This is a genomic window from Massilia sp. Masssp94 (genome assembly GCF_059491305.1).
Genome location: NZ_CP168501.1, coordinates 2842453 through 2900123 on the forward strand (window position 1 = coordinate 2842453; position 57671 = coordinate 2900123).

Sequence of the window (57671 nt, forward strand, 5' to 3'; positions counted from 1 at the left end):
CGCGGAACAGGGCTTCGGCGTAAGGGCGGGCGACGGTTGCGAGTTCAGCCATGATCAGAGCTCGGTCGACAGGCGGTTCAGCAGGTCGGCGTGGGCCGCTGCGTTGACTTCGCGCTTCAGGATCTGCTCGGCACCGGCGACGGCAAGGGTAGCCACCTGGCCACGCAGTTCTTCGCGCGCGCGGGTGATTTGCTGTTCCGCGTCGGCCTTGGCACCTTCGATGATGCGTGCGGCTTCGACGGATGCCTGCTGCTTGGCTTCTTCGATGATCGCTGCGGCGCGCTTTTCGGCGTCGGCGATACGCTTGGTGCTTTCGTCACGCGTTGCAGCCAGTTCGGCGGCGATGCGCTTTTCTGCGGCGGCCATTTCAGCCTTGCCACGGTCGGCGGCTGCCAGACCATTCGCGATCCTCTCGGCGCGCTCGTCGAGCGCTTTCATCAGCGGCGGCCACACGAATTTCATCGTGAAAACAACCAGGATGAAGAAGACCACGAACTGGGCAAACAAAGTTGCATTCAAGTTCACGGTGTATTCCTTCTCACAAAAACGGATGCCGAACCTGGGGGGTTCGGCTGTTCAGAACCGAATAATGATTCGATTAGGCGTGGAACGGATTTGCGAAAGCGAACAGCATGGCGATACCGACGCCGATCAGGAATGCCGCGTCGATCAGACCAGCCAGCAGGAACATCTTGGTCTGCAGGGTGTTCATCAGTTCAGGCTGACGTGCCGAAGCTTCCAGGTATTTGCCGCCCATCAGAGCGATACCGATACAGGCACCGATTGCACCCAGGCCGATGATCAGACCGCAAGCCAGCGCAACGTAAGAATAGTCAGTCATTAGATTTACTCCAAAAGTATGTTAAAAAATTAAAAATTTACAACTTCTTTACTACCACTATCTTGTTCGTTCTTGCGATCGCGTCTGTCAGTGGCTCTCGTGGGCCTGACCGATGTAGACCAGCGTCAGCATCATGAAGATGAATGCCTGCAGGACAACGATCAGGATGTGGAAGATCGCCCAGACCGAACCCGCAATCACGTGACCGACGAAGCCGAACGCGGTTGCCATGGAGCCCAACAGGGCGATCAACAGGAACAACAGCTCGCCGGCATACATGTTGCCGAACAGTCGCATAGCGAGCGACACGGTACGGGCTGCATATTCGATGATGTTCAACAGCAGGTTGAACGGAGCCATGTAGATGCCGAACGGTGCAGCGAACAGCTCATGCACCCAGCCACCGACGCCTTTGACTTTCAGGTTGTAGTACAGGACCACGGCCAGCACGCCCAGCGCGATGCCCATGGTGCCGTTCAGGTCGGCGGTCGGGACGACGCGGTGGGTCGGGAACAGGTGCTCGACGCCGAGGACGCGGAACAGGGACGAGAACAGGTCGACCGGGAGGAAGTCCAGCGAGTTCATCAGGGCAACCCAGACGAACACGGTCAGGGCCAGCGGTGCGATGAAGCTGCGGTCACCGTGGATGATGGATTTCGACTGGTCTTCGACCATCTCGACGATCATTTCGACGAAGGCCTGGAAACGGCCCGGCACACCCGCGGTAGCGTTGCGCGCGGCCAGCCACATGATCAGGCAGCCGACCACGCCGGCAAAGATCGACCAGAAAATGGTATCGATATTCCAGACGTGGAAATCGACCACGAAGCTCTGGTGACCTGCAGTCAGGTGGTGGAGGTGGTGCTGGATATATTCACTTGCGGTTGGCGCATGCTCCGCCGCGGTTTCTACCGTGTTCGTCATTGTTTATGCCCAAATAATAAAATGATGTAACTTTTCAGCGCCACGATGAACCCGCCCAGCAGGGCCAGCCAGTTCAGGCCGTGGTACAGCCGCGCCGTTGCGTACAGCAGCGCGAGCGTTAAAGCAATCTTTACAAATTCCCAGATGAAAAATGTGGCAGGGTTTGGACCGCCCATTTTTTGTGAACTGGCGAACAGGCGAAACGCCATGATGCCATTGGGCACGACACAACACATCCCGCCAAGTACCGCCGAAAACATCGCAGCCCACCCCCCAAGCAGTCCGGCGATCACGCCGGCCACAAGTGTTGCCAGGATTTGCAGGGAGACCAAGCGCAGCATTTTTCTGTTCTTTTCGCGCCAGCCGTGGTGGAACCGTGTAACGGTATGGTAATTACATGAATCAGCGGGATTATAAGGTGTTATCGGAGCCATAGTCAAACTCTTCGCTCCGCGCGCCTGCTTATATCGGGTGTAAAAACGACAAAATAAATTACCTGGAAACTGTTAAATTTTCTACGAAATGTTGTGTATTTGCGACTGTTGAGCGAGGTAAACCGATAGTTTCGGCCATGCATATACCAGCCGGTACGGTCTGGTAACGCGACCAGGGGCACGCTCACCGACGTGCTCGATTTGCACCGCGGCAGTGAGGACGCTGTGCGCTGGGAGTGCGTGGCGCGTCGCCGTGGTGCATCCGTTGTGGATAAAAGAATGCCGGGCGCGCAGCCCGGCATCGGTGCGGGGGTGTCCGCGTCAGGCGCGCAGGCGCGCGAGCACGGTGTCGAGGACGTCGAGGTCGGCGAAGTCGATGATCATCTGTCCCCTGCCCTTCGGCCCCATCTTGAACACGACGGGCGTCGCCAGGCGGTCGGACAGTTCTTCCTCGAGGCGCACGATGTCGCCCGACTTTTCCTTCTGGCGCGCGGCAGCCGGCGGCGCGTTCTGCTCTTCCAGCGCGCGCGCGACCAGCTTTTCCGTTTCGCGCACGGACATGCGCTTGGCGATCACCTGGTTCGCCAGTGCGATCTGGCTGGCCGCGTCGACGGCCAGCAGCGCGCGTGCATGCCCCATGTCGATGTCGCCCGCCATCAGCATCGTCTGCACGGGTTGCGCCAGGTTCACGAGGCGCAGCAGGTTCGACACGGCACTGCGCGAGCGGCCGACGGCCTGCGCCGCCTGCTCGTGGGTAAAACTGAATTCCGAGATCAGGCGCGCGATGCCCTGCGCTTCTTCCAGCGGGTTCAGGTCTTCGCGCTGGATGTTTTCGATCAGCGCCATCGCGGCGGCGTTCTGGTCATCCACTTCGCGCACGAGGACGGGGATCTCGTCCAGGCCCGCCAGCTGGGCCGCGCGGAAGCGGCGTTCGCCGGCGATGATCTCGTAGCGCGCGCCGGACGGCGACTGGTCGATCGGCCGCACGAGCACCGGCTGCATGATGCCCTGGGATTTGATGGACGATGCAAGCTCGGCCAGCGAACCGTCGTCCATGCGCGTGCGCGGCTGGTATTTGCCTGCCTGGATCTGACCGACCGGCAGCAGGGACGGCGCACCGCTTGGCGCGGCCGGCGTCTCGGGAGCGTCTCCACCCAGCAGCGCGTCGAGACCGCGGCCGAGTCCTTTGAGTTTTTTGGTTGCCATGACTTATGCTGGTTCTGGTTACATTGTCTTGATGCGTTCGACCATCTCGGCGCCGAAGGCAATATAAGCCTGCGCGCCTTTCGAGGACGGATCGAACGTGACGCCCGGGATGCCGTACGACGGCGCTTCCGCCAGGCGCACGTTGCGCGGGATGATTGTCTTGAACACCTTGTCGCCGAAGTGCTGCTCGAGCTGGGCCGACACCTGCTGCGACAGGGTCATGCGCGGGTCGAACATCACGCGCAGCAGGCCGATGATGCGCAGATCATGGTTCAGGTTCGCATGCACCTTCTTGATCGTGTTCACGAGATCCGACAGGCCCTCAAGAGCGTAGTACTCGCACTGCATCGGGATGATGACGCCGTGCGCGGACACGAGGCCGTTCAGGGTCAGCATCGACAGCGCGGGCGGGCAGTCGATCAGGATGAAGTCGTAGTCGGCGTCGACCTTCGCCAGTGCTTCCTTCAGGCGGCGCTCGCGGTTTTCCAGTTCGACCATCTCCACTTCGGCACCGGCCAGTTCGCGGTTGGCGGGCAGCACGTCGAAGCGCCCTGCTTCGCTGCGCAGGCGCGCCGTGGCCACGTCGGCCTCGCCCAGCAGCACCTCATAGATGGACGAGGTCAGCCCCGCCTTGTTGATGCCCGCGCCCATGGTGGCGTTGCCCTGCGGGTCGAGGTCGACCAGCAGCACGCGCTGGTCAAGCTTGGCGAGACCGGCGGACAGGTTCACGCTGGTGGTGGTCTTTCCGACCCCGCCCTTCTGGTTTGCTACGCAAAAAATTTTCGCCATGTATGCCTTTATCAGTCATACGGTTAATATCATTAAAACGGTTTATACGATTTATATGATATTAACGGTATAAACTGTTTATACAGTTTATATGCTTATGCTTCGACGGGATTGTTTCACGTGGAACGTTCGATGAATACCAGGTGGCGCTCGGCGCCTAGCCTCGGTACGTCCAGCGGTTCCACCTTGTCGACCTTCCACTCTGCCGGCAGCCGTTCCTGTTCGTCTTTCGGGGCCACCCCTTTCAAGGCGATGTAGCGTCCGCCGTCTGCCAGCAGGTGCGAGGACCAGTTGACGAAATCCGACAGGTCGGCAAAAGCACGCGAGGTGATGACGTCGAATTTGTCGCTCACCTGCAGTTGCTCCACTCGTGCCGTGTACACCGTGACGTTGGCCAGGCCCAGTTCCGCCTTCACCTGCGTAAGAAACGCCGTTTTTTTGTGGACCGTGTCGATCATCGACACTTTCATGTCTGGCCGCACGATTGCCAGCACGATGCCGGGCAGACCACCGCCCGAACCCACGTCCAGCACATTCTGCGCGGCCGCAAAGGCCGGTACGGCGGCCAGCGAGTCCAGCAGATGGTGCGTGACCATCTGCATCGGGTCGCGCAGCGACGTCAGGTTGTAGACCGCATTCCACTTGAACATCAGGGCCAGGTAATTCATCAGCTTGTCCTGCTGGGCCGGATTCACGTCGAGACCCATCGCGGCGATCCCCTCGCCCAGCACGGCGGACAAGGCCGCTCGATCGAAATTCTTCATGCGGCCGATTCCTCGTTCGGGACACTCCCAAAACCTTTGGCGCCGCGCTTTTTCAGGTGAACGAGCAGCAACGAAATGGCCGCCGGCGTCACACCAGAAATGCGCGAGGCCTGGCCCAGCGTTTCCGGCCGCTGCTTATCGAGCTTCTGGCGCACTTCGATCGACAACGCCGCGATCTCGAGATAGTTCAGGTTCTCGGGCAATTTCAGGTTTTCATAGTGATCGTGGCGTTCGACCTCGCGCGCCTGACGGTCGATGTAACCCGAATACTTCAGCTGGATCTCGACCTGCTCCTTCACGGCCGGATCTTCCACACCCGGGCCGCCCAGCGCCTGGCCGTCGACACCCTGCAGCGTAACCAGCTTGTCGTACTCGACACCCGGACGGCGCAGCAGGTCCGCCAGGTTGTATTCGCGCTCGATCGCTTGACCGATCACGCGTTCGGACTCGGCCGCGGCAAGGATGCGCGGGTTCACCCACGTCGCGCGCAGGCGCTCCAGTTCGCGTGCGACGGCTTCGCGCTTGCGCTCGAACGCTTCCCACTGCGCATCGCCGACGACGCCCAGCTTGCGGCCGATCTCCGTCAAGCGCATGTCCGCATTGTCTTCACGCAGCGACAGACGGTATTCCGCGCGGCTCGTGAACATGCGGTATGGCTCCGCGACGCCCTGCGTCGTGAGGTCGTCGACCAGCACGCCGAGGTAGGCTTCCGAGCGCGACGGCGTCCACGCGTCGCGGCCCTGCGTCTGCAGCGCCGCATTGATACCGGCGAGCATGCCCTGGGCCGCGGCTTCTTCGTAGCCGGTGGTGCCGTTGATCTGGCCGGCGAAGAACAGGCCCTGGACGGCCTTCGTCTCCAGCGACGCCTTCAGGCCGCGCGGGTCGAAATAATCGTATTCGATCGCGTAGCCGGGACGCAGGATGAACGCGTTTTCCAGGCCGCGCATCGAGCGCACCAGGGCCAGCTGCACGTCGAACGGGAGGCTCGTCGAGATACCGTTCGGATAGAACTCGTTGGTGGTCAGACCTTCCGGCTCGAGGAAGATCTGGTGCGACTCCTTCGATGCGAAGCGGTGGATCTTGTCTTCGATCGACGGGCAATAGCGCGGGCCGACGCCCTCGATCACGCCCGTGTACATCGGGCTGCGGTCGAGGCCGTTACGGATGATGTCGTGCGTCTGCGCATTCGTGTGGGTGACCCAGCACGGCAGCTGCTTGGGGTGCATCGCGGCATTGCCCATGTACGAGAACACGGGGACCGGATCGAGGTCGCCCGGCTGTTCCGTCATCACGGAGAAGTCGATGCTGCGGCCGTCGATGCGCGGCGGCGTGCCCGTTTTCAGGCGGCCCTGCGGCAGCTTCAATTCCTTCAGGCGCGACGATAGCGACACGGCAGGCGGATCGCCCGCACGGCCGGCCGAGTAATTCTGCAGACCGACGTGGATCTTACCGTCAAGGAAAGTACCTGCGGTCAGCACGACGGCGCGGGCACGGAAGCGCAGGCCAATCTGCGTGACGGCGCCAACGACGCGGTCGCCTTCGACCATCAGGTCGTCGACGGCCTGCTGGAACAGCCACAAATTCGGCTGGTTTTCCAGGCGCGAGCGGATCGCCTGCTTGTACAGCATGCGGTCGGCCTGGGCACGCGTGGCGCGCACGGCCGGGCCTTTCGAGGAGTTCAGGATACGGAACTGGATACCGGCTTCGTCGGTGGCGATGGCCATCGCGCCGCCCATGGCGTCCACTTCCTTGACGAGGTGGCCCTTGCCGATGCCGCCGATGGACGGGTTGCAGGACATGGCGCCCAGGGTTTCGATGTTATGAGTGAGCAACAGGGTCTTTTGGCCCATGCGCGCAGACGCGAGCGCCGCTTCGGTGCCGGCATGGCCGCCGCCAACGACGATCACGTCGAATTCAGTCGGAAATAGCATGATGGAGTGTGTTGCGAGGAGGATTAAGAAGGGATTATAGATTCTTTTTTCCATGCGGCTTCGGCTCGGCCGCGAAAACGACGATTTGTTTCACGTGAAACAATGCCGTGTTAGGATTTTCGCCACACTCACTCGAGCTTGCAGCGATGCCGAAACGTCGTCCTCTCACCTGTCTTTTGCTTGCCGCCAGCGCGACCGTCAGCGCGTATCCACGCTCGGATCTGCCGTCGACCACGTTCAGCCACAAGGACTGGGAACTTGTCTGTGACAACACGAGAACCTGTCGCGCAGCCGGCTACAATGAAGAAGACGACGGTCCGAACGCGACCATCCTGTTGACGCGCGCTGCCGGACCGCACCAGCCGATCAAGGTCGAGCTGCAGCTGGCGGAAGATGAACGCCATCCGGCCCCCGACCAGCTTGCGATGAGCATCGACGGCCGCGCCGTCGGCATCGTCCGCATCGAACCGAAATCGTCCACGCTCACGCTGACCGATGCGCAAATGCGTGCACTACTGCCGGCCCTGCTGAAGGACGGGCGCATCGCCTGGACCGGCCAGGGCACGACATGGACTATCTCGACGGCGGGCGCTAATGCCGTGCTGCTCAAGATGGACGAATTCCAGGGCCGGCTCGATACGCTTGGCGCATTGGTGCGGAAGGGCAGCAAACCAGAATCAAATGTTCTGCCACCATTGCCCGCGCCAGAGATCGAGGCGGCGCCGGTCAGCCAGGACAAGAACCCCATCAAGCTTACCCCGGCGCAGACCCGCGAGATCAAAACCGCATTGCGCAAGACCGTGAAGGAAGGCGATTGCGAACTGCTGGACTCGGCGTCCGAATCGGCGGGCAAGCTCGAGGTGCGTCCGCTCACGAAGGACAAACTGCTTGCATCGCACACCTGCCGGATCGCCGCGTACAACACGGGCGACGGCTACTGGGTCGTCAATAAGAAGCCGCCCTACTCGGCCGTCCCCGTCACCACGTCCGCCACGGATTACGATGACGGCGTCATTACCTCGTTCCAGAAAGGACGTGGCATTGCCGACTGCGTAGCAACCGCGACCTGGACATGGGACGGCCACACGTTTGCCCAGACCTCCGACAAAACATCCGGCATGTGCCGTCAGTTCACGCCCGGTGGCGCATGGGATTTACCGACGCTCGTGACGAACGTCCGAAAGTCGCGTTGACTGTTCCACGTGAAACAATCACCAGCCCAGCCGCTTGAACGTGTCGAACGCTGTCTTTACGATCAGCAGCCCGACAACGGCGAGGAACAGCTTGCGCACGAAGCCGCTGCCATGCTTCAGCGCCAGCTTGGTCCCGACCAGTGAGCCGGCGATCTGGCACACGGCCATCAGCAGGCCAAGCTGCCACAGCAGATGGCCGCTGTAGCCGAACCAGAGCAACGCCGAGATATTGCAGGCGACGTTGACGATCTTCGCCGCCGCCGACGCGCTGAGGAAGTCGAACCCGAAGAAGCGGACGAACAGGAAGATCAGGAAGCTGCCGGTGCCAGGACCAAAGAAGCCGTCATAGAAACCGATGGCGGCGCCGACACCCATCGCCAGCAGCCGCTCCTTCATGCCGCTGTGGGACGGCGCATGGACGGCGCCGAGGTCCTTCTTCTTGTACGTGTACACGGCCACCGCGACGAGGACCAGCGGCAGCAGACTCCTGACGAAATCGCCCGGCACGCGGGTCACCGTCCACGCACCGATGAACGACAGCGCGAATGCGGCGAGGGCCGCCGGCGCCGCCGTGCTCCAGGCGACCGTCACGCGCCGCGAGTATTTGACGGCCGCGACTGCCGTGCCAAACATCGCGGCCAGCTTGTTCGTGCCCAGTAGCGTCGCCGGTACCTCACGGGGGAACATGGCGAACATCGCCGGGATCTGGATCAATCCTCCCCCACCGACGACAGCATCCACGAGACCGGCAACGAAGGCCGCGACGGCCAGCAGGGCAAAATCGAACATGATGAATCACGCGTAAAAGCGCTATTGTAGTCCGACACCCTTGTTGCGACGCAACAAACTCAGACGGCCGCCGCCCGCCCCTCTTCCAGGAATTGCAGCAGCAGGCGGTTGACCTCGTCGGCCGCCGTCAGCTGCAGCCAGTGATCCGCGCCGCGGATGCGCTCGAAACGGAACTCGCCGTCGACGTAGTGCGCGGAGTCGCGCATCTGCTTTTCGCCCAGGGCCGGGTCGCGGTCGCTCCACAAGCCCATCACCGGCACTTTCACCTGGCGGTGTCCGCGCGGCAGGGCGAGACTCAGGTTGGCGCGGTAATAGTTCAGGGCGGCCGTCAGGCGGCCCGGCGGGGACAGGTCGCGCTTCCAGTGGTCGGCCTGACCGGGCTCGTCCGTGAACTGGCGCATGATGAACCAGTCGGCGGCGCGCAACGTATGCTCGGCGATGCCCGGCATGATGAAGCCGAGGATATACGTCATGCGCAAGCGCTGCAGGATGCCGGCACGCGCGATGGCGTACGGGTGACCGGTGGACATCGCCACGTAGCGGTGCACGCGCTCCGGCGCCAGCGTCGCGATCTGCCAGCCGATGATGCCGCCCCAGTCATGGCCGACGAGGAAGACCTTGTCGATGTGGAGGGCGTCGAGCAGGCCCAGCACGTCGCCGCGCAGCTTGTCCATCGTGTAGTCGAAGACGCCGCCCGGCGCGTCGCTGCGGCCGTAGCCGCGCAGGTCCGGGGCCAGCACGCGAAAGCCCGCGGCGGCCAGGACGGGGACCTGCTTGCGCCAGACGATGTGGGTGTCGGGAAAGCCGTGCAGCAGCAGCACGGCCGGTCCCTGCCCCGTCGTCGTCGTGTGGATGCGGATGCCGTTCACGTCCAGCATGAGGGATTCGTCGATCACGTGCGTCTCCTTGAAACCGGAGCGTGGAGCACCGCCGCGATCTCGCCGACGATACCCCGGCGGAACAACAACACGCAGGCAACAAAGATGAGGCCGGTGACGATGCCCACCGATTCTCCGAGTGATGCGAACCATTCTACATGCGTCTTCTCGGCCAGGAAGTTCCCCAGGTCGCCCAGCTTGTTTTCCAGTGCGACGATCAGGAAAGCGCCCAAAATCGGCCCGGCCAGGGTGCCCATGCCGCCGACCAGGGTCATCAGGATGACGAGGCCGGACATCGTCCAGTGCACGTCCGTCAGCGTTTCGAAGCCGAGCACGACGGTCTTCGTCGCGCCCGCCAGGCCGGCCAGTGCGGCCGACAGCACGAACGCGACGAGCTTGTAACGATCGACGTCGTAACCCAGAGAAATGGCGCGCGCCTCGTTTTCCTTGATCGCCTTCAGCACTTGCCCGAACGGCGAATGCACCGTGCGCACGATCAGGGCAAAGCCGGCGACGCAGATCGCCAGCACGACGTAGTACAAGGTCAGGTCGTTGCCGAGGTCGACGCTGCCCAGCAACTTGCCGCGCGGGACGCCCTGCAGCCCGTCCTCGCCATGCGTGAACGGCGCGCGCAGCGCCGCAAAATACACCATCTGCGCGAGCGCCAGCGTGATCATCGAAAAATAGATGCCCTGGCGCCGGATGGCCAGCAGCCCCATGACGAAACCCAGCGCCGCGGCCGCCAGCACGCCCAGCACGAGCGCCGCCTCGAACGGCAAGCCGAGCACCGCCAGCGCGTGGCCCGTGACGTAGCCGGCGCCGCCGAAGAAGGCCGCATGTCCGAACGACAGTAAGCCGGTGTAGCCGATCAGGAGGTTGAAGGCGCAGGCGAACAGCCCGAAGCACAGCAGCTTCATCAGGAAGACCGGATAGCCCACGAACGGTGCCGCCAGCGCCACCACCAATGCGAGGCCGTAGCCGAGTGTTCTGTTCATGGTCATCGCCTCATTTTTCTTTGCCGAACAGGCCGGCGGGACGCAGCAGCAGCACGACCACCATCACGACGAACACGACCACTTCCGACGCTTCCGGATAAAACACGCGCGTCAGCCCTTCGACGACGCCCAGCGCCAGGCCCGTGACGATGGAGCCGAGGATGGACCCCATGCCGCCGATCACGACGACGGCGAACACGACGATGATGAGATTGGAGCCCATCAGCGGCGTGACGTTGATGACGGGCGCCGCCAGCACGCCGGCAAAACCCGCCAGCGCGACGCCGAAGCCGTAGGTCAATGTCACCATCAACGGCACGTTGACGCCGAACGCTTCGACCAGTTTCGGGTTCTCCGTGCCTGCGCGCAGGTAGGCGCCCAGCCGCGTTTTTTCGATCGTGAACCACGTCGCCAGGCACACGACGAGCGAGGCGAACACGACCCAGGCGCGGTAGTTCGGCAGGATCATGAAGCCGAGGTCGGTGGCGCCGGACAGCGCTTCCGGCACGTCGAGGGTCTGGCCGGACACGCCGAAGAACGAGCGGAACACGCCTTCCAGCAGCAACGTGATGCCGAAGGTCAGCAGCAGGCCGTACAGGTGATCGAACTTGTAGAGCCAGCGCAGCATCGTCTTTTCGAACAGGATGCCGAACGCGCCGACGATGAGTGGCGCCAGCACGAGCATCGCCCAGTAATTCAGCCCGAACGACGTGACGCCGATGTACGCGGCGAACGCGCCCATCATGTACAGCGCGCCGTGCGAGAAATTGATCACGTTGAGCAGGCCGAAGATGACGGCCAGGCCCAGCGACAGCATCGCGTAGAACGAACCGTTCACCAGGCCCAGCAGCAGCTGGCTCATCATCGCCTGCAGGGGGACGCCGAAAATTTCCATATGACGTGCTTAGCCCAGGCTCACTTCCACGCCGCGCACTTGGTCTCGGCCTTGGTCGTGTACGCCTGGGTGCCCGGGATCGTGGCCACGACCTTGTAGTAATCCCATGGCGCCTTCGACTCGGCCGGCGTTTTCACCTGCATCAAGTACATGTCGTGCACCATGCGGCCGTCCGGACGGATCTCGCCATTCTTCGTGAACATGTCGTTGATCTTGGTCTTTTTCAGCTGGGCCATGACCTTGTTGCCATCGTCGGTGCCGATCGCCTTGACGGCGTTCAGGTAGTTCATCGCAGCGGAATAATCCGCCGCCTGCAGCGACGACGGCTCCTTCTTCATCTTCGCGAAGTATTTTTTCGCCCACGCACGGGTGTCGTTGTTCATGTCCCAGTACCACGCGTCCGTCAGGTAGAGTCCCTGCGTCGTCTGCAGCCCGAGGGTGTGGATATCGTTGATGAACACGAGCAGGCCCGCGATCTTCATCTTGCTCGTCAGGCCGAATTCCTTCGCCGCCTTGACCGAGTTGATGAAGTCGCCGCCGGCATTCGCCAACCCCAGCACTTGCGCTTTCGACGACTGGGCCTGTAGCAGGAACGACGAAAAATCGGACGCGCCCAGCGGATGCTTCACACTGCCCAGCACGGTGCCGCCATTGGCCTTGACGACGTCGGTCGTGTCCTTTTCCAGCGACTGGCCGAACGCGTAGTCGGCCGTCAGGAAATACCAGCTCTTGCCGCCCTGCTTCACGATCGTGGCGCCCGTGCCGCGGGCGAGCGCAACCGTGTCATAGGCATAGTGCACCGTGTACGGCGAGCACTGTTCGTTGGTCAGTTGCGCACTGCCGGAACCGATCGCGATGAAGACTTTTTTCTTTTCCGCCGCGACCTTGGCCATGGCGAGGGCCGCACCGGAATTCGTGCCGCCGATCAGCATATCGACGCCCTGCTGGTCGAACCATTCCCGCGCCTTGCTGGCGGCGATGTCCGGCTTGTTCTGGTGGTCGGCGACGATGAACTGGATTTTTTTACCGTTGATGGCGCCGCCCGCATCGGCGATCGCCATGCGCACGGCTTCGGCGCCGCCATTGCCGTCGATGTCGGAATACACGCCCGATAAATCCGTGATCATGCCGATTTTGATGGTGTCGCCCGAGATCTGGGCCAGCGCCGGCATGGACAAACCGGCCGCGAAGGTGGCGGCGGCAAAGGCAATCGCTGTTTTCATGTGGTCTCCATTGTCGATGATCAAACGCCCAGCAGCTCGGTCAATGCCGGCATGCTGGCCTGCAGCTCCGCGGCCGCGATCGTCGTGACGATGCGGCCGTGTTCCATGACGTAAAACCGGTCCGCCAGCGGCGCCGCGAACCGGAAATTCTGTTCCACCATGACGATCGTGTAGCCCTTCGCCTTGAGGGTCGTGATCATCTTCGCCAGCGCCTGCACGATCACGGGGGCGAGCCCTTCCGAGATCTCGTCCAGCAGCAACAGGCGCGCGCCCGTGCGCAGGATGCGCGCGACGGCCAGCATCTGCTGCTCGCCGCCGGACAGCCGCGTGCCCTGGCTGTGGCGCCGTTCGTACAAATTTGGGAACATCTCGTAGATCTCGGCGACGCTCATGCCAGCCTCCTGACCCGCCAGCTTCGGCGGCAACATCAGGTTTTCCTCGGCCGACAGCGACGCGAAAATGCCGCGCTCCTCCGGGCAGTAACCGATGCCGAGGTGGGCGATGCGGTGCGTGGGCGGGCGGATCGCCTCGACGCCATTGACCTTGATCGACCCGGTGCGCGCGCCCGTCAGGCCCATGATGGCGCGCAAGGTGGTCGTACGGCCCGCGCCGTTGCGGCCCAGCAGGGTGACGACTTCGCCCGGCTGCACGGTCAGGCTGACGCCGTGCAAAATGTGCGATTCGCCATACCAGGCTTGCAGGTTCTCGATCTCCAGTGCGGGCGTCATCCGTGTGCTCCCGCCAGGTTGTTGTCGGCGCTGCCCATGTACGCTTCGATGACCTGCGGATTGCGCGACACGTCCGCGTAACTGCCTTCCGCCAGCACGGCGCCCCGCTGCAGCACGGAGATGCGGTCGCAGATGCCGGACACGACGTTCATATTGTGTTCCACCATCAGGATTGTTCGGCCGCTCGCCACTTTCTTGATCAATGCCGTCACGCGGTGCACGTCTTCGTGGCCCATGCCTTGCGTCGGTTCGTCCAGCAGCATGAGTTCCGGCTCCATGCCGAGCGTCGTCGCGATCTCGAGCGCGCGCTTGCGGCCGTACGGCAGGTCGGCCGTGACCGTGTCCGCAAAGTTTTCCAGATCCACTTCGGCCAGCAAGGCCATGGCGCGATCGTTGAGCTGGTTCAGCGTTTTTTCGCTGCGCCAGAAATAAAAACTGGTGCCGAGGGCGCGCTGCAGGCCGATGCGCACGTTTTCCAGCACGGTGAGATGAGGAAAAACGGCCGAGATCTGGAACGAGCGGATGATGCCCATGCGCGCGATCTGCGCCGGTTTTTGCGAGGTGATGTCGGTGCCGTTGAACAGGATACGGCCGGCGGACGGAGAAAGAAATTTCGTCAGCAGGTTGAAGCACGTCGTCTTGCCGGCGCCATTGGGTCCGATGAGCGCGTGGATATGGCCGCGCTGCACCTGCAGACTCACCTGGTTGACCGCCGTAAAACCCTTGAATTCCTTCGTCAGATCACGTGTTTCCAGAATGACGTCCGGCATTGCGTCTCCCCCGCTTTCGTCCATTCAAGCTTTACAAATCATACACACTTTTGGAACTCGTCAAGATACAGCACGCGGCAGGCGGATCGCCCTGCGCTACGTCATGACGGCGCGCAAACCCGTTGTGCAAAAACGCACTATGACCACGTGCGGTCGATCAGCGCAGCCACCTTTTCGGCAATCATCAGGGTCGGGGAATTCGTGTTGCCGGAGGTGATCGTCGGCATGATCGACGCGTCGACGACGCGCAACCCTTTGACGCCTTTGACCCGCAATGTGCTGTCGACGACGGCGAGCGGATCGTCCATTTTTCCCATGCGGCAGGTGCCGACGGGATGGAAAATCGTCGTGCCGATGAGGCTGGCTGCTTCCGCCAGTTCTTCCTCCGTGCGGTAGTGCGGGCCCGGCTTGAATTCTTCCGGGCGGTATTGCGCCAGTGCGGGCGCCGCGACGATGCGCCGGGTCAGCGCCAGTGCGTCGGCCGCCACCTTGCGGTCTTCCGGCGTGCTGAGATAGTTCGGCGATATTTTCGGCGGCGCGTAACTGTCGTTCGCCGCCAGCCGGACGTGCCCCCGCGCCGTCGGCCGCAGGTTGCACACGCTGGCAGTAAAAGCCGGAAAACCGTGCAGCGGATCGCCGAATTTTTCCAGGGACAGCGGCTGCACATGGTATTCGAGGTTTGGCGTCGCCTGGCCGGGATCGGACCTGGCGAACGCACCCAGCTGCGACGGCGCCATCGACATCGGCCCGCTCTGGAACAGCAGGTATTGCACACCGATTTTCATCTTGCCGTACCACGACGCAGCGCTCGTGTTGAGCGAGCGGGCGCCCGTGATGCGGTAGACCATGCGCAGCTGCAAATGATCCTGCAAATTTTCGCCGACGCCGGGCGCATCGACGACGGGGTTGATCCCATGCTGATGCAGCAAAGCCGCCGGCCCGATGCCGGACAATTGCAGGATATGCGGCGAGCCGATGGCACCGGCGGCAAGCAGGGTTTCGCGCCGCGCCGTCGCCGTGAATGCCCGGCCGCCGCCCGTGAATTGCACGCCGCGGCAGACAACGCCCTGCTCCGTCTGCCCGATCAACAGCTTTTCGACGTGACAACCCGTCATGATCGCCAGGTTCGGCCGCGTGGAAGCCGGCCGGAGAAACGCTTTCGCCGTGTTCAGCCGGATACCGCGCCGCTGGTTGACTTCGAAATAGGCACAACCCGCGTTGTCGCCGCCGTTGAAATCGTCGACTTTCGGGATGCCCGTCTGGTGGGCCGCTTCGCGGAACGCGTCGAGGATCTCCCAGGACAGCCGCTGACGCTCCACCCGCCATTCGCCGCCGCTGCCGTGGATGGCGCTGGTACCGCCGTGATGGTCTTCGCTCGCCTTGAAAATGGGCAGGACATGATCCCAGCGCCAGGAGGGATCGCCCGTGATGGCGGCCCAGCGGTCGTAGTCCCCGGCCTGGCCGCGCATGTAGATCATGCCGTTGATCGACGAACTGCCGCCCAGGACTTTACCGCGCGGGTAGATCAGCGCGCGCCCTGCCAGGCCGGGATCGGCTTCCGTTTTATACAACCAGTCCGTGCGCGGGTTGCCGATGCAGTACAGGTAGCCGACGGGGATGTGGATCCACAGGTAATCGTCCTTGCCGCCCGCCTCGATCAGCAGCACCTGCACGTCGGACCTGCGGGTCAGGCGATTGGCCAGCACGCAGCCGGCGGTACCGGCCCCGACAATGATGACATCGAATTCCCCTGCGGACTCCATGGACCCTCGCATCTGATTCGGTTGAGCAAGCTTACCAGATGATCAAGCTCAACAAGGGGTCCCTGGACTGTGGATAAGCGTATGAATATCCACAGGTACGAAATGTGAGGAAGATCGGTTTTTCGCACAGTCGGGATTTTTATCCAGTTTTGCCACAAGGCACATACAAGACCAGCCCACCGTCTTATGCGAACCGTAAACGTTTGATGTTGTGGAAAAAATCCGGCTTATCCACAGAAGAGTGGCACCGTTAACTATTACTATTATTCTGTATACAAGCTTCTGGTTGTAAACCTGACGAGCCGCCTTGAAAGCTGCGGCCCTGTCGAAAAAAAATTTCTCGTCGCCGATCTCGACATCGTTCTGCTCAACAAAAAAAATCGACCGACTCCGGATGCGTTCATGACCACAACGCCTGCCCGACGTCGACCAGGCCAGCTACCCGCGACACCCAAACGCCCTGTTTCCGGGCCTTTTGTGGATAAGCTGCTGAATATCCACAGGATCGAATGTGCGGAACTGCCACGAAAGTCGATCTCGAATTTTTTTTCCAGTTTTGGTCCTCGACAGAAACAAGGTTTGTTCGACAGCTTTCGACGCACGTAAACCCTTGAGCTTGTGGAAAAAATCCCGTTTATCCACAGTTCAGCCGGCGTTTACTATCATTACTATCCTTTCTTTCTATCCAAGTTAACTAAAGAAGGACAACTCGCCCAGCAGCGATCGACGGCGAAGCAGACACGACGCGAACGCTCTTCTGTCTGCAAAAAAAAGAAACTGAACGCCGTCGCATCCAAAAAATGCTGACGTAACGACTGCTCGACTGCCGTTTGTCTACAGGAAGAACATGATGCCGAGGTCGCATCCGGAACAGCGTTCGCAGCCCGCGAACGTCCTGCCGGCAGACAAAACCAGCTCGACTGTGGAAAAGGCGCTGCATATCCACAGGATCGGATGTGCAGAACGGCCGTTTTTTCTGCTCGCCTGGTTTTTGTCCAACATCGGTTCAGCATCGATACAATGCTTGTCCAGCCGCTTCGTGAGCACGTAAACCGTTGACGCTGTAGACAAATTCCTTCTTATCCACAGGAAGGAAGGCGTTTACTATCACTACCATTTTTTATATATATCTTTGTTTTATTAATACAAAAACAGAGCGAACAGCGGGAACAAGCCGCCAAAACCGTCCGTCAACCCATCTAAAAACCAGGCTGAACCATGCGATTAGGGATCATCAGTGCGTTGCACGAAGAACAGCAGGGGCTCGTGGAGGCCATGGAAGGGGCCTACAAGCTCACGCACGGCATGCGCGAGTACTTCCTCGGACGACTGTGGGAAATCGACGCTGTGTGCGTTTTATCGCGTATAGGCAAGGTTGCAGCGGCACTGACGACCGCAACGCTTGTGGAGAAGTTCGGTGTTACCCACATCCTCTTTACGGGCGTGGCTGGCGCTGGAGACGCTTCGATCCGTGTCGGCGACATCGTCGTGGCCGAATCGCTCGTCCAGCACGACATGGATGCGAGCCCTTTGTTCCCCCGCTACGAAGTGCCGTTGACGGGTTTGACGCACTTCCTGTCCGACCACCACATGGCGTTGCAGCTGGCGGATGCGGCGCACCGCTTCCTGGAAGACGACTTCGCGCTTGCCGTCGACCCCGGGGAAAGGGCCGTATTCGCGCTCAGCGGGCCGCGGCTGCATCGAGGCCTGATCGCCAGCGCCGACCAGTTCGTGAGCGACAAGGACCGTCTGGACGCGTTGAATGAGGCATTGCCGGGTCTGCTGGCGGTGGAGATGGAAGGCGCCGCGGTTGCGCAGGCCTGTTTTGAGCTAGGCATCCCGTTCGGCGTGATCCGGACGATTTCCGACAACGCCAACGAACACGCGGCCACGGATTTCATGCGTTTCGTGAAATCCGTGGCCGCGCGGTATGCTTTTCACATCGTCAGGCAGTTTTGCCTGGGTTGGCAACATCAGGCCAACAGGGTATCCGCCGGCACGTAGTCATAGCCGAGATCCTTCGCGACGGCCGCATAGGTCACCTTGCCTTCGCAGACATTCAAGCCGCTCTTGAGGTGCGGATCGTCGCGCATGGCCTGCCGCCAGCCCTTCGTCGCCAACGCGACGGCATGACCGATCGTCGCGTTGTTCAGCGCAAATGTCGACGTGCGGGCCACTGCGCCCGGCATGTTCGCCACGCAATAGTGAACAACGCCGTCCACGACAAAGGTCGGATCGGCGTGCGTGGTCGGATGCGACGTCTCGAAACAGCCGCCCTGGTCGATCGCCACGTCGACGACGACAGCCCCTTTTTTCATTTTTGACACCATGTCGCGCGTGACGAGCTTCGGCGCCGCGGCACCGGGCACGAGCACGCCACCGATGACGAGGTCGGCCGACAGCACCGCTTCCTCGATCGCGTGCGCGTTCGAATACAGGGTCGAGATCCGGTTGCCGTAGACGAGGTCGAGCTGGCGCAGGCGGTCGACGTTCTTGTCGAGCACGGTGACACGTGCGCCGATGCCGACCGCCATCTGCAACGCATTCGTGCCGACGACGCCGGCGCCGATGATGACGATGTGGCCCGCCGCCACGCCCGGCACGCCGCCCAGCAGGATGCCGGCGCCGCCCTTCGATTTTTCCAGGTGGCTGGCGCCGGCCTGGATCGACATCCGCCCCGCCACCTCGCTCATCGGCGCCAGCAGCGGCAGGCCGCCGCCCGGGCCCGTGATGGTTTCGTACGCGATGCACACGGCGCCGGATTTCACGAGGGCCGCCGTCTGCTCCGGATCGGGCGCCAGGTGCAGATACGTGTACAGGATCTGTCCCGGACGCAGCATCGCGCATTCCTGCGGCTGCGGTTCCTTCACTTTCACGACCATGTCGGCCTGCGCGAAGATCTCTTGCGCCGACGGGACGATCGTGGCGCCGGCAGCCGCGTATTGCTCGTCCGTCAACCCGATGCCGGCACCGGCGCCGGTCTGCATGATGACCCGATGCCCGCGCGCGACCAGTTCGTGCACGCTGGGGGGCGTCAGGCCCACCCGGAATTCATTGTTTTTGATTTCTTTTGGTACGCCTATCAACATGTCTGCCTCCAGGTTAAACCTACGAAAAACATCTCCAAAAACAAAACGCCGCGGCGCAGGTTAGAAACCTGCTACCGCGGCGTCGCAGCCATCAGGACCCGGATTACAGACCGAGCGTCATCAGGCTTGCGTTACCTCCTGCCGCGGTCGTGTTGACGCACAAGGCGCGTTCCGCCACCAGCCGCCACAACGCCACCGGTTCGCCCGCACGGGTGTCGACGATGCCGACGATCGCCCCCGGACGGGCCGCCAGCCGCGCCTGCAGATCCCCGGGGAGACCCTGCTCGACGAGGGCCATGGCGAACTCGCTGCCGTCCAGCTCCTGCGCGTTGATGAAACGCACGTGTTCCTTGACGGCGATCGGCAACGCGGGCAGCGTTTCCGCCAGCACGAGCGCGCGGTTGCCCGTCGCGAACGCGGCCGCCAGCTGGTTCAGCAGGCTCGCCGTGCCGTTCGGCGCGCACAGGACGGTGCCGCGCGGAACGAAATCGAGCTGGTTGCGCTCGCCCGTCGGGCCCGGCAAGTCGATGCGCACGCCGTCCAGCGTCGTTTCCATGTAACCGTTTGCCAGGTTCGCGATGTCGCCGTGGCCGTTTGCGCACGCCCAGGCAAGCAGGCCGTCCAGCGCGTTATTGCTGCGGCGTGCGTGACGCAGCAGCGGCGCCGCATCCTGTTGCAGGCGCTTCAGGTACAACGGGCCGCCGGCCTTCGGACCGGTGCCGGATTTCCCCTCGCCACCGAACGGCTGGACGCCGACGACGGCGCCCACGATATTGCGGTTCACGTAGATGTTGCCGACGTGGGCCCGCGTCGTGATGAATTCGATCGTCTCGTCGATGCGCGAATGCACGCCCAGCGTGAGACCGTAGCCGGTCGCGTTGATCGTGTCGACGACCTTGTCCAGCTCGGAACGGCGCCAGCGCACGACGTGCAGCACGGGGCCGAAGACTTCGCGCTTCAGTTCGCTCATCGAGCCGATCTCGAGCACGGTCGGCGGCACAAACGTCCCCTGCGACAGCAACACGTCCGGCAAGACCAGCGAGAAATGCTGCTTCGCCGTCGCCTTCATGCGCTCGATGTGGCCGAGCAGGTTTTGCTGGGCTTCCTTGTCGATGACGGGGCCGATGTCGGTGGACAGGCGGTCCGGCACGCCCACGCGCAATTCCTGCATGGCGCCCTTGAGCATCTTGATCGTTTTATCGGCGATGTCTTCCTGCAGGAACAGCACCCGAAGGGCGGAGCAGCGCTGGCCGGCGCTGTCGAACGCGGAACTGAGCACATCCTGGACGACCTGCTCCGGCAGTGCGGAAGAATCGACGACCAGCGCGTTCTGGCCGCCCGTCTCGGCGATCAGCGGGATGTCGGCGCCTTCCTGTGCGGAACGTGCGGCCAACGTACGGTTGATCAATTGCGCAACCTCCGTCGAGCCCGTAAAAATGACGGCTTTTACACGTGCATCGGAGGTCAACGCGGCGCCGACGGTCTCGCCACGGCCCGGTAACAGCTGCAGCGCGCCTGTCGGCACACCCGCTTCGTGGAACAACTGCACGGCGCGGTGGGCGATCAGCGGCGTCTGCTCGGCCGGCTTTGCCAGCACGACATTGCCGGCGGCCAGCGCGGCGGCGACCTGGCCCGTGAAGATTGCGAGCGGGAAGTTCCAGGGGCTGATACATGCGACCGCGCCCAGCGCGCGCGCTTCCGGTGCATTGCGGATCTCGGCCGCGTAATAGCGCAGGAAATCGACCGCTTCGCGCACTTCCGCGATCGCGTTCGGCAGAGACTTGCCCGCTTCGCGCACGGCCAAGGCCATCAGTTCGCCGCGGTATTGCTCGAACAGATCGCCGACGCGGGCGATGATGTCGGCCCGGCCCGCATTGCCCATGCCTTCCCAGGCCGGTTTCGCGTTCACGGCGGCCTGCAGCGCGGTATCGACGTCGGCGGTGGTCGCTTCCGTCACCTGGCCGACGATGTCCGCCGACTGCGCGGGATTCACGATGTTCAGCGCACCGGCCGCTGCGACGGGACCGTCGACGAGCGGTGCGGCCACGTAATGGCGCGGCGTACCGAGGTCTGCGGCCAGTTCGGCCAGCACGTGTTCATTTGCCAGGTCGAGCCCGGCGGAGTTGCGGCGGCCGTCCGGGAACAGAGTCAGCGGCAGCGGAATGCGCGGGTGCGGCAGGCAGTGCGCGGCGCGCGCGGCTTCGAACGGATCGGTCAGCAGGGTGTCGATGGGCACGCTCTCGTCGACGATCTGGTTCACGAACGACGAATTCGCGCCGTTTTCCAGCAGGCGGCGCACGAGGTAGGCGAGCAGTGTCTCGTGCGAACCGACCGGCGCGTAGATCCGGCAGGCTTTACCGAGGTTCTCTTTGCCGACGACCTGGTCGTACAGCGTTTCTCCCATGCCGTGCAGGCACTGGAATTCGTAATCGGTGACGTTGCCGGCCTTCGCCCACGTGTAGATCACGGACAGCGAATGTGCATTGTGCGTGGCGAACTGGGCGTAGATCACGTCCGTCGCGGCGAGCAGCTTGCGCGCGCACGTGAGGTAAGACACGTCCGTGTAGATCTTGCGCGTGTACACCGGATAGCCCGGCAGGCCGTCGACCTGGGCGCGCTTGATTTCCGCATCCCAGTACGCGCCCTTGACGAGGCGGACCATGAATTTGCGGCCGCTGCGGCGGGCCAGGTCCACGACGAAATCGATCACGAACGGGCAGCGCTTCTGGTACGCCTGCACGACCAGGCCGATGCCTTCGAAGCCGGCCAAGGATGGATCGAAAGCAAGAGCTTCCAGCATGTCCAGCGAGATTTCCAGGCGGTCCGCTTCCTCGGCGTCGATATTGATGCCGATGTCGTATTCCTTGGCGAGCAGCACGAGGTTGCGCACGCGCGGCAGCAGTTCGCCCATCACGCGGGCATATTGCGCGCGGCTGTAGCGCGGATGCAGGGCCGACAGCTTGATCGAGATGCCCGGACCGTCCTTGATGCCGCGGCCATTGGAGGCCTTGCCGATCGCGTGGATGGCCGCTTCGTATGAGGCATAGTAATTGTCGGCGTCGGATTCCGTCAGCGCCGCTTCGCCCAGCATGTCGTAGGAATAGCGGTAACCGCGGGTTTCGTTTTCGACGCTGTTCTTCAAGGCTTCGGCTATTGTCTGGCCGGTGACGAACTGGTTGCCCAGCATGCGCATCGCGAGGTCGACGCCCTTGCGGATCAGCGGTTCGCCGCCTTTGGCGATCATGCGGGTCAACGCGGCACCGAGGCCCTTCTCGCTGCTGGACGACACGAGCTTGCCGGTGACGAGCAGGCCCCACGTGGCGGCGTTCACGAACAGCGACGGCGATTCGCCCAGGTGTTTTTTCCAGTCGCCCTTGCTGATCTTGTCGGCGATCAGGCGGTCGGCCGTTTCCGTGTCGGGTATGCGCAGCAGCGCTTCGGCCAGGCACATCAGTGCGACGCCTTCTTCCGACGACAGCGAGAATTCGTGCATCAGCGCATCCACGCCCGACGAGCGCGTACGTTTTTCGCGCACGGCCGACACGAGGCGGTGCGCCAGCATGTAGGCGTCGCCGTTGGCGCTGGCACCTTGCGCAAGCAGCCATTCCACGGCGGTGGTCTCGTCACGGCGGTAGGCGGCGGTGATCGCCGCACGCAGCGGCGTCTGTTCGCGGCGGGTTTCGGCCTGCAGGGCGTCGAAAGGGACGTAGGTGGAAGCCGGGAAGGCGGCAATGTTCATGAACGGTCAGGAAAAAATGGATGAGGACGAGCACCGGCAAACGCCGGTCTGGAGTGCGGATCAATGATTCGATTGTAGAAGGAAATCTTCTGGATTAATTCTGTTTTTACAGAAGACTAGCAATAGATAGTTTTTGGTGAGAGAATTTCACCAAATAATATTTATAGTGGAGAGAGAACACATGCTGGACAAGATCAGCAAGAAAATCCTGGCCGAACTACAGAGCGACGGGCGTATCAGCAACGTCGAGCTCGCCGCACGGGTCAACCTGTCGCCCGCCGCCTGCCTCGAGCGGGTGCGCAAGCTGCACGAGTCCGGCTACATCATGGGCTATACGGCCCAGCTGAATCCGCAGCTGCTGGACGTGTCGCTGCTGGTGTTCATCGAAGTGGTGCTGGACCGCACCACCCCGGAAGTCTTCGACGCGTTCAAGCAGAGCGTGCAATTGATTCCCGAAGTGCTCGAATGCCACATGGTGGCCGGCGGGTTCGATTACCTCGTCAAGGCGCGCGTGAAAGACATGGCAGCTTACCGCGAATTCCTCGGCAAGACACTGCTGCAGAAAGGCGTGCGCGAGACGCACACGTATGCGGTGATGGAAGAAGTCAAGAACACGACCAAGCTGCCCATCAAATGAAAAACGCCCTGGCAGGCAGGGCGTTGTATCTTCAGGCAATCTTTTCCATCTTTTCCGACGTTTCCGACTTCTGCGGAAGCATTTTTTGCGCCGAAGCGGACAGGTTTTCCAGGTTCTTGCGCAGCCAGCGGTGGGCCGGGCTGCGGCCGTCGCGTTCGTGCCAGAGCATGTCCAGGTGCACGGCCGGCAGCTGGAACGGCAGCTCGCGCCAGATCAGTTGTTCGGCCGCACCGGTCGACGCGATCAGGTGCTTCGGCAACACCGTGACCAGATCCGAGTTCGCGACCACGCGGCCGGCCGTGAAGAACTGGTTCACGGTCAGCAGGATGCGGCGCTCGCGGCCGAGCTGCGCCAGCGCTTCGTCGACGAGGCCGTGGGCGCGGCCCGAGAAGCTCACCAGCAGGTGGTTCGCCTTGCAATAATCGTCGAGGGAGAGCGTGCCCTGTGCGAGCGGGTGATTCTTGCGCATCACGACGACGTATTCTCCCGAATACAGGCGCTCGTGACGGATCGGCGAGCCCGTTTCGTACGACAGCTGGGCCGCGACGCCGGGGAAGAAGCCGACGGCCAGGTCGATGTCGCCGCGCAGCAGCATCGGCCGCGGTTCGCGCGTGGTCAGCGGCACCATGCGGATGTTGACGCCCGGCGCCTCTTTTTCGATCGACCGCACCAGAGAAGGCAGCCACAGGGCGGCAGTGGCGTCGGCCATCGCCATGCGGAACGTCGCCTGGGCCTTGGAAACGTCGAAGGTTTCCGGCATCACGGCCGCTTCCAGCGCGGCCAGCGCCTGGCGCACGGCGGGCCACAGCGCTTCCGCGCGCGGCGTCGGTTTCACACCGTAGGCCGTGCGGATCAGCAATTCGTCGCCGAGGCTTTCGCGCAGGCGTTTGATGGCGTTCGAGACGGCCGGCTGGGTCATCGCGAGGTGACCGGCGGCGCGTGTCAGGTTTTGCTCGGTCATGACGGCGTCGAAGACGCGGAGCAGGTTCAGATCAAGCGTGAGGAAGCTCATGGGACTCCGTTCAGGACGGGCAATAAATGGTTTGTCGGTACGGTAAGTGTACCCGATTTCCATTCACGATCAATATAATAGCTATTACCAAGTGTAATTAGATTTATATGTTGCGTTGCACTATAGTGACATCGAACGAATAGATCAGCTTGCTACTTAGTCTTCCCATGTCCTTCTCCGACACCCTTTTCCAGACCCCGGTGCTGGCTCTGCCCTTCACCCACCTGCTCTTGTGCATGGTCCAGCTGACCCTGCTGGGCGGCGTGTTGATGTTCTTCCGCCCCCTGCTGGTCGGCATCGTACGCGCGCTGGTACTGGTGGTGCGCCCGCGCCCGACGAAGGGCGAGCTGGCGGCACGCAGGCAGCGTGCGCAGGCCGCAGCGGTGGGATCGCACTGATCCTTACAGTCTAGTCTACACAGCTTCATTCCCGAAAGCGGCGCCCGGATAACCGGGCGCCGCTTTTTTTTCGCCCCTACTCTTACCCGTCGCCGGTAACTCGTGGTCGCTCGAGTTGTCAGGCGTTTTTTTGGTGATTCAATTTAACAATTAGTCGTCGAATGGATGGTGTATCAAAAAATCGATGATTCATGGATTGATGAGTTGGCGATTAGTTGGAAGAAGATAGCATCATATTGATGAGATATGAAGAATTTCGCTGAATTGGTCGTGTAGCAGTCGCATGCCGCATCATAAGGATGAGATAGAGATGAATTCAATGTAGTTGCTGAGTCATACTTGCAAAATAAGAGAAGTTCATGATTGGTCATTTTGTATGGATGAGTTGAGGTAACTTCGATCCTGTCGAATGGATGCGCCGCCAGAGGCGTCGACGCGCCGGCTGGCACCCCACCTCATCCAGAAATCCGGGTCGTGCGCAGTCAAAAAACGAGGGACGAAAAAAAACGCGGCCGCCGGTTGCCCGGGGCCGCGTTTCGAAGAATAACGAGCGGATTACTTGGCGTCGCCCAGCAGCGCCGGCTTGAGCGAGCGGTCGACGGGCTTGTCGCCCAGCCAGATGCGCAGGATCGCGTTGTAGAAGTTGACGTCAGGGATCGGGCCGCCCAGCTTTTTGCCGTTCAGCTCGGCCTGGGTGCCGGTGCCCGGGATCCAGTCCAGGTGCAGCACGTCGCCCTTCTTGAGGCCGTCGACGGACGCGAACAGCTCGCCCATCTTGCTGATCTGGGCCACGATGCGCTGTTTTTCCGCCTTGTCGATGTTCTCGTTCAGGCCATCCATGAAGGCCTTGCCGAAATCCTCGGACGAGATGTCGCGCGCCATCTGCAGGGTCACGCGGCGCGGGCCCTCTTCCTTCAGGATCTCGGCCGTGTTGTTCTTCTTCTCCGGCAGGTACAGGCCCGCCGCGTACACCTTGACGATGAATTTGGTGCGCATGCCGGCGCCGTTCAGTTTCAGGTCCTTGCCGGCGACCTTCGTCATGTCGTCGAACTTGTAGCCGTTCACGTCGACGACGGCGGCGATGGCCGGCAGGCTGGCGGCCAGGGTCAGAATGGCGCCTGCGAGCAAGCCCTTGATGGCAAATTTACGGGTAGTCATGGTTGTCTCCTTGGTGGGAAAGCTATCGTTGTAAACATCGTGGCCGCCGTTCAGGCCGCGGCCAGCGCCAGGGTAGGTTGGACATTCTGCAGCTTGAACACGCTGACGGCGCGCGCCAGGCGTTGCGCCTGTTCCTGCATCGATGCGGCTGCGGCTGCGGCCTGCTCGACGAGGGCGGCGTTCTGCCGGGTCGTCTCGTCCATCGCGACGATCGTCTGGCTGACCTGGGCGATCCCGGCGCTCTGCTCGAGGCTGGCAGCGCTGATTTCACCCATGATGTCGGTGACGCGGCGCACGCTTTCGACGACCTCTGCCATCGTCACGCCGGCCTGCTCGACGAGCGTGCTGCCTTCCTGCACCTTGTCCACGGAATCGCCGATCAGCAGCTTGATTTCCTTGGCGGCTGCGGCGGAGCGCTGCGCCAGGCTGCGCACTTCGGAGGCCACGACGGCAAAGCCGCGTCCCTGCTCGCCCGCGCGCGCGGCCTCGACCGCCGCATTCAGGGCGAGGATATTCGTCTGGAACGCGATACCGTCGATCACGCCGATGATGTCGACGATCTTTTTCGACGACGCCGTGATCGAGCCCATCGTCTCGATAACGTGCGCGACGACGGAACCGCCGCGCGCCGCCACTTCCGACGCCTGGGCCGCCAGTTGATTCGCCTGGCGCGCATTGTCCGCGTTCTGTTGCACGGTACCGGTCAGCGCCCACATCGAGCTCGACGTTTGCGCCAGGGACATAGCTTGGGATTCCGTGCGCGTCGACAGATCCTGGTTGCCGGTGGCAATTTCACCGGACGCGCAGGACATCGATTCCGTGCTCGTGCGCACCTCGCCGACGATGCGGATCAGGCTGGCGTTCATGTGGCGCAGCGCTTCCATCATCTGGCCTGCCTCGTCGCGGCTGTCGACGGCGATGTCGCTCGTGAGATCACCGTCGGCGACGCGGCGGGCGATCTCCACCACCTGGCCCAGCGGCCGCGTGATGCTGCGCGTGGCCAGCCACGCGACGCCCAGCGACAGCCCGGCCGCGACCGTCGTCAGCGCCAGAATGAGCATCTGCGTGCGCTGCGTGACGGCGGCCGTGTCGGCGCCGGCCTGGTGCATCGCGGCGTTTTGCCAGGCGACGAATTTGTCGAGTTGTTCGAAATAGCGGGTTTGCTGGGGGCGCAGCGAGAACATGAATTTCATCATCGCCTCGTCCTTGCGGTCTTCGTTGACGAGCTTGATGAATACCGTTTGCGCCGGCAGGAATTTGTTCTGGATGGTGGCCAGCGCTTTCAGGATGTCGGCGGCCTCGGCATCGCCCGTGCTCCTGGCCAGCTCGGCGACCTGGGCCGTGGCGCTGGCGCTTCTCGCTTCCGTGTTCGCCAGCTCTTTCTTGATCTGGTCCGGATCGGTCATGATGAGGACGTTGAGCATGCTGCGTGTCGCTTCGCTCACGTCTTCCTTGATGTGGTTGGCCGCGACGGTATTCGCGTAACGCACGTTGACCAGGGTCTCCATTTCCTTGTTCAGGCTGGCAATCCTGACATACGACAGCCCCGCCAGCAGCACCAGCAAGGCAATCACGACCCCGAACCCGATGGCCAGACGCTGGCCGATACTCATATTTCTAATCATTATTGTGAGTCTCTCCGTCCAAAAAAAAAGAATGGGCGTGCTAATTTTGCAAGATAAATATAGCACCGATGTGTTTGGCGAAATTAGAGACTCAAAACTATTTCAATGTTGCAAGAGCACAATCCCGGCCTCGGGAGACATGCCCGCGAACGAAGGCGCGGCTTTGTTGCGCACCAATGCAGTGCGCGGAAAGTGTTGTGTTTTGGAACGCGAATAATGATTGTATGCGTAATGAATGAATTTATTGCGCACGCAATCATTGGGTGAGGCGTAGCGGATGGCGGAGCACCAAAAGAAAAGCCGGCGCAGGCCGGCTTGTGCGATCAGGCCGCTTTGGCCTTGTCTGCGGTCAGGCGTTCGTATTTCGCCTGGAGCTGTTCGCGCGTTTCGCGCCATTCGGGATTGAACGGAATGCAGGCGACCGGGCACACCTGCTGGCATTGCGGCTCATCGAAATGGCCGACGCATTCCGTGCATTTATGCGGATCGATCTGGTAAAACTCCGCGCCCATCGAGATCGCGTCATTCGGGCACTCGGGCTCGCACACGTCGCAATTGATGCAGTCGTCGGTAATCAATAATGCCATGACTAATAAGACCTCAGGCTTTCGGTGCGGCCGCCATGTCGGCGATTTTCTTTTGCAGCCAGCGGTCGACCGAGGGGAACACGAATTTGGATACGTCGCCGCCCAGCATCGCGATCTCGCGCACGATGGTGCCGGAGATGAACTGGTACTGGTCGGACGGCGTCAGGAACAGGGTTTCGACGTCGGGCAGCAGATAGCGGTTCATGCCCGCCATCTGGAACTCGTATTCGAAGTCGGACACGGCGCGCAGGCCGCGCACGATCACCCGTGCATCGTGCTGGCGAACGAAATCCTTGAGCAGGCCGGAAAAACTTTCGACCTTCACGTTCGGATAATGGCCCAGCACTTCGTTGGCGATTTCCAGGCGCTCGGCGAGCGAGAAGAAGGGGCGCTTGTTCTTGCTGTCGGCGACCCCGACCACCAGGGTGTCGAACAGACCCGATGCGCGACGCACCAAATCCTCGTGGCCGCGCGTGAGCGGATCGAAAGTTCCTGGATAAACGGCTACAACCATTGCGGCTCCCTGGAGAATGCACCTGAATAGACGCGCATTATGCCTGAAATTTCGGCAACCGCCCGGGGAGGGGGCCCATTTTGCTTATTGTTTAAGCAGTTTTGCCCAGAAAAGCGGTGTTTTAACGCAACTTTAACAAATGGTAGTGCACCATCCCGGCCTTGTCGGCGCGGACCAGCTGCCAGGGCTGCAACCATTCGGGGACGTCCTCGGCCGCCTCATCCGTCTCCGGGAACGGCAGGCGCTCGCCCGATTCGGCATACGCGAGACCGCCTTCGTTCAGCAGTTGCGCGCAGAGCGGCAAGGCCTGGACCAGGAAATCCTGCTGGTAGGGCGGGTCGAGGAAGATCACGTCGAAGCGTTGGCCGCGCTGGGTGAAGTCGCGCGCCACGGCCAGGGCATCGGCGCGCAGGACGCGCACGTTGTCCGCCTTGAGCTTGTCCTTGACCAGTTCGAGCTGGCGCACGACGGGGCCGACGGTGTCGATCATCGTGACGGACCGCGCGCCGCGGCTGGCCGCCTCGAAACCGAGGGCGCCGCTGCCGGCGAACAGGTCGAGGCAGTCGGCGCGGTCCCAGTCGCCCGTCATCTGGTGATTGATCCAGTTGAAGACGGTTTCGCGGACGCGGTCGGGCGTGGGACGCAAGCCAAATGCGTCGAGAACGGGAAGCGGGGTGCGCTTCCAGGCGCCGCCGATGATGCGGACCTGCTGCGGCGGGCCCGGGCGGCGGGCGTAGGTAGGGGCGGACTTCTTTTTTTGCATGGGGCGGAATATAGCATCTTATTTCCCGCTAGCCAGGGCATTAAAGTCGTTGATCCAGCCCTGCATGCGTTTCTGCGCATGGGCTTTCTGGTCAGGCGTCGTCAGGCGGATCGCCGTCAGGATGAATTTCGACGTGTTGTCGACATAGGCGTCGAAGAATGCCTTGCGCTCCGGCGCATCCATGCGGTCGAACAAGTCGCGCAGCAGGTCGTGGATCGCCGCCATCGTCTGTTCCTTGTTCAGCTTGTCGCGCTGAATACGCTGCAGCAGCGCGATGATTTTTTTCTGGCGTAATACGCGTTCCTGCAGCCAGACCTCGTTGTCGAGTGGGCGTGCATCGGACGCCTTGCGGAGTGCCGTTTCCTGGTCGCGGCTGAAACTGCCGAACCATAATTCAAGCTGTTCCAGCGCCTTTTTATAGCGGGCTTTATGCTGGTCCTCGACGCTGCCGCTCATGAATTTCCTGCGGAAGTCTTCGTTATTTTTCGCGAACTTCTTTTCCATCTGCGCGATCTGGTCAGGCTTGATCGACATCGCCAGGTCGGCCAGATCCGGCAGCGCTTTAAAGGCCAGCAATTCCGTTCTCGCCTTGACGTCGCGGTAGTCGGACAGCAATTCGTCCTGCGTGACATTGCCGTCGCCGAGCTGGCGCTGCATCTTGGTCAGCAGGCCGGCGTAATCGCGCAGCTGCGTCGTGCGGTGCCACTGGAACAGCTTGTCGATATCTTTCTTGACCCAGTCGGACTGGTCGCTGTCGAGATCGAGATAGGCGTTCAACCACCAGTACAGCAGCGTGTCACCGTGGTTATAGGTGAACCGGATCGCGCTGCACGCACTCAGCAGCGCCACGAAGGCGATCAGGAACAGCATGCGTACCCGCAGGAACACGGTAGGGGGCGTGTTAAACTTTTTCATCTTTTTTAACTCGTTTTGAGAACGGCCTATGAACGTAGTCATCCTCGCCGCCGGCATGGGAAAGCGCATGCAATCCGCACTGCCGAAAGTCTTGCATCCACTGGCCGGCAAGCCGCTGTTGCAGCATGTTATCGATACGGCGCGCAGCCTGGACCCGAGTAAATTATGCGTGATTTACGGGCACGGCGGCGCAGCGGTGCCGAGTGCGGTTCAAGCCTGGTCGGGCCAGGGCGGCGTCGCGATCGACACGGCCCTGCAGGAACCGCAACTGGGCACCGGCCACGCCGTGATGCAGGCCCTGCCGCAGATTGACGAGAACGCACCGACGCTCGTCCTGTACGGCGACGTGCCGCTGACGACGGCCGCCTCGCTGCGCCGCCTGGTCGAAGCCGCCGGCGACGACAAGCTGGCGATCCTCACGGTCGAACAGGCGAACCCGTTCGGCCTCGGCCGTATCGTCCGTGAGAACGGCAACATCGTGCGCATCGTCGAAGAGAAGGATGCGAACGAAGCCGAGCGTGCCATCAAGGAAATCAACAGCGGCATCATGGTCATCCCCACCCGCCACCTGACGTCCTGGCTCGGCTCGCTGAAGAACAACAACGCCCAGGGCGAATATTACCTTACCGACATCGTCGCCCAGGCTGTCGCGGCCGGCGTACCCGTCGTGTCGGCCCAGCCGTCCGCCGAATGGGAAGTGGCTGGCGTGAACAGCAAGGTGCAACTGGCCGAGCTCGAGCGCCGTCACCAGCTGAACATCGCCATCGCCCTCCTCGAACAGGGCGTGACCCTGATGGATCCGGCGCGTATCGACGTGCGCGGCGAACTCGTCTGCGGACGCGACGTCACCATCGACGTCGGCTGCGTGTTCGAGGGCCGCGTGGTCATCGGCGACGGTGTGACGATCGGCGCCCACAGCGTGTTCGTGAACGCGACCGTCGCCGCGGGCGCCCAGATCAAGCCGTTCTGCCACCTGGAAGACGCCGTCGTGGGCGAAAAATCGGTCATCGGTCCGTATGCGCGCCTGCGCCCGGGCACCGAGCTGGGCGAGGACGTCCACGTGGGCAATTTCGTGGAGATCAAGAACAGCAAGGTGGCCGCGCACAGCAAGGCGAACCACCTTGCTTATGTGGGCGATGCCGACGTCGGTTCGCGCGTGAACATCGGCGCGGGCGCGATCACGTGCAATTACGATGGTGCCAATAAATTCCGCACGATCATCGAAGACGAAGCGTTCATCGGCAGCGACAGCCAGCTGGTGGCCCCGGTCACGGTCGGCAAGGGCGCGACGATCGGCGCCGGCACCACGCTGACCAAGAATGCGCCGGCCGGCAAGCTGACGATCTCGCGTCCGAAGCAGTTGACGATCGAGAACTGGACGCGTCCGGTCAAGGTCAAGAAATAAGCTTGTCCACCGCATACGCACAGGCAATCCACGGCATAAACACAGGGTAATCACAGCCTGGTCCACTGCCTGTGCACAGGGATGTCAACTGCCCGTCCACAACATCATCCACAAAGTCATCCACAGGCCGCCGCGTTGTCCCGGCGGGCCTGATCGTTTCAGAAACCCAGTGAAATGCGCAAGTGGCGGGAGATGGCGCCACTGGCTTGCCGATGCGCCAGGAATAAGCGCACAGAGTTATCCACAGGTCGTCAGACGCCGATACGCGTTTCGAACTTGCTTCGGAATGTGGAGAAGTAGGCTTTGACGTTGCGCACATTGCTGTGCGTGGTGAACAGGCGGTGCGCCAGGGCGTGATACGCCGGCATGTCGGCCACCTGCACGACGAGCACGAAATCCGGCCCGGGTGACACACGGTAGCACTGCAGCACGGCAGCCTCGTCCGCCACCACTTGCTCGAACTCCGCCATGCGGTCGGCGGCCTGCACGTCCAGCGTGATCTCGACGATGGCGGAGAGACGCGCGCCGACCTTGTCCGGCGCGACGATCGCAACTTGCCGCTCGATAACACCGTTCTCCCTGAGCTGTTTGACACGGCGCAGGCAAGTCGGCGGCGAGATGTGTACCAATTCCGCCAATTCCGCATTGGTCTGCGAAGCATCAACCTGCAGGATGTTCAGGATGCGACGATCCAGATCGTCCAGGTTTGGGTCCTCTTGCGCCATATAAGTAAAATCTTTCGAGAAAAATGAAAGGATATTTCATGTCGAATGTGTCGTGAAATTATCTATCAAAATGAGGTGCACTTAGAAAGCATATTTCGTTTCCTCTACTCTACAGTGCATGCATTCATCGATTTCGGAGGTTTCCCATGTGTGGCATCGTCGGCGCAGTCGCCCAACGCAACATCACCCCAGTGCTCATCGAAGGTCTGAAGCGTCTCGAATACCGCGGCTATGATTCCTGCGGCGTGGCGCTGCACGTGGACGGCCGCCTGGCGCGTTCGCGCAGCACGTCGCGCGTGGCCGATCTGGAAGCGCAAATCCAGGAAACCCACCTGCAAGGCTTCACGGGCATCGCCCACACCCGCTGGGCGACGCACGGCGCGCCGGCCACCAAGAACGCGCACCCGCACTTCTCGCCGAACAGCGACGACGCGCGCATCGCCCTCGTCCACAACGGCATCATCGAGAACCACGACGAACTGCGCGCCGAGCTGACCGGCCTGGGCTACGTGTTCCAGAGCCAGACCGACACCGAGGTCATCGCCCACCTGGTCGACCACATGTACAACGGCGACCTGTTCGACACCGTGCAGCAAGCCGTCAAGCGCCTGCACGGCGCCTACGCGATCGCCGTGTTCTGCCGCGAAGAGCCGCACCGCGTCGTGGCCGCCCGCCAGGGCTCGCCGCTGATCGTCGGCCTGGGCAAAGGCGAAAACTTCGTCGCCTCCGACGCGATGGCGCTGGCCGGCACCACCGACCAGATCATCTACCTGGAAGAAGGCGACGTCGTCGACCTGCAACTGGCCCGCTACTGGATCGTCGATGCCGAAGGCCGTCCGGCCGAGCGCGAAGTCAAGACCGTGCACGCCCACACCGGCGCCGCCGAGCTGGGCCCGTACCGCCACTACATGCAGAAGGAAATCTTCGAACAGCCGCGCGTCGTCGGCGACACGCTGGAAGGCGTGACGGGCATCATGCCGGAACTGTTCGGCGACCAGGCTTTCCGCGTGTTCAAGGAAATCGACCGCGTGCTGATCCTGGCCTGCGGCACCAGCTACTACGCGGGCCTGACGGCCAAGTACTGGATCGAGTCGGTGGCCAAGCTGCCAGTGAACGTCGAGATCGCCAGCGAATACCGCTACCGCGACAGCGTCCCGCACCCGAACACCCTCGTCGTGACGATCTCGCAGTCCGGCGAAACGGCCGACACGCTGGCCGCGCTGAAGCATGCGCGCAGCCTCGGCATGACGAACACGCTGACGATCTGCAACGTCTCCACGAGCGCAATGGTGCGCGAGTGCAAGCTGGCGTACATCACCCGCGCCGGCGTCGAAGTGGGCGTCGCGTCGACGAAGGCCTTCACGACCCAGCTGGCCGCACTGTTCCTGCTGACCCTGACCCTGGCCCAGGTGAATGGCCGTCTGACCGACGAGCAGGAAGCGAACTACCTGAAGCAGATGCGCCACCTGCCGGTCGCGCTGTCGTCCGTGCTGGCGCTGGAGCCGCAGGTGATCGCGTGGGCCGAGGAATTCGCCCGCAAGGAAAACGCCCTGTTCCTGGGCCGCGGCATCCACTACCCGATCGCCCTGGAAGGCGCGCTGAAGCTGAAGGAAATTTCATACATCCACGCCGAAGCCTACCCGGCCGGCGAACTGAAGCACGGCCCGCTGGCGCTGGTGACGGAAGAGATGCCGGTGGTGACGATCGCCCCGAACGACGCGCTGCTGGAAAAGCTGAAGTCGAACATGCAGGAAGTGCGCGCCCGCGGCGGCCAGCTGTACGTGTTCGCCGACGTCGACACCCAGATCACGTCGGGTGAAGGCGTGCACGTGATCCGCCTGCCGGAGCACTACGGCCTGCTGTCGCCGATCCTGCACGTGGCGGCACTGCAGCTGCTGGCGTATCACACGGCGCTGGCGCGTGGTACCGATGTGGATAAGCCGCGGAATCTGGCGAAGTCGGTGACGGTCGAGTAAGGTGTACGGCTGTAGATAGAAAAGCGTGAAGTGACTATCAAAGTGGATAACTTGGCGCTTACAAAGGAAGAAGAATCCTATTAATTTCGAATTTGGATAATTCTTCCTATGCTCCTGCTTCTGCTATCGATGACCACGGGAAATGAAAACACGCTCAGTTTAGCTCGAGCGTAGCTTATGGCGCTCGTTGGAAGGTCTAGCTTGGCCACAGCGTTTGTGTGAAGAGCAGCCGCGGCGTCAGCTCACCGATGGCAGCAAGATGCAGAGGGACAACGATCTAATCACGAGAGACTAAAATACAGCAAACACCACCTGTATACGTATAATTTAATTTGGTTATGATAACCGCATTCATGCAAGAACGCAGTTATACCAGCGAGTAATGTTGTCTCGTTACCGCTACGTGAATTAACCCGTATGCTATCAGGTATGCCCGGGGACATCGGAAAGATTACGCTACCGTATCTGCCTTCCGCATTCCCCGACGAACTTTTGGGAAGCTGGCTCTCACGGCTGGTTTACCTCAACGCCGAATCGTCGTTGAGTAAGTTTGCTCGGACATACAGCCTAGACGCCACCGTCAAATCCCCACTTGCCGATCCGGTGAACGGTGGCAGCTATGTTCACGCCCTATCGAATCTTTTAGGATTTGAGTATGACGATTTTGTAAGGACGTTTACAACAAAAGCGTACTGGGATGTATTTCAACCACTAACATTAGAATCCTTGTCGCATATTTCAGCGTGGCATGGCCGGGTTCGTTATTCAACAAAAATTTTACGCGTATGTCCAGCGTGCATAGATAATGACCTACTGAGTCAGGGGTGTCCTTACTTTCATCGTACCCACCAACTTCACAGCAAAGCCTGCCCAGCTCACGGATTAATGCTGCAAGAAAGCTGCGGAAGGTGTGGAATGCCTCTACGCTCATCTAACGAGGTAACGCTTATCCCGGCAAGATGCGAATGCGGCGCCGACGTGATTCTGAATCTGAAACGAGAAGTAGCAAACAAAGCCTGGATTGCCCTGGCCAAGTTTTCCGACCAGACATTAGCTGCTTCACCAGCAGATCTTGATATTCTTCATCTTGTACCTTACGTGCTTAGTTGCGTGACGAATGGAACGGACTTGTCCGTGCCAGTTAGTCTTAAGCGCGTTCTTACAGGTTACTATGGTATTGACGGCGTTGAATGGTTGTGTCGGCGACGGCAGAGTACTCAAGCTATCACGAATGCACCGATAAAAAATAAGCAGTGGACTAGAAATTTCGAGCCGCATTTAGCTGTCGCGGTGCTTGTTGCGTGTGGAATCTCTTTCGATGAAGCAAAGCATGAGGTAGCCTATCGAAAATCTGTGCCATTGTCAGAAAGACCTGTTCCTAAAATGAGTCGGGCGTCAGATAACGAACCCCGTCCAACGAGTCTCAGTGAGGCGAAGAAAATTGCCCAAGAATTTGGTCGCCATCGAAAGCAGCGCAGCGGTTTACGTACATTCAAACCTTACACCTATTGGATGCTCTACTTCCAAGACTGGACTTGGCTCTGGAACTGGGCACATGATAGAGAGATGAAATCGCTGCGGAAATGGAAAGAACCCCCTAGTATCGAGGAAGATAGAATAACGATTTGTGGTGGTTCGCCAGCAACGAAGCTGAATATGGCACGAGCGCGCGCCTATGCACGCGACCGGAGTTGGCTTGAGCTTCATAAGGAAACTCGTCGTCCAAAAATTGATCGAATAAGAAAAATTTTGCCAGCGCTCTCCACAGCGAGAACGCAGCATTTTGCGGATATCGGGCGGCCTACTAAGTGGACTCTAACCTTAGCGGCGAAACGCCTTCGCATTCCAATTGGAACCCTGCGGGGACTAGCTCGTCGCAACGGCTCCATTGCAGCGCTTGTGCCTGAGTCATCTCATGCTTTCTGTTTGAGATTAATTGAATGGGGAATAAAAACCTGCGTTCAACAAGGTGGTAATTTGACGCCTTCAAAGGTGCAAAGAGCTGCACTGTTATCCGGGAAGACATCGGTAAATTTCATTGCATCCGTAATTGAAAAGCGGACCTTTGAATAAGGTTGGCGAACAAATTTACCCATCTAAATTCGTACCCACGATGTTCGGTTGAGGATAAATCTTACCTGTGCTAGGGGCTGACGGTTTTTCAAAGCGATAGGTGGTAGAAAAGCCAATTGATTGCTCTTGCGGACAGGATTGCTAATATTTTATTCGCGGTTTCAATCGCAATCTTGGCGCGAGCTATTAAGGTAACTATTTCTTGGTGTTTCCCGTTCGCTTTCGAATTCCAGAGGCTCGCTGAATTCGCCATTCTGCAGGCGTTTTGTAGCCTCTGCTGGCAAGGTCGACCTCTGCGAGCGCGCGTCTGCGCTTGCAGAATGCCTCATCATCCTCGGCATGTTCAGCAATGGCTTGCTTAAGGATTGGAAGTTTCTCAATGTTTCGGCGTGAGCTTGCCTCCAAACCAGTGGCACGCAACAGTGAGGTAGCTGAGATTCGCCCCTTGATATGCGACGAATGTGTCCGCGCCGCCTCAGTAGTAACAGCCTCTGCGAGTGCTCGGTCTCGCTGTGGCCAATCCACTCTTGAACCACTACGTCGCTCAACGTTTCGCGGCTGCGCTGCAATATGAGCGATGAGCCAACCTCGGTCGTGTCGGTACAGCCATGCATAGGCAGCGCCTGCGATAACTCGAAGCTTTTTTATCCCTGCTATTGGATCTGAAGCTTGTGCGTTCAGCCACTGTGTACGGTAGCGCAGGAAATCCGCAGTGCGTTGCTGCATCTTACGCGCCTCGCGTAAAGCAGGAAATGTTCGCAGAATTCTATTCACCGACGATAAGGAGAGGCCCGTAACGGCAGCTACGCTAGCAAGGGTACTTCCATCTTCCAGCAGTTGCTTCACTTCGTCCAATTTTAAGTTTGTGATCGACTTGCGCCGCTCGGTAACAGGTATGCCTAGCGCTCGCCTCCATAGCACGACCGTAGTCGTGGATACGCCCAGTTCTAGTGCAACTTTTCGGCAAGTTAAAGCATGGTTGATAAGCATGTCATGAATTGCATTATTGTTTTGTCTGCTCTCCTTGTAGTCTCCCCGACCAGGGTAACAACTGGTCGGTTCTACCACCGCAGGCCGTACCGCGATCGAAACAAAATTGCGGACACTACTAAAGAGCAGACCGATGAGAAGCAAATGGCAGAGGGGATGCAGAGAACGGCTAGGTCGTCGACACAGATCGTATAGCCACCTCATTGGGAACCGTTCGGAGGACAGTAGGCGGTTCCTGAACGGCAACCCAACAAAGTCGCCGTACTCATATCGAATGGCGTTAGCGAGAGTAACCCAATCGACCCGTCCTTTAAGTAAAAAACCATGCTTTGCGAGACCTTGTAAGTAGGTCTGAGTCCTAGTTGAAGCACTAAGTCTCATGGGGGCAGTAACTAGTGCTTCGCTCGACAACACCGCAATTCTATGCAGGTGAGGATTCTCAATACGAATTGTGTGACCGAATGGTTCTACCCTCGCCGGCACGACGAGTTGCTGTCGGTGAGATTGACGACTCTGCAGTAAGTGCTGACATAAGGGTTCACCATGAACGGGACACATAAGCACCCCTGGAAGTTGGTGCATACGGTACAACACAACACAACCATTCTGATCCATACAGTTTTGGTCGCATGTCAAGCAACTACGTAGCATGGTTGATGCTCCGAAGCCATTAGCCACCATTCCCATCGCAAGCTTTAACCCATCCGCGCGATCTTCCTTCAACGCGTCAAGCGCTCTTTGATAACGCTCAGGCGGTAAGAACAGACCATAATAAGGAAATAGAGTGGCTGCGGTGGCAATAGCTTCTGGGGAGACGAATGGCCCCCATGCTGCGGTGTAATCAATGAAAGTGTTGAGTCTGCAAGGTATATCAGCGCTGGGGATACCGGTGCTAGAGCCGAAGAGCTCGGAGAGCGTTCGGCGAGGATTGTTCCGCGCGTTAAGGAAGTGAAGCCGCGATACCCATGAAAACAGCAGTTCTCCCTCGATGTATTTAGGCACGTATGGGAAGGAACACGGTTTCATGGTTGCTCCAAACGATCGGAAACTTTATCGAATCAGCGGGTTCTCTGTTGGTAAACTTATATAGCTTGTGCTTTTAGTAGATCGCTTTCTTCCTCTATTTAATTTTTCAGGAGCATGTGATGCACCCTCCGCCGGTACCTCTTGTAGCTCACTGAACTCGTCATCCGTCGGATTCGGCGTGTCGCTACCATCCGACCAAGCTATTAGCTTACGAAGCGAACGGCATCCCTCCTTGAACAAGAGGTCATCGAAGCTCTTGAGGAGGTGAGCTTGGCCGCTGAGCAATGCGCTAATTGCCGGTTCAAGAATTGCCATATCAATCTTCGACACACGGTCAAACGCGACGGCGTCGATAACCTCGCGTCCACCAATTTCGTTACGTTGCGCTAGCATGAACGCGAGGGCAGTAAAGGCCGGGTTGCCGGCACCTGCTTTGTGCCAAGCCTTGCGTATCTCCTTGCCGAGACTCACCGGATTCTTGACGAATTGATAGTCCCAGTAGATGTCACAAAAGGCATCAAATTCTGGGTCGCCATATTTCATCTGAACGAAATTAGATTCGCCGCCGGAATTGAGCTTACGCAGGTTGCGAACGTTCTCGTCGATGACCGATGCTAGCGCTGGCGTGCCTGCGACAACTAACGTGACACCTGCTCTTTCAATAATTTCGCTGAAAAGATTGAGAACAAACACGGCGTTCTTGCCCATCGCCGCCTTCAGGTTTTGGACCTCGTCGACAAAGATAACCCCGACTGAGGCTGCTGTCGCTACTTGAGCGATCAGCATCACCATACGTGCAACATTTCTTACGGCCACAGCTTGCCGACGGTAATCCGTGTTTCCTAGGATGTGATCCACCACCTCGAAAAATTGCAAGCACAGGCTTTTCAGTGTAGCGTCGTGCGACATCCGAATTCCGACCCACGGAATTTGACGGCAGACCAAAGGTTTACCTTGATATTCCTTGTGCTCAATGACGACTTGGTACGGCAGTGAAAACGCAGTAGCGAAAGTTGTCTTTCCGCTTCCGCTAATTCCAAGTAACGACTGCCCTCTGGCAGTCGAGGTCCAGTTGTTGGGGAAAGGAACGGCGCTCGATTCATTAAGCGCGATTGCGTGCCTCCGCTGGATGTCGTGAACTGATAATGGATGCCGCGCGACGTACGACTCCCGGATATTCATTGTAAGATTGGTGCCAGCACGTTTGTACTCGGCAAATGGATAGACGATCTCATTGATACATCCCACTTCCGCAGTTCGAACTAGTTCGCTCTTCTGGCGGTCCCTCTTAGTTGGCTTTTGCGGGTAATTCTTAAGCCTGTCGAGAATTCGGTCCTTGGACTTCTCCAAGCTCGGCAGCGCCTCTATAAAGGGGTTGCCGTCGAAACGACGGACGCCAGTAGGCTTGTAATCTGCAGGGATGCAGGTGTACGTGATCATTTTCGTACCTTTCTCTGGCGTTCAATAATCGCAATGCGTTCTCGCTTTTCGAGCTCATCCCAGGTTAACTGGGCCGGCACTGCAGCCGGTTCTTTTGATTTTGTGCCAAGAGGCACTGACTCAGTGATGGGCTTCCCGGTAAGAGCGCGCTTGATTTTCGCTGTCTCGGCCGTGCGCCTTGATGCGATATCCGCACTACTAGAGTGGATAGTGGTAACGTTTTGCTTGGGAGATCTGCGAGTTGGGTTTCCTGACCTCCTCTGGTTCTCGATGAACGCATCATTTCGTGTCGTTGCCAAAAGAAGCTGGTGGTCTTCCGCCAGATAGTCTTCCTCTTCCAAGGTAATCTCCTGTAGCTCCTGCAACCCAGCAGCATTCACTTCCCACAGCGGCCATTCGTCGTCGCCATTTGGGGCATAGAGTTCGACAGGATCTGAACGATCAATTTTTACAGCCACTTGCCGTCGCCTGGACGAGGATAGGCGAGCCTGGCGTTCGGCTGCGGCATTCATGGGCAGGTATTTTCGACCCCGACAGATCATTGCGCCATTTGCGAGGGTGGCCTTGTCAGTGCCTAGGAGAAGCCGTTGATAGTCTGCATCTTCCAACGGGGGACTCTCGATACCGGTGATATTTTCCAGTCCCCAGAGGTATGCATCACGAGGCGTTGGTCTTACCTGCGCGCGTCGAAGGATCGTGCGCTTTTCAAGATTGCTGTGAGGGCTGTTGTTGTGAGAGTCGATGATGTCGATCAGGACCCAATACACCTCGCGTAGCGTATGGACGGCGGCTGCCTTTGCTGCCTTGAACGCGCGCTTAGTCTTTGGATCCCCAGGGCGCTCAGCGAAAACGCCCTTAATTCCTCGCTGTGCCATCTTGCGCTTTAACTCACGATTTACGCGCTCAATGATTCCTTTCCCATCCGGACAGAAAGGCGGCAAGGTCTCTGTTTCGATGTGTAGACCACCGACTGCCGCATCAAGCATTGCATGAGAGATCATTTCGGAACCACGATCTACTACCAAGCGCGCGCAGACTTTACCTCGCGGCCAACGGTTTTCGTCGATGTTCACTCCAAGGTTTGTAAAGCGGCGCTTTCGCGAGGTAAACGCAATCAGCAAAGCGAAGCGGATTTCTTCCCAAGACGCTGGTCCCAGCGTGACATATGCGCTGACGATAAATCGACTCCACCGATCGATCACCAAATAGATGATTGGAGTACGAAGTACTTCACCGGGATTCTTACTGTCGACAAGGAAGATTCGGCCGCCAGTCGCGTCAATTTCATATACCTCGCCTGGCCCGGTGGCCAGCAAGGCTCCTTTCGCCGCCTTTCGGCCCTGCCCAGCAACGTTCTTCCTGGCGTCGCGGGACAGGGCTATGTTGCTATTAGTGATTGCACGGAACTGCCGCAGCGTGACCGGCAGAGGGCACTTCTTCGCGAGGTAGTCCGCATATCTGGTCGGGTGACGCTCGGAAAAGTAACTTTGGATGTATACCTGATGTGCTGCGGTTTGGGTCGTCGGCCCCTTTTTTGCAAGTGTCTCGATACAGTCAATCATGTCCGTGACGTCTTCGTCGGTTACAACAAAAGTGTTTGGCCCTAGTATTTTCGATTCGATGGGTTGCCGACCACGACGCTTGGGCTGGCGCACATCCTCACTAACGCCCGCCATTTCATCGATTAACCCAGGACGCTGGGGACCGACTTTACGCCCCTGTCGCAATGGCAGGAGGGCGTTCTTGACTCTGCCGAAATAGTAGTAACGAAGAAGTAGCCGGCGAAGTGAGACAGGACTGACGTTGAGTTCTTCTGCTCTTCGATTTATGAGTACGTTAAACGCCGAACGCGCAAGGTTTCGCTCGTCGTCAAATTGTTCGACCAGCGGTTCAATCGCGGAAAACGCACCCTTTATCGGATCCTGTTCGCTCTCAGCTACGGCAGGGTGGTCGAGGAACTGTTGAGGAAGTCTGTAGTGGTCTAATTTGCCCGGACACCTCGATAGGTGGACAATCCACCATCCGAGGAGTTTTACATGACAAGGCAGCGCCGAAAATTCGATACCAGTCTGAAGCTGGAAGTCGTCCGTATGATTAAAGAGCAGGGCCTGAGCGTCCAGCATGTTAGCGAGAGCATGAGCATCGGCCCGAGCGCGGTACGGCGCTGGGTAAAGCAATACGAGGATGAGCAGGCGGGGCAACCAGGCATCGGCAAGCCGCTCACGCCAGAGCAGCAGCGCATTCGTCAGCTTGAGCAGGAAAACCGTCAGTTGCGGGGGGACGTGGAGATATTAAAGAAGGCATCGGCCTTCTTTGCCCGCGAACTGAAATGAGTTACCGACTCATCGACGAGCTGCAAAAGAAGGCCCTCAGCGTTGCCCAATGCTGCCGGGTGCTGGGAGTGAGCCGTTCTGGTTTTTACGAGGCCCGGCGACGTGCCGTCCAGCCCGCCGTGTGCAAGGCCAGCGTGCATGTGCGGGCCGCTTTCGCGGCAAGCCATCAAAGCTACGGCAGCCGCAGGATCGTGGCCGCCCTGGCCAACGACGGGCTGCAAATCGGCCGCCATAAAGTGCGGCGGCTGATGCGGCAAGCTGAGCTGAAACCCGTCTGGAAGCGTAAATTCATTCACACAACCGACAGCAAACATGCCTTGCCGGTAGCCGCCAATGTGCTGGGTCGTCGGTTTAATCCGGTGGCACCGAACGTGGCCTACGCCTCCGATATCACGTATATCCGAACTGGCGCCGGCTGGCTTTATTTGGCGGTCGTGCTCGATCTGTTTTCGCGTCGGGTGGTGGGCTGGGCCATGGCGCCAAGCATGCCTGCCAGCCTGGTGTGCGAGGCCCTGAACATGGCCATCGGGCACCGGCAACCGGCGCCGGGCCTGGTGGTCCATTCCGATCGCGGCAGCCAGTACGCGAGCGCCGAATACCAAGCTTTGCTGGCCAAGCACGGCTATATCTGCAGCATGAGCCGGAAGGGAAATTGCTGGGACAATGCGGTCGCCGAACGCTTCTTTCTGAACCTGAAAATGGAACGGGTCTGGCAACGCCAGTATGCCAATCATGCCGAAGCCAGAATCGACATCGCGGCCTACATCGTGGGCTTCTACAACTGCGAACGGCTGAACTCCGTTCTGGGCAACCTGCCGCCCACCGTCTTCGAGCGGAACATGGCAGCAAAAGAATCTATCGTGGTGTCCGAAATTACTTGACCACTACAGTCCAAGGCGACCAACGCGCCAGTTGCCGGCCTCCAGGTTCCGAGTAACATTGGATCGATGCTGTTCCAATGGGCGAACGGCATACCGTGCCATGTTCGCGGTGGAAACAGGCATCACATAGATCACACGGCTAAACACATGCGTGATACGGAGCAGGACGGATGGGCGCTCCTGAGTCACTTCAAGAACTAAGCCAGGTTTAAGAGGCTCATCGTTGCGTCCCGGAACGAACATTGCCGATGTTACCATCGCGAAGCACCACGGGTAGGTGAAGAGTCAGTTTCGAAGTCAAATCGACGGCGATACGATCAGACCAGGCGCAATAGCGGAATTCTGTCAGGCAGTGGTCATAGCCGCGTTTGAGACGCCTGGAACATGTTTTGACTAGCTCTTTCAGAGGTAGGTTCGCCTCATAACTATCGGCAAACATTTTGGCAAACTCGTCCGCTTGGTCCATCTTGGGGACGTAACGTTGCAGCGACCACCCACGCATGAAGGTTAGGGTTGATAGCAAGTCCCTAGTGAATTCCGTCGTGTCGACCAGCTTCCAGTCGATGCCGTTCTGTTGGCACCATTGGTGCTCAACTTTTAACCTGAGTCTGACTTCTGGGACGACCGCGTCCTCGGGTGTCTTGATACTCCTCGCTTGATACACCGGTCCTGAGGGCGTGCGGCGCGTGACGACGAAGTCGAGGGTGAACGGCTCTGGATAACTGCCGTGGCGGGTGTGCTTGACGCCAAGCTCGCTGCAGATAGCCAGCGTTTCTTGTAGATGGAGGATGGGGAACTGCTCGCGTATGTCAACGACATCGAGCTGTCGGTCAAGGAGATGAAAGAATATCCGCTCGGGCACCGACAGCAGATGGTAGACGCGGGGGATTGTAATGCCCTTGGGATTGCCGGAGGTACCAATAGACCGAACATCTCTGACTCGCAGCCAAGGATGGTACGCAGTACCGACTCCCAAGCCAAATCCGCGCTTCAGCCTGTTATGTAAGTACCTCGGATACATGCCAAGATGGGGATCCCATTCCATGCAGTATAGAGTGGGACGCAGGCGATAAAGTGCCGTCTACGCTTAAATTGCTCGAGTTGGCTGGTTGCTCACCTTCGTCGCTCAGCCGAAAACTCAGGCAAGGGTGAGCGACTCGGTCAGAATCGATAGCGAAATCCACGCAGCGCTCGCTGACCTAGAACGGATCGGCGCCCTCTTCCGGTTCGCTAGGAAACAACTTCTCGACAATCGCCTCGTAGACTTTAGACGCGAACGCCTCCACCGCAGCCGCCAGGTCTCTTGCGTCTTGCGCGGTCACGACCACTGGGTTGCCATCCTTGTCATGTCCGCTTCGGTGCACGATGTCGTGGCGCTTCGTCAGCGCCTCTTCGAACAGCTTGAAACTTGGCGGCTTAATGCCAAGGCCAAACCGCAAAAGCATCGCGGCCTTGTCGAATCGATGCCATACGAGGTTTTGCAGATAGAACATGACGCGAGCCTCAATGCCGTCGTGCGCATCGAACACCTCGCCCAACTTGATCGGCTGATCGCGCAGCTCGGGCATGTTCTGAACGATGCCTTTCAACACCTCGCGGTTGCCTTTGGCCCAAAAAGCCACTGTCTCCCAAAGGTAAGCTTCCAACGCGGATATCGCGGCGCCGAACGCCATGCGCGAGAGCTGCTCCATAGCTGCCCCAGCGCCCTCGAGCGACAGGACGCTGGTGGCGCCAGCCAGCCGCTCTTTGAGCCTCGACAGCGGGTCGTCCGGTTTGTCAAGGTCGAGGCCAAAGAGGTCCTCATAATCTCGGTCGTCGTCGCGGCGCACAGGAGCCCACTGATACCCGCCATCGCGATTGAGGTCCTCGGCTAGCTCCTCGATCACTTCGTCGTCAACGATGTGCGAAAACCGCCCTTGCAGCTCTTCCTCGGCATAGTAAGGGCCTCCCCATATCCAAATGTAGCCGCCTTCCGCCGACTCATAGGGCGTCTCATAGGCAGGGTCGCAATAACGCGCGAGGAACCAGTCTCGCATCAGCTCCATTTGCCGCTCACGGTCGGCGCTTTGCAGCTCATGATCGTCAGGGTCGAATGGCGGCTGCGACTCCCAACGCTCCTCTGAATTGGGCAGGTCCCCTAACAGTTGATCGCCTGGCTGCGGGGCTGCCGGCTCATTGGATTGATGGCGGTTGTTCATAAGAGGCTCCCAGTGGCGCGCAGCGCATGCTGCGCCAGGTCCTAGCTTGATCTCCAGCGAATAGTTCGTGCTCCAACGACACCTCTTTTGCTCGACTTCACCCAAAGTAGTCCCCGCTTAAAAATAGTGAGGACTACTTTGCGTCGGAACCCAGGGTGTGTCTATACGGTGCTGAGACGACACTTACATTGCTTTGGCGCCTATACGTCTAGCTTCAACTTGACCACTGCTTATGGCTATTGAACAATAACCTTTTAGCGTCAATGGAGAGCGCACGTCATGTCATCACAACAGCCTTTGTCCGATGCAGATGCTCAAGCTGTGGCTGAATTCGTCGAGCCATACACATGCGCGATCCAATTTATTCCAAGAAACGATACCCGAGATCCGCCAGGCCGCCATCATGGCACTGGCTGGTTGTTCGACAACGATGGCGAGCCATGTATTGTCACATGTGAACACGTCTCTCGATGGCAGAAACACGGAGTTCTTGGATACTCATGCTTCGGGACGGAATACGGCATCAGCATCGAAGGCAAATTTGTCGAGGTTCCTCATCCCGTCGATGCTGCCGTGGCGACGGTGAAAAGATCGTTCACCGAGATTTCACATCAGGGCAAATGTGTTGCTAGCTCAATGTTCGGTATTGGCCACGCGCCAGTCCAAGGTGAGCTGTTTTATGCATACGGGTTTCCTGGAGCTGACGCCAAGCAGCTGTTTGGCACGCAGGTCGTGGTTGGGACTTCAGTGTTTCTGCGGCTGGTGGAACTCGATGAAGCCGTCTTTCAGGAAGAGCCGCCGCATCCAGATCCTGCACTTCACATGTCCTTGGCGTGGCAACCCGAGTACGCGCTGCCCATGCTTGGAACCACCGGAACATTGTCTTTACCAAATGGCATGAGCGGTTCGCTGTTATGGAACACGCGCTACGAAGAAGTAACCCTGTAGTGGTCTAATTTGCCCGGACACCTCGATAGGTGGACAATCCACCATCCGAGGAGTTTTACATGACAAGGCAGCGCCGAAAATTCGATACCAGTCTGAAGCTGGAAGTCGTCCGTATGATTAAAGAGCAGGGCTTGAGCGTCCAGCATGTTAGCGAGAGCATGAGCATCGGCCCGAGCGCGGTACGCCGCTGGGTAAAGCAATACGAGGATGAGCAGGCGGGGCAACCAGGCATCGGCAAGCCGCTCACGCCAGAGCAGCAGCGCATTCGTCAGCTTGAGCAGGAAAACCGTCAGCTGCGGGGGGACGTGGAGATATTAAAGAAGGCATCGGCCTTCTTTGCCCGCGAACTGAAATGAGTTACCGACTCATCGACGAGCTGCAAAAGAAGGCCCTCAGCGTTGCCCAGTGCTGCCGGGTGATGGGAGTGAGCCGTTCTGGTTTTTACGAGGCCCGGCGACGTGCCGCCCAGCCCGCCGTGTGCAAGGCCAGCGTGCATGTGCGGGCCGCTTTCGCGGCAAGCCATCAAAGCTACGGCAGCCGCAGGATCGTGGCCGCCCTGGCCAACGACGGGCTGCAAATCGGCCGCCATAAAGTGCGGCGGCTGATGCGGCAAGCTGAGCTGAAACCCGTCTGGAAGCGTAAATTCATTCACACAACCGACAGCAAACATGCCTTGCCGGTAGCCGCCAATGTGCTGGGTCGTCGGTTTAATCCGGTGGCACCGAACGTGGCCTACGCCTCCGATATCACGTATATCCGAACTGGCGCCGGCTGGCTTTATTTGGCGGTCGTGCTCGATCTGTTTTCGCGTCGGGTGGTGGGCTGGGCCATGGCGCCAAGCATGCCTGCCAGCCTGGTGTGCGAGGCCCTGAACATGGCCATCGGGCACCGGCAACCGGCGCCGGGCCTGGTGGTCCATTCCGATCGCGGCAGCCAGTACGCGAGCGCCGAATACCAAGCTTTGCTGGCCAAGCACGGCTATATCTGCAGCATGAGCCGGAAGGGAAATTGCTGGGACAATGCGGTCGCCGAACGCTTCTTTCTGAACCTGAAAATGGAACGGGTCTGGCAACGCCAGTATGCCAATCATGCCGAAGCCAGAATCGACATCGCGGCCTACATCGTGGGCTTCTACAACTGCGAACGGCTGAACTCCGTTCTGGGCAACCTGCCGCCCACCGTCTTCGAGCGGAACATGGCAGCAAAAGAATCTATCGTGGTGTCCGAAATTACTTGACCACTACACCCAGCTTGGAGAAAAGTGGAGTCCTGCCGAGATGCGTATTGCCGGAATGATCTGGGGACACTCCTCAAAATCAGGCCAGCTTTATGCCACACCTATTGAAACCATCGTCGCTGAGCTTCTCTACTAACTGTTCGGATTGGTTGCTGTGACGCGAAAAATTTATGTGGTCGATCAGAATGTCATGCGCTCACCGCGATTTGCGGAGTTCGTCGATGCGCATCCGAATGCAAAGTTTGTCATCCCAGACACAGGCTTGGTGGAAATGGTCAAGAATGAACATTGGGAAGATACCTTTCGGAACAGTTTTGAAGCATTTGTACCCTTGGTAACGAGGTGCTTTATGGCGATGTCCATACAAGAAGCTCGCGAACTGGAAATTAGATCCAGAGCTTCAGCTGAGGGACGATTATTGCCTAGCATTTTCACAGAGTTACTTCGCGGAGCCATCGTAGAAAGTCAGATAGGTAGTGGGCAAACCATGTCGCTACTACGTGACCGGATGGCTGAAGCTCGGGAAGATCTCCAACGGCACGACCTGAACGTCGAGGCAAATCGGGATGAGTTGAAACGCTTGGTTGGCAAGCTTCGTGCCGAGCTTTCGGAAGATGGGATCAAGGCCTGCCGACAAGGAGGAATAGCAGGAAGAATTGCGCGCTTAGGTATTGCCCGGGCAGTCGGGGACGGATTTTATGTGGCGCACATGAAGAAGGCTGGGGTTCCGAACTCCGTGTCGCGAAGGCTCTGGAAGACGAAATCCTTGACCAGGCGCTGGTGTTACGTCCAGGTGCACCATGCGCTGCAGTGGCTCGGGGATGGTGGCCTTGATACCGCAAAGGGCAAAGTCGTCCTCAACGATATCTTGGACCAGGACTACGTGCTGTTGGGCTCAGCCTTTGACGGCGTCCTTAGCCTTGAAACCGATGTTCGTAAAGCGTTGGAAGACCTGCAGTTTATGCTCTCCTTACCGCCTAGTGCCCATGCTCCGGTCATTGTCCGATAGGCGCCTGACCTCAAGGGCTTGGTCTGATTTTCATAAGCTGCTTGACGCTAAGTCTAGGTACGAAACCCAGGGTGTGGTGAAGGGGCTACTAGGCTAGAGCTATGGACGGGCCGTAGCATCGTCTATAGCACGCAACCATCGAGTAGCCCCTTGGTCAGCTGCTGAGCCATATCTTGAAGCGCGACCAGATGCTTGGGGACAGTCCGGCCTTCGCCCGAGTGGTCGGGCTAGACGCGCCGCCCTCCGCTAGAGAATCGACGCTAGGTTCAGCATCCCTTAGCTGGCTGTAGTGCTCAGCTTTGGCCCGCTTGTCTCGGCGCCGTTCTGCTTCAACCTGCGACGCGGACCAGGCGCCGGCCTCTAGGACGCGGCTCCCCCGGATCACATAGTGTGACCGGCACTTCTGGTTCCAGTTGCCCACGGAAGGGTGAAGCGAAATGGATTCGCCATCAAACGTCATGCGCCAGTCGGTAGGCGTAAACGGGGTCACCACGCGATCGCCGCAGCCGCAGCAGCACGAGTGGACCGCAGTCGCGTAGTCCATCGAGATGTACAACACGCCTGGATCCAATTCGCGTGGGACGTTGCGGACAAAGCGATGCTCCAGGGTTTCATGGCGCATCACGACTGGTCTCCGTTTAGCAACATGCCGCCATCAGTCGTGTACGTGCTGTGGTGCTCGTTCTCCAAGTCGCGGTAGAACCCACGGAGCTTCTTCCACTTCACGACCGCCAAGCACGCGTTCAGGGCGTTCAGGTCCGCCACCTGGATGTTGGAGGCGTACACGTCTTGACCGCCGCCGCCAGCGAAGGAGATGCGGCCTGCGTGGATGTGATCGCGCTTCGCTGGTGTACTCGTTGTCACCCGCAAGATACCGCCGAGGCTGCCGTTAGAGAGTTCCAAACCCATCCCGACGTCGATGAATGGAACGCCGAGCGCCTCCAGCTTGGCGACCACGGCGCGCTTTTCCTCGCCTGCGTCCATGCTGAGGAATGCAAACGTGATGCCGTCAAGCAGCCCCAGCGTCTCCGCGCTCATCTTCACGGGGTGCGCCGCGATGCCCCGATGCATCCGTTCATAGATGCCCTTCAGGTATTGCACCTTCTTCGGGGCGTCCCGCAGCTCCTCCAGCGATGGCGCGCCCGGCGCGCGGAACGCGTTGTGCGACAGGAATTCGTCATCATCGAACAGCCGGATTTCCTTTACTGGAGTCTTCGCAACCAGGTCAAGGATGTAACCGCCCGTGCCGCCAGTGCCCAGGATGCCCACCACCTCGTTCTCCAGCTTGCTTGCGAGCGCCCCCAGGCCGACCCGGCTCGATGCGGTATCGAGGTAGTTGAAGACGCTGTGTTCGTCTTCATCATCGGCGCCGCGGATCAACCGTGCGCTAATACCGGGCTGGAGGACGGCCGCCGGGCCAGCCAATATCGTTGCGTAAGTAGACATCTTGGCGTAGTAGTCCGGATAGCCGTCCTGGTTAGGCTTGCTGGAGAAGCTGTACCGTGCGGTGAGTCCGTGGCCGAGGTCGGTGTTCGGCGACGCGTGAGAAATCCCTGGCAAAGGCGTCCCATCCGCGTTGCACGGGAAATCGCCGTCCCAATGGATCACGTGCGTTTCCGGCTTCCGCGTCTGATCGCCAGCCAGGTCAAGCATAGACACCAGGGCGCCGGTGCGCACGCGGCGCTGGGCATCGACGTAAGGGACCTCCCGCATCACCAGGAGGCTTCCCTGGATGCGGACGAAGTACCCCTCCGACCGCAGCCGGGCCAAGTCGGGATTACGACTGAACAGTTCGCGTGACATTGAAGATAGTCCCATGGTTTTTGACTTCAACAGAGCCGCCCTCGCCGAGTTCACCGGCGTGGGGGAGCGAGGCCGCATTGCGGTACGTCATGGAGAACTTGACGTTGGTTTCCGGCGGCGCGTTCGGATGAGAAAGCTTCACGACCTGTTCGAAGGTGACGTGCTTGTCCGGCACCGTCTCCTCGACAGCGTTGACCAGGATGACGTAGCCCTTGGTCGGCCGCGGGGCCACGATGAACCGCTCGATGCCAGGTGCATCGAGGTTGACCCGGTCGTCCGGCTCGATAAGACGGTCCTCGCCGCCTCGGACCTCGAGGAAGATGGCCTCCTCGGGCGACGGATCAGCGAGGTCATACAGAACGCTGCCGAGCAGGTCAGCACGGCCCCAGGCCATCTGGCGGTCGTTCAACGAGAACTTGAAGTCGCGGTCGGACTTGAACGCGATGAAGCGTTCAGCACCCCTGCCGCGCAAGTCTACGGTCTCGTCGAGCCGGATGTCCTCGAAGTCGCCCGAGGCCAAGAGCGCAAAGAGCAGGTAGTCGCCACGGCGGTCAAGCCCAGCACTGTCGAGAATCTGCCGACCGGTGGGAACTGGGTCCGTCACGTCAATGTGGCGGAAGGTCAGACCTTCCAAGCCGAAGAGAATGCGGTAAGCGGCAGCTTCCCGCAGAGGGCGATCCTCACGGATCGCATCGCCAACGTTGTCAATATCAGGATGTTTCATAGGGTCCTTATGGTTGATGTAGCGAGATTTTTCTCGTCTACATCCCTCTAATCGGACCCGCCGCATGCCGCCGGTAAGCTTTTTTTCAGAAATTTTTGTAGAGCGTGCCCGGCGGCACCGCGCCGCATACGAAGAAGGCCGGGCAGTTGGGGCAGATGGTGTCCGACACCTTGGCCTTGAACTGGCCATCCCGGATCCCACGGAAGATGTCGCTCAGCTTGCCCTGCCGGTTGTTCAGCTCTCTGGTGGAGAGTGTCAACGGCTTCGATTCGGCATCGGCCAAGTACACAAGCTCAATGTGCGCGTCAGGGAATGCCGCACGGGACGCCAGCACAAGCGCCGCGGCCCCAACGTCCTTTACATCTTCGCTGGGCGCGTGGCCAGTCCTTACTCGGCGCAAGGTGCGGATACCATTTCGTACCAAGATTTCGTCCGGCCTTACCTCCACTCTGAAATCTTCAAACGAAATGTGCAGCGCCGTTGGCCCTTCAATCAAGGCGCCTGCTCGTGACTCCAAGAAATACTGAAGCATCGTAACGGCTATCTCCCGATAGTCATCGATATAGCCATGTTCATGCAGACCATGGGCAACAAAGGCTTTCGAGAGCAAAGTATCCAGCTCGTCAGTCGGCGTGCTTCCCTGAGCCACAACCGCACGGTAGACCTCGCGGATCGCCTCATGCATTTGCATGAACGAGCTCATCCGGCGGCGACCACCCACCTGAAGCAGATGCGTGTACAAGAACCGTCGAGCGCAAGACTCATATAGCGCGACCTGATCGGAAGTGAAACGTGGACTGCCAGAAAACACCACAGGTATGGGGTCGTCGTCAGGTGCTGGAGGCATGACAGTAGTCGGCGTCACGGATCGGCGGTTGACTGTCCCGATTCGATCCAGGAATGGCGATAACGGCCTGGCTCGCCCGTTTGCCGTGGCGCTCGCCCCATAGAAAGCCAGACGATTTCTCGCGCGTGACATTGCGACATAAAACAGGCACTCCTGCTCTTCATTATGAGCCGCTCGTGCCACTTCATCAGCGGTCCCCTGTCCACCGACGACCATGCCCCTTGGTGGAGGACATTTCGATGTCCGAAGCGATCCAGGGATTGAATCCTTATTTACACCGGCAATGTGGACTGCTTGAAACTCAAGCCCCTTTGCCCCGTGTATCGTCATCAGGCGAACTGCGTCGATACCTTGGGCTGCTGCAGGAAGCTGCCTCAGGTCTCTGTCATCTCGCAGATGCAGGAGCCTCCTCACGCGGTCGGTAAGCCGCTGAATCGGGAGTCCCCGCCCGTTCGGCTGTGCCCGAACGAAGTTCATGAACTGCCAGATCGCGATGCCCTGTGCCCTCTCCGAAACGCTGGTTGACGCAGCGATACGTGCTGCTCGTCTAGTTCGGTCTAAAAGGAGGGTCGCAAGTACGGTCCAAGGTTGCGAAGTTGTATCGAAGCCAGCAAGGGCGACATGGAGGGCCGACAAAGCGGCCTGCCCTGCGCTCGTCACTTCAGCTGGGACGTGAAGCCGCCAGGCACCCGGTTCCACGTCCGTACCTCGTAGATGCTCAAAGATCCTAACTGCGTCCTCTAAAGCCATCTCGAACTCTGGCCAGCAAGCGGTCCGAATCAGCCCCATCGCGCGCCGGTCAATGAGAAGCGTCAGCACTGCTACAAGGTCCTTCACTTCTGGTCGCTCAAACAGGCTGCCCAAGAACAGTACCGGAATGCCTGCGCGTTCGAGTTCCCGTCCAATATCGGACAGCCGGTCATTCCCACGGCACAGGACGACCTGGTCGCGATACCGATAGCCCTCTATGTGCAGCTCTTCAATGCCGTCAGCGATAGCCGACGTTAACAGGGACGTGCTGCCCACCGTAATAACTTCAGGTAGCTTGCCACCAGAGCCCCTATCCGCTTTGAGTGCCTTCTCGCCATCAGCTGCTGACATGTCCTTCCCGAACGTCGAAAAGGCATGGACCACTTCTGACGTAGAGCGGTAGTTGACTTCTAGGCTCTCGCGTACCGCGCCGGGGAAATCCTCGCGCCCAAAGCGAGACATGTTGAACGATGAGGCGCCGCGGAACCGGTAAATGGATTGTTTAGCGTCGCCAACCACCCATAAGTTCTCGCCTGTTGGCCTCAACGCCGCTAGCAGCCGCACGCTGCTGCGGTTCACGTCCTGGTACTCGTCAACCAGGATGTGGTCGTACGCGCCCTGAAGCTGAGCTCTAACTGCTTCATCGCTTTCCAGCAGGAGCACTGGCTGCATGACTAGGTCACCGAAATCCACGCATTGGGTGACCGCCTTCAGCTCCTCATAGCGCGCATAGACCTTGGCAACTTCTGCTGCCTTCTCGGCGGCGTGCACGGCACTCTGATCGGACGCTGCAACGCGCATTGCCGTTGCCAGCGCCAGGTACCCGGCGGCATCAACGACTTCGTCCTTTGCTCGCGACACTGCAGCCAAGATTTCAGCGACGGTCTGCGAGGGATCGTAGAGATTACGGTAGTGGATCAGGCCGAGTCGCGGGAACTCGTTCTCAATGAGTTCCACTGCTTCGGTTCGATCCAGCAGGCGAGGATTAGCTGGCAGGTTACACCGGTCATTAAATCGCCTCAGGATGTCTAGGCCGAAGCTATGGAAGGTTCCAATACAAAGCGCGGCGGCCTCTTTAGGCCGCTTCAGTGCGATCCTCTCGGCCATTTCTCCTGCAGCTTTGTTCGAAAAGGTCAGAAGAAGGATACGCCTCGGGTCAACACCCTCCTCCAGCAGGCTCTCAACTCGCGCTACCAGCGTGCGTGTCTTACCTGTGCCCGGTCCTGCCTGAAGAAGAAAAGCAGCGCCTCGATGGCCAGCTGCGTCTTCTTGCTTCTTATTGAGGGGGATCTCAATTGGTTCCGCTGCAGCGACAACAGGCACATGGGGAAGCAATAGCGCATCAAGCATCTGTTGAGCCACGACTTCGAACGGCGCACCTAGCCGGCCTGCGATTTCGGAACAGGTCAGCCCTTGAACCACGTGCAGGTCGACCACCAAAGGCCTCGGCAGGAGAAGCTCTCTGGCGAAGAGGTCCATCTGAACCTCTCGTCGCTGCCGTCGGCTGTAGTCGACAACCCGGTCCATCCCAACCGGGCTGGCCTCCGACGTCCGAGCTGCGTCGATCTCGACTACAGCCTCGTCATCTTCTTCGCCGTCTCCTAGCTCGGCGTGTCCGATTTCATGCGCCACCAGGAAAGCCTGTTCGAATGGCGTTCCAACATTCTCGTGAACAATAAGAGGAATCTCAGCGTCGAAGGCTGCACGCGCGCCATCGAGGATCGCGGCACCAGGGGCGCAGGGCTCGACGGTAATGCCGAGTTCGTCAGCGATCCCGACCGCGAATTGATATGGAGTCCATGGGTCGCTCCCGCGCTCGACGGCTTCGTCGTGCAGTCGTTTAGCATGCTGCCGCGCGAGCTCTAGAGCATCCATGGTTACTCGTCGTCAAGCAGTTTTGACAATGCCTCTTCGTTGACCCCCGCTTCTCTAAGGGTTCGTTCCAAAGAAACCTTTTCCGCAGCCACTGGCTTGATGCTCGACTTGCTGGCCCGAAGCTGGGACGTCTGCGGCGGTAAAGCCAAAAAGGAGTTTAGGACTGCGACTGACGCTTGCAGAGCCTGGGCTAATTTTTCGTGAACGCGCGCGGGTATGGTTGAGGCTTCGATCCGGCGCTCGCGTAGGGCAAGGCCAGCCTGTATTGGCCATCCCAATGCTTTAGCTGCGTTAGTGAACGTCTTGGCTGGAGCCTCCTGTAGGGCTTGCAGAGTTGCCGGACGTTCCTGAAGCCTGCGCATACCTGCACTCACAGCAGCAAGATCGTCAGCGCTCAATGGCGTGTCGTCATCGAACTCTCGAGACAGTTCTCTGGAAAGATCCACAAGCTGTAGCGAATACTCTGGGTACTGCGATAGGTATCGCTCAAGGATTCCAGCTCCAGGCTCGAAATCCATAGCAAAAGCGTTTAAGACGTCTTCTCGTGTGTTCGATGAATGTTCAGTCATCACATCCTCCCCTTGCGTTCGAGACGCAGCCTCAAGGAGGCGAAAGCTTTGTCGCGATGCGTACGGATGGTCTTCTCGGTCTTACCCAGCACCTTGCTGATGGTTACGACTGAAGGGTCTTTCGACTCAATAGGAATTTCTTGGCGCCACATCTCGACGATCCTCCGTTGGAACTCAGGTAAGCTGTCAATCGCATCGTCGAGCAGCAATCGGTAATCTTTTTTGTCAAGTTCGTCGGCGTCAAAGGGATCGTAGTCCCCAACCGCAGCTTCGACCCGTTCGGAGACCCCTACTTCGTCAGAACCCAGCTCATCGCTCCGGTTCTCGTGTTTCCAATGGCGGTTGCTAGCGTCTTGCCTAGCCTTGGCTATGGCCGAGTTGAAGTTAACTTCGTAGTAATCGAGGCGGTCGTCGTACTCATCCCGATCGCTCAACAGTAGATCAAGGAAACGGTCGACCACGTCCTCCCGAATGTTCATTCTGGTGAGAGACTCCGTGTGGCCACCTGCGTCCGTAGCCCGCGGTATGCGACGAACAACACGGCCAAGCAATTGTTCGGCCAGTTTGTCACGATGAGCGCCGTCTGGTAGGTTGCGAACGAAGTATACCAACGCTTCCGGCGAAACAAACCCTGAAGCGGTGCTTGGCCAACGAGCTGCACGGCGCTCCAGTTCGGTGACGCTGAGGGTTGCAAGTTCGCGAATTTCAGTTTCAACGGCTTCGCGCCTGTAATAAGGCGTGCCATCAAGCTTGGTCTTGCGGAGGGGACGTACCACAATTATTCCTCAAGTCTAGCCCGTCTCAGGGCATGCCTATCAGTGAAAGGGGGCGTATAGGTTCCGCAGCTCACGCCCTCAGTTTCGCGTCTCACGCCGGTCTCTACAAGGCGTGCGCAGCTGGAGTCAAAGGCGCCGGTTGGCTTCGCAAAACGAGTAAGTGGCCTACTGGACACACAGCAGCGCCTCACATCGTGGCCATTTTTGTCGGCTCACGTCTTAATGCCTACGCCAACTCCCAGGAATGACTTCTACGTTAACAAGAAATATACCAGTAATCATATCCAATTAGCAACAAATAGGTGCTAAGATCAAGTTTACTGAGATCTGGAACAAGCATCGACGAACTTCTGGGAATGGAAACTTTCTGGTACGAGAATTTGAAGAAATCGACGCCGGCACAACCTCTGCAATCGCCGATTTCCTGAGCAAATTTCCATGAGCATAGCTGGGCAGCAATAAGATGGTTACCGTTGTCCCTTAATTTAACCCGAGTACAGTCGAAATGGCTGACGCGCACCGGGCGATTTTCCGCTTGCCACCCTTCACATGAGCGAACCGATCCCTACCGTTGCTATTGCAATAATGAAAGGCAACTGTCGAGTTCATTTTTCGAGGTAAGTCCATGAAATTTATTCACGCTGCAGACCTCCATGTCGACAGCCCCTTGCGCGGGCTCGACGGCTATGAAGGAGCACCCGTGCAGCGATTGCGCGGCGCCACACGGCAAGCCTTGTCTGCCTTGGTCGATCTCGCGATCGAGGAAGAGGTCGATTTCGTGATCTTGGCTGGTGACATTTACGACGGTAACTGGGCCGATTTCCGCACTGGCTTGTTCTTCCGCGACCAGATGGTGCGCATGACGCGCGAAGGTATCCGCGTCTACATCGTCAAGGGCAACCACGACGCCGAAAGTCAGATCACCAAACAGCTACCACCAGTCGATGGTGTTCATACGTTCAAGTCGACCTCGGCCGAGACGTTTATCATCGAGGACCTCGGCGTGGCACTCCACGGACGAAGTTTCCCGAACCGCGCGGTCCCGGAAGACTTGGTCGAGCAGTATCCTGCCGCCCATGCCGACATGTTCAACATTGGCGTGCTTCACACGAGCCTGAATGGGCGAGGTGGGCATGACACCTACGCGCCGACCACGGTCGAGGCATTGTGTGCCAAGGGCTACGACTACTTCGCGCTCGGTCACGTGCATGCGCGCGAGGTCGTGCGCGACGCTGATCCACGCATCGTCTACCCAGGCAACCTGCAGGGCCGTCATGCTAAGGAAATCGGGCCTAAGGGCTGCGAGCTGGTGACAGTGACCGGCGGTAGCATCAAGAGCGCACAGTTCATACCGCTGGACGTAGTGCGCTGGCACCAGCTGCGGCTAGATGCGAGCGGCGCGGCCGACGTCAACGTGCTGCGCCAGCGCTTTATGGCGGCGGTCACCAGTCTGGTGGCTGGCGAACGCGAACGCCTGCATGCGCTGCGAGTGATCGTTAGCGGCCAGACCGAACTGCACCGGTTCG

General features: G+C 59.5%; 50 protein-coding genes and 1 pseudogene (2 of these 51 only partly in view). 13 read left to right on the forward strand and 38 right to left on the reverse strand.

Translation table 11 applies throughout. The features are described 5' to 3' along the window. From ACEN9G_RS12625 to mnmG, 9 genes are all read right to left on the reverse strand, one after another. A protein-coding gene (locus tag ACEN9G_RS12625) for a F0F1 ATP synthase subunit delta (RefSeq protein ID WP_413336986.1) crosses the window boundary here: on the reverse strand, positions 1-52 show its start. The gene continues 482 nt to the left of window position 1, outside the view; the window shows 52 of its 534 coding nt (coding positions 1-52); the start codon lies at positions 50-52; its stop codon lies beyond the left edge, outside the window. Positions 53-54: 2 nt separating this feature from the next. Further along, positions 55-525 carry a F0F1 ATP synthase subunit B gene (locus ACEN9G_RS12630; protein ID WP_056133845.1) on the reverse strand — a complete coding sequence of 157 codons (471 nt, stop codon included), beginning with the start codon at positions 523-525 and terminating at the stop codon, positions 55-57. A gap of 73 nt (positions 526-598) precedes the next feature. Beyond that, positions 599-841 (reverse strand): F0F1 ATP synthase subunit C, encoded by a 243-nt coding sequence (gene atpE, locus ACEN9G_RS12635; protein ID WP_056133842.1) that lies wholly within the window; start codon positions 839-841, stop codon positions 599-601. An 87-nt stretch (positions 842-928) separates the two neighbouring features. Further along, positions 929-1765, reverse strand: a complete 837-nt coding sequence (gene atpB / locus ACEN9G_RS12640) for a F0F1 ATP synthase subunit A (protein ID WP_371764107.1) — start codon at positions 1763-1765, stop codon at positions 929-931. Beyond that, a complete protein-coding gene (locus ACEN9G_RS12645) occupies positions 1762-2106 on the reverse strand; it encodes an ATP synthase subunit I (protein WP_056133835.1) in 345 nt (114 codons plus the stop codon). The genes atpB and ACEN9G_RS12645 overlap by 4 nt, the downstream gene beginning before the upstream one ends. A 414-nt stretch (positions 2107-2520) precedes the next feature. Then, entirely contained in the window at positions 2521-3405 is an 885-nt protein-coding gene (locus tag ACEN9G_RS12650) for a ParB/RepB/Spo0J family partition protein (protein WP_413336985.1), read from the reverse strand. 18 nt (positions 3406-3423) lie between these two features. Next, a complete protein-coding gene (locus ACEN9G_RS12655; protein WP_036237197.1) occupies positions 3424-4194 on the reverse strand; it encodes a ParA family protein in 771 nt (256 codons plus the stop codon). A gap of 116 nt (positions 4195-4310) precedes the next feature. Further along, complete coding sequence (gene rsmG / locus ACEN9G_RS12660; RefSeq protein WP_413336984.1) at positions 4311-4958, reverse strand: 16S rRNA (guanine(527)-N(7))-methyltransferase RsmG; 648 nt, start codon at positions 4956-4958, stop codon at positions 4311-4313. Further along, positions 4955-6889, reverse strand: coding sequence for a tRNA uridine-5-carboxymethylaminomethyl(34) synthesis enzyme MnmG (mnmG, locus tag ACEN9G_RS12665; RefSeq protein ID WP_413336983.1), 1935 nt, complete (start codon positions 6887-6889; stop codon positions 4955-4957). The genes rsmG and mnmG overlap by 4 nt, the downstream gene beginning before the upstream one ends. A gap of 146 nt (positions 6890-7035) precedes the next feature. Between mnmG and ACEN9G_RS12670 the strand changes: the two genes are divergently transcribed. Beyond that, positions 7036-8082, forward strand: coding sequence for a DUF1176 domain-containing protein (locus ACEN9G_RS12670; protein WP_413336982.1), 1047 nt, complete (start codon positions 7036-7038; stop codon positions 8080-8082). 18 nt (positions 8083-8100) lie between these two features. Here ACEN9G_RS12670 and ACEN9G_RS12675 read toward each other — a convergent pair whose 3' ends face one another. The 8 genes from ACEN9G_RS12675 to ACEN9G_RS12710 all read right to left on the reverse strand — a co-directional run bounded on the left by ACEN9G_RS12675 (position 8101) and on the right by ACEN9G_RS12710 (position 16123). Then, a complete protein-coding gene (locus tag ACEN9G_RS12675) occupies positions 8101-8871 on the reverse strand; it encodes a sulfite exporter TauE/SafE family protein (RefSeq protein ID WP_413336981.1) in 771 nt (256 codons plus the stop codon). A 59-nt stretch (positions 8872-8930) separates the two neighbouring features. After that, the gene (locus ACEN9G_RS12680; RefSeq protein WP_413336980.1) at positions 8931-9767 is read right to left on the reverse strand and encodes an alpha/beta fold hydrolase; all 837 of its coding nucleotides are present in this window, start codon (positions 9765-9767) and stop codon (positions 8931-8933) included. Continuing rightward, positions 9764-10744 carry a branched-chain amino acid ABC transporter permease gene (locus ACEN9G_RS12685; protein WP_413336979.1) on the reverse strand — a complete coding sequence of 327 codons (981 nt, stop codon included), beginning with the start codon at positions 10742-10744 and terminating at the stop codon, positions 9764-9766. Before ACEN9G_RS12685 ends, ACEN9G_RS12680 begins: the two co-directional genes overlap by 4 nt. Positions 10745-10754: 10 nt before the next feature. Then, complete coding sequence (locus ACEN9G_RS12690) at positions 10755-11639, reverse strand: branched-chain amino acid ABC transporter permease (protein ID WP_413336978.1); 885 nt, start codon at positions 11637-11639, stop codon at positions 10755-10757. A 20-nt stretch (positions 11640-11659) separates the two neighbouring features. Then, the gene (locus tag ACEN9G_RS12695; RefSeq protein ID WP_413336977.1) at positions 11660-12862 is read right to left on the reverse strand and encodes an ABC transporter substrate-binding protein; all 1203 of its coding nucleotides are present in this window, start codon (positions 12860-12862) and stop codon (positions 11660-11662) included. 20 nt (positions 12863-12882) lie between these two features. Further along, positions 12883-13590 (reverse strand): ABC transporter ATP-binding protein, encoded by a 708-nt coding sequence (locus ACEN9G_RS12700; RefSeq protein WP_413336976.1) that lies wholly within the window; start codon positions 13588-13590, stop codon positions 12883-12885. Further along, the gene (locus ACEN9G_RS12705) at positions 13587-14360 is read right to left on the reverse strand and encodes an ABC transporter ATP-binding protein (protein ID WP_413336975.1); all 774 of its coding nucleotides are present in this window, start codon (positions 14358-14360) and stop codon (positions 13587-13589) included. The genes ACEN9G_RS12700 and ACEN9G_RS12705 overlap by 4 nt, the downstream gene beginning before the upstream one ends. A gap of 137 nt (positions 14361-14497) precedes the next feature. Then, a complete protein-coding gene (locus ACEN9G_RS12710) occupies positions 14498-16123 on the reverse strand; it encodes a GMC family oxidoreductase (protein ID WP_413336974.1) in 1626 nt (541 codons plus the stop codon). 1218 nt (positions 16124-17341) lie between these two features. Between ACEN9G_RS12710 and ACEN9G_RS12715 the strand changes: the two genes are divergently transcribed. Next, positions 17342-18127 carry a 5'-methylthioadenosine/adenosylhomocysteine nucleosidase gene (locus tag ACEN9G_RS12715; RefSeq protein WP_413336973.1) on the forward strand — a complete coding sequence of 262 codons (786 nt, stop codon included), beginning with the start codon at positions 17342-17344 and terminating at the stop codon, positions 18125-18127. Here ACEN9G_RS12715 and ald read toward each other — a convergent pair. Together ald and putA are read right to left on the reverse strand one after the other, a co-directional pair. Continuing rightward, positions 18097-19212, reverse strand: coding sequence for an alanine dehydrogenase (gene ald / locus ACEN9G_RS12720; RefSeq protein WP_413336972.1), 1116 nt, complete (start codon positions 19210-19212; stop codon positions 18097-18099). The genes ACEN9G_RS12715 and ald overlap by 31 nt on opposite strands. Positions 19213-19315: 103 nt before the next feature. Continuing rightward, positions 19316-22951 carry a trifunctional transcriptional regulator/proline dehydrogenase/L-glutamate gamma-semialdehyde dehydrogenase gene (gene putA / locus ACEN9G_RS12725; protein ID WP_413336971.1) on the reverse strand — a complete coding sequence of 1212 codons (3636 nt, stop codon included), beginning with the start codon at positions 22949-22951 and terminating at the stop codon, positions 19316-19318. 181 nt (positions 22952-23132) lie between these two features. Between putA and ACEN9G_RS12730 the strand changes: the two genes are divergently transcribed. Continuing rightward, entirely contained in the window at positions 23133-23588 is a 456-nt protein-coding gene (locus ACEN9G_RS12730) for an Lrp/AsnC ligand binding domain-containing protein (protein ID WP_036171419.1), read from the forward strand. A 31-nt stretch (positions 23589-23619) separates the two neighbouring features. Here the strand turns inward: ACEN9G_RS12730 and ACEN9G_RS12735 are convergent, their stop codons facing one another. Continuing rightward, a complete protein-coding gene (locus tag ACEN9G_RS12735; RefSeq protein WP_056133791.1) occupies positions 23620-24600 on the reverse strand; it encodes a LysR family transcriptional regulator in 981 nt (326 codons plus the stop codon). Positions 24601-24800: 200 nt separating this feature from the next. On the opposite strand from ACEN9G_RS12735, the gene ACEN9G_RS12740 reads away from it, so the two are divergent. After that, positions 24801-24998, forward strand: a complete 198-nt coding sequence (locus tag ACEN9G_RS12740) for a hypothetical protein (protein ID WP_156403983.1) — start codon at positions 24801-24803, stop codon at positions 24996-24998. 555 nt (positions 24999-25553) lie between these two features. Here ACEN9G_RS12740 and ACEN9G_RS12745 read toward each other — a convergent pair. The 6 genes from ACEN9G_RS12745 to ACEN9G_RS12770 form a co-directional block, all read right to left on the reverse strand. Continuing rightward, positions 25554-26156 carry a chalcone isomerase family protein gene (locus ACEN9G_RS12745; protein WP_056133785.1) on the reverse strand — a complete coding sequence of 201 codons (603 nt, stop codon included), beginning with the start codon at positions 26154-26156 and terminating at the stop codon, positions 25554-25556. Between the two features lie 50 nt (positions 26157-26206). Further along, entirely contained in the window at positions 26207-27769 is a 1563-nt protein-coding gene (locus ACEN9G_RS12750; RefSeq protein ID WP_413338706.1) for a methyl-accepting chemotaxis protein, read from the reverse strand. A 335-nt stretch (positions 27770-28104) separates the two neighbouring features. Further along, a complete protein-coding gene (locus ACEN9G_RS12755; protein ID WP_413338704.1) occupies positions 28105-28368 on the reverse strand; it encodes a YfhL family 4Fe-4S dicluster ferredoxin in 264 nt (87 codons plus the stop codon). A gap of 13 nt (positions 28369-28381) precedes the next feature. After that, positions 28382-28882: a pantetheine-phosphate adenylyltransferase gene (coaD, locus tag ACEN9G_RS12760; RefSeq protein ID WP_036237176.1), complete on the reverse strand. Its 501-nt coding sequence runs from the start codon at positions 28880-28882 to the stop codon at positions 28382-28384. A gap of 121 nt (positions 28883-29003) precedes the next feature. Further along, positions 29004-29645, reverse strand: coding sequence for a 16S rRNA (guanine(966)-N(2))-methyltransferase RsmD (rsmD, locus tag ACEN9G_RS12765; protein WP_413338702.1), 642 nt, complete (start codon positions 29643-29645; stop codon positions 29004-29006). A gap of 18 nt (positions 29646-29663) precedes the next feature. Next, a complete protein-coding gene (locus ACEN9G_RS12770; protein ID WP_413338700.1) occupies positions 29664-30560 on the reverse strand; it encodes a DUF6279 family lipoprotein in 897 nt (298 codons plus the stop codon). 28 nt (positions 30561-30588) lie between these two features. Here ACEN9G_RS12770 and glmU point away from each other — a divergent pair, with 28 nt between their 5' ends. Continuing rightward, positions 30589-31965, forward strand: a complete 1377-nt coding sequence (gene glmU, locus ACEN9G_RS12775; protein ID WP_413338698.1) for a bifunctional UDP-N-acetylglucosamine diphosphorylase/glucosamine-1-phosphate N-acetyltransferase GlmU — start codon at positions 30589-30591, stop codon at positions 31963-31965. Positions 31966-32216: 251 nt separating this feature from the next. On the opposite strand, the gene ACEN9G_RS12780 is transcribed toward glmU, so the two are convergent. Next, complete coding sequence (locus ACEN9G_RS12780; protein WP_413338696.1) at positions 32217-32690, reverse strand: Lrp/AsnC family transcriptional regulator; 474 nt, start codon at positions 32688-32690, stop codon at positions 32217-32219. A 146-nt stretch (positions 32691-32836) separates the two neighbouring features. On the opposite strand from ACEN9G_RS12780, the gene glmS reads away from it, so the two are divergent. The 3 genes and pseudogenes from glmS to ACEN9G_RS12795 all read left to right on the forward strand — a co-directional run bounded on the left by glmS (position 32837) and on the right by ACEN9G_RS12795 (position 36739). Next, a complete protein-coding gene (gene glmS / locus ACEN9G_RS12785; RefSeq protein WP_413338694.1) occupies positions 32837-34666 on the forward strand; it encodes a glutamine--fructose-6-phosphate transaminase (isomerizing) in 1830 nt (609 codons plus the stop codon). A 429-nt stretch (positions 34667-35095) separates the two neighbouring features. Next, positions 35096-35497: pseudogene (locus ACEN9G_RS12790) on the forward strand (TniQ family protein); the annotation flags it as partial. A gap of 147 nt (positions 35498-35644) precedes the next feature. Next, entirely contained in the window at positions 35645-36739 is a 1095-nt protein-coding gene (locus ACEN9G_RS12795; protein WP_413338710.1) for a hypothetical protein, read from the forward strand. A gap of 195 nt (positions 36740-36934) precedes the next feature. On the opposite strand, the gene ACEN9G_RS12800 is transcribed toward ACEN9G_RS12795, so the two are convergent. Genes ACEN9G_RS12800 through ACEN9G_RS12810 form a run of 3 tightly spaced genes read right to left on the reverse strand, consistent with a single transcriptional unit; the run spans position 36935 to position 42318 of the window. Beyond that, positions 36935-38755 carry a TnsD family Tn7-like transposition protein gene (locus tag ACEN9G_RS12800; RefSeq protein WP_413338692.1) on the reverse strand — a complete coding sequence of 607 codons (1821 nt, stop codon included), beginning with the start codon at positions 38753-38755 and terminating at the stop codon, positions 36935-36937. Between the two features lie 24 nt (positions 38756-38779). Then, complete coding sequence (locus tag ACEN9G_RS12805; protein WP_413338690.1) at positions 38780-40195, reverse strand: ATP-binding protein; 1416 nt, start codon at positions 40193-40195, stop codon at positions 38780-38782. Beyond that, a complete protein-coding gene (locus tag ACEN9G_RS12810) occupies positions 40192-42318 on the reverse strand; it encodes a TnsB C-terminal domain-containing protein (RefSeq protein WP_413338708.1) in 2127 nt (708 codons plus the stop codon). The genes ACEN9G_RS12805 and ACEN9G_RS12810 overlap by 4 nt, the downstream gene beginning before the upstream one ends. On the opposite strand from ACEN9G_RS12810, the gene ACEN9G_RS12815 reads away from it, so the two are divergent. Beyond that, positions 42232-43409, forward strand: a protein-coding gene (locus ACEN9G_RS12815; protein ID WP_483126689.1) for an IS3 family transposase whose coding sequence is annotated in 2 segments (ribosomal slippage) — positions 42232-42499 and positions 42499-43409 — 1179 coding nt in all. Because the reading frame shifts where the segments join, the coding sequence is not laid out codon by codon here. The genes ACEN9G_RS12810 and ACEN9G_RS12815 overlap by 87 nt on opposite strands. Before the next feature lie 217 nt (positions 43410-43626). Here the strand turns inward: ACEN9G_RS12815 and ACEN9G_RS12820 are convergent. Next, complete coding sequence (locus ACEN9G_RS12820; RefSeq protein WP_413344776.1) at positions 43627-44454, reverse strand: TnsA endonuclease N-terminal domain-containing protein; 828 nt, start codon at positions 44452-44454, stop codon at positions 43627-43629. A 154-nt stretch (positions 44455-44608) separates the two neighbouring features. Beyond that, positions 44609-45607: a hypothetical protein gene (locus ACEN9G_RS12825; RefSeq protein WP_413344777.1), complete on the reverse strand. Its 999-nt coding sequence runs from the start codon at positions 45605-45607 to the stop codon at positions 44609-44611. Positions 45608-45886: 279 nt separating this feature from the next. On the opposite strand from ACEN9G_RS12825, the gene ACEN9G_RS12830 reads away from it, so the two are divergent. From ACEN9G_RS12830 to ACEN9G_RS12840, 3 genes are all read left to right on the forward strand, one after another. Further along, complete coding sequence (locus ACEN9G_RS12830; protein ID WP_413344779.1) at positions 45887-46555, forward strand: hypothetical protein; 669 nt, start codon at positions 45887-45889, stop codon at positions 46553-46555. A 59-nt stretch (positions 46556-46614) separates the two neighbouring features. Beyond that, a protein-coding gene (locus ACEN9G_RS12835) for an IS3 family transposase (protein WP_483126690.1) occupies positions 46615-47792 on the forward strand; the annotation gives its coding sequence in 2 pieces (ribosomal slippage) (positions 46615-46882 and positions 46882-47792; 1179 coding nt in all). A gap of 154 nt (positions 47793-47946) precedes the next feature. Beyond that, positions 47947-48801 (forward strand): hypothetical protein, encoded by an 855-nt coding sequence (locus tag ACEN9G_RS12840; RefSeq protein ID WP_413337454.1) that lies wholly within the window; start codon positions 47947-47949, stop codon positions 48799-48801. A 154-nt stretch (positions 48802-48955) separates the two neighbouring features. On the opposite strand, the gene ACEN9G_RS12845 is transcribed toward ACEN9G_RS12840, so the two are convergent. The 6 genes from ACEN9G_RS12845 to ACEN9G_RS12870 all read right to left on the reverse strand — a co-directional run bounded on the left by ACEN9G_RS12845 (position 48956) and on the right by ACEN9G_RS12870 (position 56145). After that, positions 48956-49423 carry a ubiquitination-like system serine protease family protein gene (locus ACEN9G_RS12845; RefSeq protein ID WP_413337473.1) on the reverse strand — a complete coding sequence of 156 codons (468 nt, stop codon included), beginning with the start codon at positions 49421-49423 and terminating at the stop codon, positions 48956-48958. Continuing rightward, positions 49423-50604, reverse strand: a complete 1182-nt coding sequence (locus ACEN9G_RS12850) for a ThiF family adenylyltransferase (protein ID WP_413337455.1) — start codon at positions 50602-50604, stop codon at positions 49423-49425. The genes ACEN9G_RS12845 and ACEN9G_RS12850 overlap by 1 nt, the downstream gene beginning before the upstream one ends. Continuing rightward, positions 50579-51328 carry a multiubiquitin domain-containing protein gene (locus tag ACEN9G_RS12855; RefSeq protein ID WP_413337456.1) on the reverse strand — a complete coding sequence of 250 codons (750 nt, stop codon included), beginning with the start codon at positions 51326-51328 and terminating at the stop codon, positions 50579-50581. The genes ACEN9G_RS12850 and ACEN9G_RS12855 overlap by 26 nt, the downstream gene beginning before the upstream one ends. A gap of 85 nt (positions 51329-51413) precedes the next feature. After that, a complete protein-coding gene (locus ACEN9G_RS12860; RefSeq protein ID WP_413337457.1) occupies positions 51414-54800 on the reverse strand; it encodes a UvrD-helicase domain-containing protein in 3387 nt (1128 codons plus the stop codon). 2 nt (positions 54801-54802) lie between these two features. Beyond that, complete coding sequence (locus tag ACEN9G_RS12865; RefSeq protein WP_413337458.1) at positions 54803-55369, reverse strand: hypothetical protein; 567 nt, start codon at positions 55367-55369, stop codon at positions 54803-54805. Continuing rightward, complete coding sequence (locus ACEN9G_RS12870; RefSeq protein WP_413337459.1) at positions 55369-56145, reverse strand: RNA polymerase sigma factor; 777 nt, start codon at positions 56143-56145, stop codon at positions 55369-55371. Before ACEN9G_RS12870 ends, ACEN9G_RS12865 begins: the two co-directional genes overlap by 1 nt. A gap of 625 nt (positions 56146-56770) precedes the next feature. On the opposite strand from ACEN9G_RS12870, the gene ACEN9G_RS12875 reads away from it, so the two are divergent. Next, positions 56771-57671, forward strand: partial view of a metallophosphoesterase family protein gene (locus tag ACEN9G_RS12875; RefSeq protein WP_413337460.1) — the 5' portion only. 362 nt of this gene lie beyond the right edge of the window; 901 of the gene's 1263 nt are visible here — the first part of the coding sequence; its start codon is at positions 56771-56773; its stop codon lies off the right edge, out of view.

Excerpts from the sequence above, each read along its gene's own strand:
- mnmG (WP_413336983.1), bottom strand. The coding sequence starts at position 6,889 with ATGCTATTTCCGACTGAATTCGACGTGATCGTCGTTGGCGGCGGCCAT.
- glmS (WP_413338694.1), top strand. The coding sequence starts at position 32,837 with ATGTGTGGCATCGTCGGCGCAGTCGCCCAACGCAACATCACCCCAGTG.
- ACEN9G_RS12805 (WP_413338690.1), bottom strand. The coding sequence starts at position 40,195 with ATGATCACGTACACCTGCATCCCTGCAGATTACAAGCCTACTGGCGTC.
- ACEN9G_RS12745 (WP_056133785.1), bottom strand. The coding sequence starts at position 26,156 with ATGACTACCCGTAAATTTGCCATCAAGGGCTTGCTCGCAGGCGCCATT.
- rsmD (WP_413338702.1), bottom strand. The coding sequence starts at position 29,645 with ATGCAAAAAAAGAAGTCCGCCCCTACCTACGCCCGCCGCCCGGGCCCG.
- ACEN9G_RS12770 (WP_413338700.1), bottom strand. The coding sequence starts at position 30,560 with ATGAAAAAGTTTAACACGCCCCCTACCGTGTTCCTGCGGGTACGCATG.
- ald (WP_413336972.1), bottom strand. The coding sequence starts at position 19,212 with ATGTTGATAGGCGTACCAAAAGAAATCAAAAACAATGAATTCCGGGTG.
- ACEN9G_RS12645 (WP_056133835.1), bottom strand. The coding sequence starts at position 2,106 with ATGCTGCGCTTGGTCTCCCTGCAAATCCTGGCAACACTTGTGGCCGGC.
- ACEN9G_RS12670 (WP_413336982.1), top strand. The coding sequence starts at position 7,036 with ATGCCGAAACGTCGTCCTCTCACCTGTCTTTTGCTTGCCGCCAGCGCG.
- putA (WP_413336971.1), bottom strand. The coding sequence starts at position 22,951 with ATGAACATTGCCGCCTTCCCGGCTTCCACCTACGTCCCTTTCGACGCC.
- ACEN9G_RS12650 (WP_413336985.1), bottom strand. The coding sequence starts at position 3,405 with ATGGCAACCAAAAAACTCAAAGGACTCGGCCGCGGTCTCGACGCGCTG.
- ACEN9G_RS12700 (WP_413336976.1), bottom strand. The coding sequence starts at position 13,590 with ATGACGCCCGCACTGGAGATCGAGAACCTGCAAGCCTGGTATGGCGAA.
- ACEN9G_RS12735 (WP_056133791.1), bottom strand. The coding sequence starts at position 24,600 with ATGAGCTTCCTCACGCTTGATCTGAACCTGCTCCGCGTCTTCGACGCC.
- ACEN9G_RS12750 (WP_413338706.1), bottom strand. The coding sequence starts at position 27,769 with ATGAGTATCGGCCAGCGTCTGGCCATCGGGTTCGGGGTCGTGATTGCC.
- ACEN9G_RS12710 (WP_413336974.1), bottom strand. The coding sequence starts at position 16,123 with ATGGAGTCCGCAGGGGAATTCGATGTCATCATTGTCGGGGCCGGTACC.
- ACEN9G_RS12780 (WP_413338696.1), bottom strand. The coding sequence starts at position 32,690 with ATGGCGCAAGAGGACCCAAACCTGGACGATCTGGATCGTCGCATCCTG.
- ACEN9G_RS12655 (WP_036237197.1), bottom strand. The coding sequence starts at position 4,194 with ATGGCGAAAATTTTTTGCGTAGCAAACCAGAAGGGCGGGGTCGGAAAG.
- ACEN9G_RS12855 (WP_413337456.1), bottom strand. The coding sequence starts at position 51,328 with ATGAAACATCCTGATATTGACAACGTTGGCGATGCGATCCGTGAGGAT.
- atpE (WP_056133842.1), bottom strand. The coding sequence starts at position 841 with ATGACTGACTATTCTTACGTTGCGCTGGCTTGCGGTCTGATCATCGGC.
- atpB (WP_371764107.1), bottom strand. The coding sequence starts at position 1,765 with ATGACGAACACGGTAGAAACCGCGGCGGAGCATGCGCCAACCGCAAGT.
- ACEN9G_RS12845 (WP_413337473.1), bottom strand. The coding sequence starts at position 49,423 with ATGCGCCATGAAACCCTGGAGCATCGCTTTGTCCGCAACGTCCCACGC.
- ACEN9G_RS12830 (WP_413344779.1), top strand. The coding sequence starts at position 45,887 with ATGTCATCACAACAGCCTTTGTCCGATGCAGATGCTCAAGCTGTGGCT.
- ACEN9G_RS12675 (WP_413336981.1), bottom strand. The coding sequence starts at position 8,871 with ATGTTCGATTTTGCCCTGCTGGCCGTCGCGGCCTTCGTTGCCGGTCTC.
- ACEN9G_RS12695 (WP_413336977.1), bottom strand. The coding sequence starts at position 12,862 with ATGAAAACAGCGATTGCCTTTGCCGCCGCCACCTTCGCGGCCGGTTTG.
- ACEN9G_RS12860 (WP_413337457.1), bottom strand. The coding sequence starts at position 54,800 with ATGGATGCTCTAGAGCTCGCGCGGCAGCATGCTAAACGACTGCACGAC.
- ACEN9G_RS12810 (WP_413338708.1), bottom strand. The coding sequence starts at position 42,318 with ATGCTGGACGCTCAGGCCCTGCTCTTTAATCATACGGACGACTTCCAG.
- ACEN9G_RS12865 (WP_413337458.1), bottom strand. The coding sequence starts at position 55,369 with ATGACTGAACATTCATCGAACACACGAGAAGACGTCTTAAACGCTTTT.
- rsmG (WP_413336984.1), bottom strand. The coding sequence starts at position 4,958 with ATGAAGAATTTCGATCGAGCGGCCTTGTCCGCCGTGCTGGGCGAGGGG.
- ACEN9G_RS12715 (WP_413336973.1), top strand. The coding sequence starts at position 17,342 with ATGCGATTAGGGATCATCAGTGCGTTGCACGAAGAACAGCAGGGGCTC.
- ACEN9G_RS12755 (WP_413338704.1), bottom strand. The coding sequence starts at position 28,368 with ATGGCATTATTGATTACCGACGACTGCATCAATTGCGACGTGTGCGAG.
- ACEN9G_RS12800 (WP_413338692.1), bottom strand. The coding sequence starts at position 38,755 with ATGAAACCGTGTTCCTTCCCATACGTGCCTAAATACATCGAGGGAGAA.
- ACEN9G_RS12850 (WP_413337455.1), bottom strand. The coding sequence starts at position 50,604 with ATGTCACGCGAACTGTTCAGTCGTAATCCCGACTTGGCCCGGCTGCGG.
- ACEN9G_RS12820 (WP_413344776.1), bottom strand. The coding sequence starts at position 44,454 with ATGGAATGGGATCCCCATCTTGGCATGTATCCGAGGTACTTACATAAC.
- ACEN9G_RS12825 (WP_413344777.1), bottom strand. The coding sequence starts at position 45,607 with ATGAACAACCGCCATCAATCCAATGAGCCGGCAGCCCCGCAGCCAGGC.
- coaD (WP_036237176.1), bottom strand. The coding sequence starts at position 28,882 with ATGGTTGTAGCCGTTTATCCAGGAACTTTCGATCCGCTCACGCGCGGC.
- ACEN9G_RS12685 (WP_413336979.1), bottom strand. The coding sequence starts at position 10,744 with ATGAACAGAACACTCGGCTACGGCCTCGCATTGGTGGTGGCGCTGGCG.
- ACEN9G_RS12705 (WP_413336975.1), bottom strand. The coding sequence starts at position 14,360 with ATGCCGGACGTCATTCTGGAAACACGTGATCTGACGAAGGAATTCAAG.
- glmU (WP_413338698.1), top strand. The coding sequence starts at position 30,589 with ATGAACGTAGTCATCCTCGCCGCCGGCATGGGAAAGCGCATGCAATCC.
- ACEN9G_RS12690 (WP_413336978.1), bottom strand. The coding sequence starts at position 11,639 with ATGGAAATTTTCGGCGTCCCCCTGCAGGCGATGATGAGCCAGCTGCTG.
- ACEN9G_RS12730 (WP_036171419.1), top strand. The coding sequence starts at position 23,133 with ATGCTGGACAAGATCAGCAAGAAAATCCTGGCCGAACTACAGAGCGAC.